Raw genomic sequence first — 57,671 nt, forward strand, 5'->3', positions numbered from 1 at the left:
TATAGATACTGATATTGATGAAGGCCATATATCGCTTTTTGTACTTTTGTGGCATCATAAGCGTATTACATTTTGCAGATATGATTTTAATTATGATACCCCGTTTCCTAAAAAAACGCTTTTTAAAAGCGTCGAGCGCTACCCCTACTGATAGCTCAGTGGCTACTAAAGCGACTACTTATCATGCTAAAGACGCGGACCAAGCCGTCGATATCTACGCTGATGACGATAAGCTGGCGAGCACCTCTTACAGTAAAGCGCCTATTAGCCAAATCTACCGCAAACTATCTGGAAAAGCACTTGGCGTCACGGTCAAACCTAAGCTATTAGGCGAGCTGCCTAAGCTTGCTAATGATGAGCAGACTCTGACTTTTTATGTACTGCAAGACTACTCACGCTCCAACAGTATCCTTATTGATTTGCAGACTAGTGAGTATCAGCTGCCGCCAGCTCTCGTTGGGGTAAAAGACTTAGCTCATGACATCGATGAAAACGCAGCTATTATCTTTTTGAACCATCCAAAAGCCACAGACGATCAGCTCTCACCGCGCCTAGCGCGTTTGGTTGCTGCCACGTTGCAGCATCCTGATCTCAATATCAGACTAGTGCCGGTATCGATTCTGTGGGGACGCGCGCCTGAAAAAGAAGACTCCTTATTTAAGCTACTCATGACAGACAACTGGGAAGACCCTAGTATCACTAAGCAGCTGTTCAATATCGGCGTCATGGGCCGCGACACTTTTGTACAGTTTCATGCGCCGCAGGACTTACGTACTATCGTGTATAACCAGTTAAATGATGATTCAGAGGAAGCGGACAACCCTAAGACTAACAAACCCCAGCAGGCAGCTAGTACTAACACGGCTTTGGTTGCGACCTTTGATGCCAATCGAGAACTACTGCGTAACCTACAATATCAGCTCGATCTGTATTTAGATAAGCAGCGCGCGAGTATGCTAGGGCCTGATTTGTCCGATAGACGTAACTTGGTCGACAAGCTGATTTATTCGCCCGCTATCAAACATGCTATCGAAAAAGAAGCCAGTGACACCGGCGTCTCTGAACATGAAGCGCGTAATGTCGCTCGCGGCTACGCCAATGAGATGGTCAATAACTACTCTTACTCGATTATCAGAGTCTTTGAGCGCTTTTTGACTTGGCTGTGGACACAGCTCTATGATGGCGTGGAAGTGCATCATTTTGAGCGAGTACGAGAGCTTGCCACCGATCACGAGATTATCTATGTGCCTTGTCATCGTAGTCATGTGGATTATTTATTATTGTCTTATGTGATCTATAAGCGCGGCTTGAGCATTCCTTATGTGGCAGCCGGTGATAACTTAGATGTGCCAGTATTAGGGCCGTTATTACGCGGCGCGGTCGCTTTTTATATTCGTCGTAGCTTTCGCGGTAACGTCTTGTATACAGCGGTGCTGCGCGAGTATATGCACACCTTAATCAGTCGTAGCACCCCTATTGAGTACTTCATTGAAGGCGGGCGTTCGCGCTCAGGTCGTCTGCTGCCGCCGAAGATGGGGATGCTAGCGATGACGGTACACAGTCAACTGCGCAAAACCAATAAGCCAGTTGTGTTTATTCCGACTTATATCGGTTACGAACGCATTATGGAGGGCGGCACTTATATCGGTGAGCTCAAAGGCAAGCCAAAAGAGTCAGAGTCGGTGGTTGGCTTATTAAAAGCCACCAAAAAGATCGAGCGTATCTTTGGTAATGTGCATCTAAGCTTCGGTACGCCGCTGCATTTGAGCGACTTTTTGCAAAAGTTCGAGGTAAAAGCAGACAGTCTACCTGCTGATCGTACAGATACGCCGCTCGATAACAAGGCTAGTGCGATGGTCGATAATATCGGCGTCAAAATTATGCAGCATATCAATAAGGCGGCAGTCGTCAATCCCGTTTCCTTATTGTCATTAGTGCTCTTATCAGCGCCAAAAGCGGCGCTCGATGAAGATATATGCCGCGAACAAATCGCTCTGTATCAAGGCATTGCCAGCTCCCTGCCTTATGCCGATGATACGGTTGTGACCGATATGAGTCCCCAAGACATCATCGATTATGGTATCAAGCTCAAGCTCATCGAGCGCATACCGCATATCTTAGGAGATATCATTCAAGTCGCAGGCAAGCAAGCAGCGCTGCTCAGTTACTTCCGTAACAACATTTTGCATGTCTTTATCCTACTCTCTTTCTTAGCTGCGCTCGTCGCTCGTAATGGCCGTATTGAGCGTAGCCGCTTAGATAATATCGTCTCGCAGCTGTATCCGTTTTTGCAAGGTGAGCTGTTTTTATATTATTCAGCGCAGAGCCTGCAAGCGGTCCTCAATCAAAAGATAAATAACTTGATTGAACATGGGCTAATTGTTGAATTAGAAGATGGCGTTCTCAGCGCCCCTGAAACGAACAGTAGCCGCTATCAGCAGCTACAAGTACTCGCGACGCCTATCGAGCAAAGCCTTGAACGTTACTTTATGACGCTAGCGCTGCTTGCACAGCAAGGCTCAGGCAATCTAACTGAAAGCGAAGTGGTCGATCTGTGCCATCTATTGGGTCAACGTCTATCTGTGCTCTATGCCGATGATATTCCTGACTTCTTTGATCGCTCACTATTTACGAGCTTCGTCAATGCCCTTATTCGTCTCAACTATGTACAAAAAGATGCAGAGACTGGCGTACTAAGCTTCGATCAGCGTATCAATAATATCGCTCATCATGCCAAGTACATTTTGACCCCTGATATGATGCAAATCTTGCAACAAGTGGCTAGTCTCGATGACACAGAGATTACCCACGCTATTACCGAGATTAGTAATAAAAAACAGCGTAAGTTTGGCCGTAAACGCTGATTACCTTACTATCTATCACGCTTCACTATCTATAACGCTTCAAAAAAAAGACCGCTAATTGATTAGCGGTCTTTTTGTGTACTAACATAAAGCGACTTTTTCGCTTAATTGGTGATTTTCTTATACTTCATGCGCTTAGGACCAGCTTCATCGCCCATAGTCTTTTTGCGGTACGCTTCAAACTCAGTGTAGTTACCGTCAAACCAAATCGGACCTTCTTCTTCAAAGGCTAAGATATGAGTGGCGATACGGTCCAAGAACCAGCGGTCATGCGAGACCACCATGACTGTACCTGGGAACACTTGAATAGCGTCTTCTAGCGCACGCAAGGTCTCGATATCCAAATCGTTAGAGGGCTCATCGAGTAATAGGACGTTCGCGCCTTGCTTCAAGGTCTTCGCCAGCTGCAAGCGGTTACGCTCACCACCTGAGAGCTGACCGACGTGCTTTTGTTGGTCTGAACCTTTAAAGTTAAAACGGCCAATATAAGCACGACTTGGCGTGGTGTAGTCGCCAACGGTGATAATATCTAAACCATCAGAGATCTCTTCCCAGACGGTTTTTTTGTCATCGAGGTTATCACGTACCTGGCCGACATAAGCGACCTTAACGCTTTCGCCTAGATCGACAGAACCGGTATCAGGAGTATCACGCTCAGTAATCATGTTAAACAGCGTGGTTTTACCCGCACCATTCGGACCGATAATACCGACGATAGCGCCCGCTGGTACATTGAAGCTAAGGTCTTTATACAGCAGACGATCGCCAAAAGATTTAGAGATGTTATTGACCTCGATAACTTTATTACCTAGACGCGGACCGGGCGGAATATAAATCTCTGAGGTCTCATTTCGCTGCTGGAATTCTTTTGAGTTCAGCTCTTCAAAACGCTGTACACGCGACTTAGACTTGGCTTGCTGACCCTTTTGATTTTTACGAATCCACTCAAGCTCTTTTTTCAGCGCTTTGGCAAACGACTCTTCTTGCTTCTGTTGTTCCTCTAAGCGCTTGTTTTTTTGCTCTAACCACTCAGTATAGTTACCTTCATACGGGTAGCCATAGCCTCGGTCAAGCTCCAAAATCCACTGCGCCACATTATCCAAGAAATAACGATCATGGGTAATGGCAACGATAGTGCCGCTATAGTTTTGCAAGAATTGCTCAAGCCAAGCGACTGATTCGGCGTCCAGATGGTTAGTAGGCTCATCGAGTAGCAGCATATCGGGACGTGATAGTAGCAGGCGACATAAAGCAACACGGCGTTTTTCACCACCTGATAGCTTACTGACATCAGCATCCCAAGGCGGTAGACGTAGCGCGTCAGCGGCTTTTTCTAGCTGCGGCTCTAGGTTATGCGCATCCCAAGTTTGGATGATATCTTCCATCTTGCCCTGCTCTTCTGCGAGCTTATCAAAATCGGCATCCGGTTCAGCATACTCAGCATAGATTTGGTCTAAGCGCGCTAACGCATCTAACGCCTCACGCATGCCGTCCTCGACGTTGCCGCGCACATCTTTGCTGTCATCGAGTTGTGGCTCCTGCGGCAAGTAACCAACTTTGGTTCCTGTCTGCGCGCGTGCTTCACCGCTGAACTCAGTATCCACACCCGCCATAATACGTAGCAAGGTCGACTTACCTGCCCCATTGATACCTAAGACACCAATTTTGGCACCCGGGAAAAAAGACAGATTGATATTTTTTAGAATTTCGCGCTTAGGCGGAACAAGTTTTGACACGTTGTTCATCGTGTAAATATATTGAGCCATTAACACTCCGATAGACTGCATAGAAGAGAACAGCAAATGCCACTCAGCGATGCTGCCAAGCGTGCCGTACCTCAAAATCAGGGTTACAAATTATAGGTCATTATCGCATTGTGACGCATACCCTGCAAGCTAACAGGTTGTTTTACCCCTTGTTTTGCAGCTTTTGTCATAGAGTATCGCTGTTTCTGGATAAAAGCGGGTAAAAATATTTTTCTGAGGTTACGAGATTAACATTCTGACTTATTGCTGTTTGATAAAAACTACAAAAAATAGCATCAAAACTTTCGCAAAGTTAATCAATAGCCGTTAACATATTAGAGTGGCTTAACAACGCAAAAAATAATGGTTTAGTATGCCATCAATGAAACTGGCTATAAGCTGAGTCATTATTTCTCATATATTTTTAATAATATTTATACAGGTACTGATGATATGGCCAACGGCTATCGCCCTGAAATAGTTCAACGTGCGTTTGTCGATTTTATCGGGTCGCGCTTACATCCGTTTTGGTCATTGACGACACCCAAGCTACGCCTTATTGCTCGATATGAGATGAGTGAGGATTTGATCGCACTGCAATTTGAGACCAATCGAGCGTTTAGGCAGCAGATATCCAAAGGGACAGATGATTGGCAAGGCGGTCAGTATCTTGATTTACGTGTTTTTATCGATGGGGTTTATCATCAGCGCAGCTATTCAATCGTAGGATTGGCGAATCAACCATTGTGGTGGCAAGATGATGCCGTCATTACTAAGTCAGCAAAAAGCCAACGTCATACGGTTACTATTGCTGTTAAACCGCAAGGGTTAGTATCTGACTATTTGACCAAGCAACTGTCGCTATCTAGCATCGTTGATACCAGTATGCCACTGGGTCATTTTACTTTGGCACAGGCAAAGACAAGTTTAGATAATAGAGAACCAAATAACCAAAAACTGCACCCTTTGTTATTTGTCGCTGGCGGTAGCGGTATCACGCCTATGCTAGGACTTATTACGCAAGCACTAGCAGACGGACATCAGGTGGCGCTGCTACATTATAGTCGGTCGAAACTTCCTCAGCTTCAACGCCAATGGCAACAACTGAGCGATACCTATCCAACCTTCAGCTATCATTTTATCCATACTGACAACCCTGCTACTTATCTGGCTGGCGAACGATACTTAAGTGCAGAGGGTTTATTATCACTTAATCTACCTTTGGCAGATACGCAGATATTTGCCTGCGGTTCACAAGCGTTATTAGCTGGCTTATATAAAGCAGTGTCAGAAATCATTTTACCGCAGGGCAATCAGCTACGTGACAATATTATTATAGAAAATTTTGGCAATGCATTGCCTGATTTTGATAGCGGCGGCAATCAAGTACTAGATAATGCACTACAGACAGAGTCGCATACGGTGTACTTACGCTCACGGCAACGGCAGTTCGATAGCGACACCACATTATTGGTCGCTGCCGAAAATGCAGGTATACGCCTAGCGCATGGTTGTAGGCAAGGAATTTGCCAGTTGTGCCGTTGCAATAAAGTGAGCGGCGTGGTCAAAAACATCCAAACTGGCAAGATAAGTAGTGATGGCTACGAGTCTATCCAAACCTGCCTCAATATCGCTATGACAGACGTGGTGTTAGACATCTAGCACTGCTGAAATAAAAAATACGACCACTAGCCCCTGACTATCGACCTCTTAAAACTAAAAAATAGACTGATGTTAACTCATATTGTATGCTAAAACTCAGATAACTCATAAAATCGAATCCAGTGCTGTTTATTCGTGCCGTTTCGGTTAAGGATTTATATATGCGCTTATTACCACCTATTGATACAGCACATTCTGCCGTACCTATCTTGACGCCATTGTCCGATGCACCGTTGGCAAAAAATGATAGCGGGCAGCCAACTATATCAACACAGCAAATTCGCTATCCAACAGTGACCCATGCACCATTAACAAAAGCACAAAGTGATGCCTTGGCAGTAGAATTAAATGCGCTATATAAAGGTGTGATGGACTCATTAGGTAGCGATGACGCCAAATACATTCAGCGGATTTATGCGACTGTGGTTTATAGTGAGCTTGTCGCCCGTGGTTTACTGGCTGTCGCAGGACGCATGTCATCACGCCGCTCGCAGATAGGTACTTGGCTATTGGGTACGTCAATGCTTAGTTTTAGCAAGATACTCAACAATATGGAGCTTGGACATAATGTCATGCATGGTCAATACGACTGGATGCAGCACCCGCATCTGAACAGTCAAAAGTTTGACTGGGACATTGTTTGCCCTGCGCCATTGTGGCAACACTCGCATAACTACTTACATCATACGTTTACCAATATTGTTGGTCGAGATCATGACGTTGGCTATCATTTGATTCGGGTCACTGATGAGCAGCCTTGGACGCCAGAAGATCGCTACAATATGTTTAGTACAGCGGTGCTGGCGTTTGGCTTTGAATGGGCAGTTGCCTTTCATGATATTCAGATCAGTGTCGATGAATACGCCGACTCCCCTGACTTGCATAAAATCATGCAACAAAAATCTCGTGCACTATTTGCCAAAATTGGCCGACAAGTAGGCAAAGACTATATTGCCTTGCCAGCCATAGCCGCCTTGACCCTAGGTTGTCGTAGCGCTATGAGTACACTGAGTGGCAACATAGCAGCCAATACGGTTCGTAACCTGTGGACGTGGGCGGTGATTTTCTGTGGTCATTTCACTGAGCAAGCGCATATCTATACCCATCTCGATACTGATGAGAGCAAAGGCGACTGGTATGTGCGTCAGATTTTGGGTTCTAGCAATATCAAAGGGAATAAATGGTTTCACATTTTGACAGGCAATTTATCCCATCAGATTGAGCATCATATCTTCCCTGATATGCCCGCCAGCCACTATGCCAGTATTGCCCCGCAAGTAAAAGCCATCTGCCACAAATACAATCTGGCCTACAACACTGGACGTTTTAGTACACAGCTACGACAAGTATTGGGACGTATTCATCACTTTAGTAAGCCCAGCGAGCAAGAGTGGCAAGCCTACCAGTCGGTATCGGCTGCGGATACTACCACTCATTCACATAAGTCGACACCAGAGAGCGAGATAGCAAAGGGTCTTAGTCGATTCTTGCCACCTGTCATTCGTAAGGCGATAGCTTATGCATGGTGATATATTCACATTTTTAACGCAGATTAAAAGACTTTAATACTATTAACAATCGTCATATCGACTATTACGGTAAGCGACTAGATTGTTTGGTATCGATCCTACATACTCAACCCAGTACAAAGTATTTACTGACGACATAAGATTTCTTGCAAAAGTACCAGTTATTGACTTTCACTGACGGAGTTGCAAGGGCTAGCGATGACTTATGCAAGAAGTCTATAGTATTTAATAAATCTGCCTTTTTCGTTAATCCTTAGAAAATAGGGCCGTTATTAAAAATTTTATAATAATAAAAGGAGTTGTATAATGAATAACCAAACGACCAAACCAAACTTAGATATTGTTCATAACCTAGCAGCAAATCGTTTTGAGACCACTATTGACGGACAGACGGGTTATATCAGTTATCAAGATCAAGGCAACACCTTAGTCTATGATCATACTATCGTACCGCAGGCTCTAGGCGGACGCGGCGTGGGCTCAGCGTTAGTCAAACATGCCTTGGATTACGCTCGTGAGCATGATAAAAAAGTCGTTCCACAGTGCTCTTTTGTAGAGGCTTATGTCAATAAGCACCCTGAGTATCAAGATTTAGTATAGTCAGTCTTGCATAGACCGTTTTGAAGAGTATTTGTTAGTGATTACTACAACCGCGGGCGCTATACTAGAGTGACCGCTATAATAATAAAGGATATTGCTATGAGTAGTTTATCTGAAAAACAAGTCGACCTGCAGTTGCAAGACTTACCAGGATGGCAGCGCGATGGAAACAGTATTGTAAAATCGTTCGAATTTAATGACTTTGTAGAAGCCATCAGCTTTATGACCCAAGCGGCTTTTTATGCTGAAGCATTAGAGCATTATCCTGAATGGCAGAATAATTATAATACTGTCAAAGTCCGGCTGACTACTGATGATACAGGTGGTATTAGTAGTTTAGATATTCGCTTGGCGAAGCGTATGCAGCATATCGTACAGCCCACAAGACTCTAAAAGAGGCTTATTTAACCTAGATAACCATCATAAAAAGATAACTAGCATAAAAAACGTCCTTTAGTAGGACGTTTTTCTTTTTAACAATGGTTTGTCTAATGCTTGTATTACTGACTACATTTTGCGACCGACAAAAGCCACAATGAATAAAATGACGGCAACCACTAAGAAAATGTATGCCAAGTTCGACGATAATCCTGCAACACCTCCAAAACCTAACAAGCTAGCGATAAGTGCGATAACAGCGAAAATAATAGCCCAGCGAAACATATTGCTTCTCCTCGAATTAACTTTAAAACTTTAACGCACTCAATTACTATAAGGCGCTTACGCGGTCAGTATCTAGTTTCTTTAATACTTGCTTTTAATAGCGCTTAAAAGGTAATACTAAAAGCCATGAGTGATTAAAGTGTTTAATTGATAAAGTATTTATTACATTATAAAAATTATTGTTAAAAGCCTAAAGCCTCGGTATGAGGTTTGGCTTACGAGAATAGATTAGCAACTTTATATAGTTACTTTAAACCCAAGCTACGTTGATTTTAGTAAGCATCAGGCTATGTTATGTAACCTGTGTAGCTAGTGCTTTAGTTTTGTAGCACTTTGACAGGGTTCATCGATATTGTTGGCGCTTATATACAACTGTATGACATATACCTACGAGCAAAATAGATAACAGCGTACAATACTATTGAATGACTGCATAGGTGACTCGTTTCACCTTTGGCAAGCGTTGTATACCTTTAAAATATAATCTGCTGCTACCACCTATATTATTGAGTATGACAACGGAAGCTGCTCTATTTTGCTAAGGTAGCTTCATCATTATTTAGTACTACCCAGCCTAAAATAATGTGTAACAAAGTGGCGTAACGTGACTTGTTGTTAGTCTGTGACTTAGAATTTATGAGTCCGTGACTTAACATAGCTACTAGTCTCGTTATCGCAAATCTAGATTTACCACCTAATGTATAAGGAAATTGAATATGGCTAACTCTGTAGAAAAACAAGACAATCGTCCCTACGCTGTGGTTCTGTATGGTGCTACAAGCTTTGTAGGTCAGATTACTGCTAAATACTTATCCCAGTTTTTAGCAGACTCTAATGATATCGAATGGGCCATCGCTGGACGCGACGAAGAAAAATTAAAAAAACTCCAATCTGAGATCAGTGACTCAGGCTCAGCTAAAAAGGTCGATATCATCATTGCTAATAGTAATGATGAGGCGAGCCTCGATGAGATGACCAAGCAAGCTAAGGTGGTGATTTCAACCGTCGGCCCTTATCTAAAATACGGCGAACCGTTGATCAAATCATGTGCCAATAACGGTACTGACTATGTCGATTTAACCGGCGAAGCGATTTTCATCAAAGACATGATGGACAAGTATCAAGATACAGCGAGCCAGAGTGGCGCTCGTATCGTGAACTCTTGTGGTTTTGACTCTATTCCCTCAGACTTGGGTGTGTATTTCACTCAGCAGCAGGCCGAAAAGCAGTTTGATGAGGTTTGTGAAAAGATTCATATGCGCGTCAAAGCAGCCAAGGGCGGTTTATCTGGCGGTACGGTTGCGTCTATGGCGACTATTTTTGAAGAGGTTGGCAAAGACAAATCACGCCGTAAGCAAGTTGCTAATCCATATCTGCTCAACGACGATGCTGATGCGCCAAATGTGCGTCAAAAAAATGTCAGCAAACCTGAATATGACAGCGAGCATGGCCGCTGGTTGGCGCCTTTTGTAATGGCCAGTATCAACACCCGTATCGTCCATCGTACCAATCAGCTTACAGATTATGAGTATGGTCGTGAGTTCAAATATGACGAAGCGATGTGGATGAAAGATGGCGTCAAAGGTCAGCTGACGAGCTATGCTTTGAGTGCAGGATTATTCGGGTTTGCCACTACTATGATGTTCAAGCCTAGCCGCGAATTACTCTCTAAGCACGTACTACCAAAATCAGGCTCTGGCCCTTCTAAATCAGAGCAAGAAAATGGCTATTTCGATATTCGCTTCTTCGGTTATACCCCAAGTAACGACTCTATCAGTACAAAAGTGACCGGCGATAGAGATCCAGGTTATGGCAGTACATCAAGAATGCTTGCGCAGTCTGCTCTTTGTTTGGCGCAAGACATCTCGCACCAGGATGTTAAAGGCGGATTCTGGACGCCTGCATCTGCGATGGGCGATAAGCTTATCGCTCGCCTTGAGGAGCATTCTGGCCTGAGCTTTGAAGTGGTAGAAGATAAATAATCTGCCTATAGCTATCATTCGTAAATACTGTTTAGCAGCTAGCTAGTTTAGCTTGATCCAGCCTATATAATACTGACGACCGCATTCTATCCATAAATAGAATGCGGTTTTTTTATTTAGGCCCTCTCTTATAAGTGTGGGCAGTGGTGCAATCTGTTACCGCTTATCTGGCTTGTTTGACATATACAATGTTATCAAATACTAACAACGTATCACTTGCGTAAATGACACTGCTGATTTTTAGATATTCAACACATAATACTACACATTGTTAGCCGAATGACACAGCGATGCTTTATGTGCTCAAGTAGTATTGTTTGTGTCTAGGCGTTAGTCATTGCTAATAAGCACTTACCGATTAGTAAAAGCTAAGTACTGTAAGTGTCTATCTCCCAGAAGATGGTTCTGTCTAAATAATAAAGTCGCTTCAATAAGATAAAAACCGACTAGCGTTTAAGAGTAACTATGAGTTTTGCTAAACACTAATGATAATAATTGAGAGGGAATAATTATGAAATTCAATGTATTAACAGCAGCTGTACTCACTTCAGGCCTTGCTATGGCAGGCGTTAACGCCAACGCCGCTATGACTACAGATGGTAATGGTAACGTCGGTTATGACACTTATGATGAATGTGTCATGGCAGTTAAAGATGGCTCAGCGAAATACTATACACCTTATACTTACCAAGAGCCTATGCCGCGTGCAGGTGAAGCTAGCGTTGCAAAGATGCGTTTATCAGAGGTCATGATTCCTCAGCGCGTCGTTAGTGATAATAACTTACGTACCGCTGACTATGAGGCAGGCGCTTGTGATCTAGGCGTAGGTCAATCAAATGGTCGTTATGGTGTTTCTGGCGCATTAGTCGGTAAATATGTTCCTTTCGCAGCGGACATGCCAGTGAACGTCTATATGGATAGCAGTGGTAACCCAGTACGCGTGACTATGCAGCAATGTGATAATCACTTTGGTAGCAACTTCCCTACTCCCGTTATCGGTGAAATGAAAGCACCAGAAGCGCAAGTTGCTATCGCTGAAGCGCGTAGTGTCGAGCCAGTAGTCGTACAGACCAGACGTGTTATTCGTCCTTCTACTTATAGCGTGAAAGAAGTAATCATCGCTCCTGCAGACCAGATACAGCGCGTTGATACCAATGCAGGTACTGCCATCGCTATTCAAGATGGTCGCCAGGCAGCTATCGTCGGTCAAGAAGTAGATCCTGCTATCTTAAATCAAACCGAAGTGGATCAAACTTTCCCAGTGATTCGCGTTCCTGATGCTGATGTAGAGGTAGAAGTAGAATAATAAATACTCTATATATGACATGTAAGCTATGATTCATATATAAGCGATAACTCATTTAGAAATAAGGAGCATTTTATGCAAAAAAAATTCTTATACCTAACAATAGGAGCTGTTTTGATAGCTCCAAGCTTAGCGGTAGCTGCCCATAACGAGATTACTCCCGCTGATATGCGAACCACACCAGCGCCTACTACTTTGCAATCTAAAGTTGAAGGCCCTAGTGGTGAGCTACTGGCTACTCAGCCGGGTGAAGTGGAACTAGATAGCGATACGGCAAATAGAGTACAACCGTTAAATATGCAGCATAGTGCTGCTAATTATCAGCCACTGATAAAAGGTGAAGTGAATAGCGGTAATGTCACTCCAGCAGATATGCGTACTACTCCTGCACCGGTCACTCTTAGAGAGAAAAAACAAGATCCGCGTGGTGAGCTTTTAGCGACTCAGCCAGGTGAGATTGAGTTTAATGAAAGTCGCCGCATTGTAGTACGATAGATAATATAATATTTATGGTAAATAAGCATTAATGATTGCTTATCATTCATAAAAAAGGCAGCCAATTGGCTGCCTTTTTTGTGCTAGTTACTGTTGTAAGCTTACAGACATATCGTTATTTCTTTTTGGTGACGCCAGCTTCTTGTAATAGCGCTCCTAGCGTACCGATTCTGCTAGGCGTCTCCGCTTTTGGCTTTAACGTACGATTAGGCTGATTACTCGCACCTCTGCGCTCCTTGTCAGCGCGCTTACCACGTGGCGCTGAACGCTTATCTTTGGATCGATTGCCCTTATCGGGATTAGTATTTGCCTCTTTAGTTTTGACAGACGCTGCAGGCTTCACTCGGCCTTCAGACTTTTGCGCTTCAGGTTTCATGCTAAAGCCAATGCGTCCACGCGGCTCATCGACGGAGATGACACGTACGGAGACGATGTCGCCTGGTTTGACCCGATTCATCGGATCAGCGACAAAATCATTAGCCATCTGCGAGATGTGCACTAGTCCATCTTGATGCACACCCACATCTACAAAACAGCCAAAAGCCGTCACATTCGTCACAACGCCCTCAAGCGTCATCCCTTCTTCTAGATCTTTGATACTATTAACATCATCGCGGAAGCTTGCTGTCTTAAACTCAGGACGTGGATCGCGCGCAGGTTTTGCCAGCTCTTCAATGATGGCTTTTACACTGACATTGTCGTTATTGGCCGCCAGCGCTGTGGTATCAATGCTATTTAATACACCATCATTACCCAGCACCTCTGGCAATGCTTTACCGGTTTGCGCCAGCAAGCTATCAACCAGCGCGTAGCTCTCTGGATGAACGCCTGTCGCATCAAGCGGGTTATCGCCATCACGAATTCGTAAAAACCCAGCGGCTTGCTCAAAAGTCTTGACTCCCAAGCGCGGAACGTCTTTTAGCGCTTCTCGATTAGCAAAAGCGCCATGCTCTTTACGGTAATTGACGATTTGCTGGGCGACGTTGCGATTGAGACCCGCGATGTGCGTCAGTATTGCTGGACTTGCCGTATTGACATCGACGCCTACCGCATTGACGCTATCTTGGGTGACTTTATCTAGACTATCGGCCAACTGGTTTTGATTAACGTCGTGCTGATATTGCCCAACGCCAATCGCCTTTGGATCGACTTTGACGAGCTCAGATAGCGGATCTTGCAAGCGACGGGCGATAGAAACCGCACCGCGTACCGAGACATCTAAGTCAGCCAATTCATCACTGGCAAGCTCACTGGCAGAATAGACCGAAGCGCCTGATTCATTGACGATCACGGCTTTGGCTTGTAGTGACGGGTTAGCCGACAAAATCTCTTTTATCATAGCGTCAGTTTCGCGGCTGGCGGTACCGTTACCTATCGCGACCAAATCGACATTATAAGTACTTAATAGCTCATCGATAAGCGCCTTAGCCTCATCCATTTTGTTATCTGGAGCAAAAGGATACACAGTAGCGATAACGGGCTTATCGCTACTATCCAGCATGACATGACCTTGCGCATCGATGATTGCCATCTTGACGCCATGACGAATACCAGGGTCAACACCTAAGATCACTTTTGGACCTGCGGGTGCTGACATCAGCAGATGCTGCAAATTGTTAGCAAAAACATCGATCGCGTCAGCTTCTGCGGCTAGGCGCTTTTCGGTCAACAAGCGATGCTCAATATGCGGACGCCATTTGTCTTTCCATAAGCTGTTTGCAGCCTCAATGAGGAACTCACGGCGCTCCCTTGGCGCTGTCGCATCAATATTAAAGTGGTTGATAATTTTTTCGATAAAGGGCGCATCTTCGCCATCGACTTTTATACCTAAGACGTTCTCTTGACGACCGCGTAGCATGGCTAGTAGGCGATGATTGGGCAGACGCGCTAAGCTCTCGCTATGATCAAAGTAGTCTTTGAACTTCTCGCCGACTTCGCGCTTTTCTTCACTAGCAACCGCTGTCACGACACTAGCGGTTTTGGCAAAGCCGCTACGCAGATTATCGAGTAGATCAAGCGCCTGCGTCCACTCATCAACGATGATGGCCTGAACACCAGCCAGCTGCTTATCAAGGTCGCTAAAGTCAACATCGATCTCATTACCGCTATCGTCGGTGACGCTGCTAGGCAGCTGATAGTCCGCTAGCGCCTGCGTCGGCGTAATCTCTTGTGTTAATAGGGCTTTTGCTGCGCTGTCTAAACCGGCTGCGCGGGCCTTGGCTGCAGGGGAGCGACGACGCGGACGATAAGGTAAGTAGATATCTTCTAGCTCAAGTTTTGACGCGGCATTATCAATACGGGCTTGCAGCTCATCCGTGAGTGTGCCTTGTGCACGTAGCAGCTCAGTGATCTTTAGGCGACGACTGGCCATATCGCGCTCATAGCTGAGCGACTTCTCTAATGCTCTGAGCTGAGCATCGTCAAGGTTTTGCGTTTTTTCTTTACGATAACGCGCAATAAAAGGAACCGTTGCGCCTTCATCGAAAAGTTTGACAAATGCGTTGACTTGAGCCGTCTTAATACCAAGCTTGCGGGCAAGCTTGTCGTGGATATTGGCTTGTGTGGTTGCATCTAATCCCTGCGCATTTGCTGAGACTGCCGATGACGTTAAGCTATCAGTGCTACTCATATACGTATCAATCGTTGAGAAATGGTGATTGGCATTATAGCAAAAGCTGCATAAATAAAAATCCTTTTTATAAAATCCTTATTTATCAGGGCTGATACCGCGTTGATTGAAGCAAAAACTTGCTATTTGACGCTGTTAAACAAACCCATACAGCATTTGTGCGGATGAATGATGCATTTCGCGGTGCAATCTTATACACTGAAGACAGACATATAAATATTGAGTCATCACACAAAATTCGTGGCTGGCAAGCATTAGATTAAAACAGCAGTGTGCTTACAAATCACGACACTATCAGATAAAGTCGCTTTGACAATAATAAGCCTCATAAAAGGATATGATACATGACGGACAATAATCATTCAGATACGCTCACTCAGCGCATATTGGTCGTTGATGACGACGCGCGCTTACGCTCGTTGTTACAACGATTTTTAGAAGATGATGGTTTTGTAGTACGTACCGCACACGACGGCAGTCAGATGGACAAGCTGATGCAGCGCGAGCTATTTTCGCTTATCGTCCTTGATCTTATGCTGCCAGGTGAAGACGGTATCAGTATCTGTAAGCGCTTGCGCGAAGATAACGCCGACATCCCGATCATTATGCTGACCGCAAAAGGCGGCGATGCCGATCGTATCGCTGGACTAGATGCCGGCGCTGATGATTATCTACCAAAACCTTTTAATCCAAAAGAGCTACTCGCCCGCATCAAAGCAGTACTTCGTCGGCAGAACCGCGAATTACCTGGCGCACCAAGCTATCAGGTAGAGGTCGTAGAGTTTGGCCCTTGGACACTTGATCTATCCACGCGTACGCTCAAACGCGACGGCAATGTGGTAACCTTGACTACAGGTGAGTTCTCCGTCCTAAAAGCGCTGGTTCAGCATCCGCGTGAACCCTTAACACGCGATAAGCTTATGAACCTAGCCCGTGGTCGCGAATGGGGTGCTATGGAGCGCTCTATTGATGTCCAAGTGTCACGCCTGCGCCGCTTGATTGAGGACAATCCGTCACAAGCACGCTATATTCAGACCGTTTGGGGCGTAGGCTACGTCTTTGTTCCTGACGAGGCCGAAGTAGAAGAAGCCAAAAGCGAATAGCTTTTGACTGATCTAATTCCTTTTAATATAGGCCGTGTTTGGTTACTCACAAACACGTGCCAATATGATGAGCATACCTGTGAAAAACCCAATTATTTTTCAAAACATACCTTGCACCTTAGTGACAGGGTTTTTGGGTGCTGGCAAGACGACCCTCATCAATCACTTACTGACTACCAAACCGACCGAGCAGCGCTGGGCGCTCTTAATTAATGAATTTGGTCGTATCGGTATTGATGGTACGCTGCTAAAAGGTGCTGATTGGTGGCAGGCGGCGCAAGAGACGATCGCGGTACGGGAGGTCAGCGGCGGCTGTATTTGTTGCACCAGTCAGCTGCCCCTACAGATTGCGATTACCCGCCTGCTTAGCGATCATCGTCCGCAGCGCCTTATTATAGAACCCACCGGATTGGCACACCCACGCGAGTTGATACAACAACTGAGCGCGCCACATTGGCAAACAGCACTCAATATGCAGGCTGTAATAACGGTGCTAAGTGGCGGGCAATGGCAACAACAAAAGTATCGCTCGCACGATGGTTTTCAAGCGCATGTCCGTGACGCTGATGTCTTGGTGATCAATCGCTATATGCAGCTGAGTGAAAATGAGAGGCAGGCGTTACAAGAATGGATAACACGGCTCAATCCTGACGTGACCACTATCTGGACAGAATCTGAGCCTCACACCGTGGATGATCGCTCAAATAAGATAACTGCTTTGAATACCGCCTTATCAATGCTGATAGCACAGCTGACCAAACCAAGCCATACCATCTCTCGGCAACGCGCTACCAATAAAAGCCAGCCTAATCAGATTCGCATTTCCTTACAGCCACTTACTAGACAGCCACTTACTGGCTTGATGTCTAATCAAGCTATACAAAACAATGAAAGTCATGACGGCATAGCGGCAGATACTGAGCTCCCCTACCGCTATCACGAACAACAACAAGACATGCTGTTAGGGGGCTGGCGCTTGCCTGCACATTACGTATTTAACGCTGATGGTTTACAAGAATGGTTGTTAAAATTGCCTAACTGGCAACGTATTAAAGGCATGGTTCATACCTCTGACGGCTGGTTAAAGATTAACTTTACACCTGACAGCTTGACTATCACCACGACGAGCGCCCACATCGATAGCCGATTAGAAGTCATTTTGCAGACCGATAATGATTTGCCGATAGACAACGTTAGGTCAACCATCAGTCTTAGTAAAGATGATTGGCAGGCTTATGACCAGCAGCTGATGGCGCTGGTGCTTGAAGACAGACTCTAGTTACCTATAAAAAGACTACCTTTCAAAAAATGCCACACTCACAAAAAAGACCACCGTTGCTAAGTAAAATAGCAACGGTGGTCTTTTTTTATTGATTCGCTTTTACAAATTAGCGCAATTGGCTGTCTTTACTGCCGCGCCGATTGAATAGCTCTGCCGCTTTTGCCTCTTTTTCGAGCATTGTCTGGCAACTGACGCAGTGCTGTACGCCAGGCAAAGCATGACGCCGCGCCTCGGGAATAGGATTACCGCACTCATCGCAGTACTCACTACTCTCACCCTTAGGTATCGCACTTCTAGCGCGATCTACAGCATCGTTAACAGTTGCATCCATTTGCTCATGCTCTGCGCCATCTCTTGACCAGCCACCTGCCATAATTCACCTTTATCAGTAGTACTGAGCTTTTAATTTTAGAATAAAAGTCTTTAATAACAGATAGATGGGGTTAGAATGCGCTTATTTCAATACAAACGTTTATTATGATTTACTTTTGATTAAGAGTTATATTTAAATTCTATCTCTTTATAAAGTATGTTTGTATTGCTTTTTATCTATCGCTGCCATCCTTCCGTTTTCATAATCTTTTGCGCCTTTCTTGTCAGCAAAAAATTGAGAAAATCTTGTGTTTGAGAGTCAGCTTTTGGCGATATCACAATGTTCAAATCACGCCAAATGATACGATCTTTATCTATGTAAACCATATCCATATCTTCAGAATTATGAATCGGCCAGTTGGGCCAAGTAATCCAAGCATCTGCCTTCTGCTCTTTAAAGGCTTTAAAACTAGCTCCAGATCCTAATGAATAGGCTACAATGTTATTTCGAAAACGAGCAACATCATCTAAGCTTCCCTTACGCCCTGCAACATCTTCCCACACTCCAGTGCCTGACGTGTTATACGTTCCTTTACCTTCGGTCACAACTATTTTAATCCCCTTAGCTAATAAATCATCAAAGCTACGTATATTTTTAGGATTTCCTTTTTGTACAGCTATGATTGCTGGTCGGATATAAATGGGTTCAACTTTTTCATGATCAAAAGTTTCGTATGTCTCAAGAAATGCAGTCATTGATTGCTCAGAAGTTCCCCACAGAGCATCGGCATCAGCTTGAGCGTCAGCCGACCATTTGTCTTCAGGTCCTGCTATTAATTCTACCTTGGTACCACCTTGCTTTTCCCAGACATCTGCCACTTTTCTTAAAGCGGTATGTGGGCCACCTGCTCCATACAGCTTTATGACACCATCCTGAGGATTGTGCTCGATGGAAGGATCAAAAAGCGTGGTTTGCGCAAAAGCTGAAGTACAACTTAGCAGCACACATGCAGCAGCAATGGACTTATTCATAAGTATTATCCTAAGTAAAAATCATTGGTAGTTTTGACAAAAAACAGAGTCGTATTTACTATAAAACAGATATCTTGCTGTTGGTATATATTTTTTGTAGCTTCTATTAGCACATCAAGCAACTAAAGAAAATTTATACCAGTTTCGCATCCTAGTACGACGCATCTATTTCATTTAGTATCAACTATAGCTACCCAAATTACTTTTACGCTTTGTATTCATGCAAGTTTAAGTAACACCTCTTAATCTTTTGGCTGTAGCTCAACCACTTGCCCGCGTACACCAATACTTTCGTTACTCATCAAGCAGACGTAGGCTGACATGATGTCTTCCGGCGTTTTTAAACTCATGGGATTTTCTCCTGGATAAGCATGAGCACGCATGTTGGTGCGGATACCACCCGGATTGATACAATTAAAACGTAAATTGGTGGTGTTTTGCGTCTCTTGAGTAAAGATATCACTCATTCCTTCTAGCGCTTGCTTAGATAGAGCATACGCGCCCCAAAAAGCGCGAGGATACGTACCGACTGTGCTTGAGGTAAAGACAATAGAGCCATTGTTGGCATCTTTTAGCAGTGGCAGTAGCGCTTGAGTCAGCTTAAAGGTAGCGGTGAAATTTATCTGCATCACCTTGGCAAACATATCGACGTCGTACATCTCAAGCGGGGTCAACGCGCCTAAGATACCTGCATTATGCAGAAGACCGTCTAATTGACCAAACTCCTTATCGATTAGCCGTTCCAGCTTTTGCATCTCATCATAACTGGCCGTTTCGAGATCCATAGGTAAAATAGCGGGCTGCTTACCGCCCATACTTTCGATTTCATCATAGACTGCTTCAAGCTTACTAGTCGTGCGTCCTAAGAGTAGTACCGTTGCACCAAAACGTGCATAAGTTAAAGCGGCAACTCGGCCAATACCGTCCCCTGCTCCAGTCACTAGAATCACTTTGCCCTCTAAGCTGTCATCTTCTGCGACAAAATTACGGATTTGCTCATGACTCAAAGGCTGATAGCTATTTTCATTTGTTGTATTCTGCTCAGAGTTTTTCTCAGTACTGCTTGTAGTGTTGTTCATGGTATTACTCACTGCTATCGATAGGGTTTATACGAGATTGACTAATTTAAAAAGCGCGACTGTTTACAAGTAATCAAAATTACCAGACCTTAATAATAATTGCTTAAGCTGCTTTGGCGTTTTGACAATATGAGATGCGCCCCACTTCTTTAGGTTAGGCTGATCTTCTGCAGGGATATAGCCATAAGCCGCTAGAATGGTAGGCATGCCAGCGGCATTGCCTGCTTCGATATCGCGTATATGATCGCCAACATACAGCACACAAGCAGAGCCGCCACGCGCTATGCCTAGTTTTTCTAGGGCCAAATACATAGGCTCAGGATCAGGCTTAGTACGTGATACATCTTCAGGGCAGACCAGTACCGAACAGCGCTCATCGAGCTGTAGTTTACTTAGTAGTAGCTCTGCTAAGTGGCGGGGTTTGTTCGTGACGATGCCCCAAGGGGTGCCGTTTTTCTCAAGGGTCTGTAGTAACTCGTCAAGCTCAGTAAAAACACAACTATCGACACAGATATCGGCCTCATAATCATCCAAGAACTGCTGCCGATAAGTGAGTAGCTCCTCTTCAGTGACGCCGACTTGACCATTATGCTCTAGCATGAGCTTGACCATTGCTGAGGCACCAGCAGAGACTTGCTGGCGAATATCGGCATCACTTGGCGCTTGCCACTCATTCTCTTGGCTCATCTTGCCAATGATACGCACAAAGTCAGCAGCAGTATCGATCAAAGTACCATCTAGATCGAAGAGTACCGCCTTCACAAAATTAGTCATAGTCGCTGCCTTAATTGATGAGTATTATGCTGTTATAAAAGACCCATTTACGCTTATCTCTTCAGCATTATTGATTTAGTCTTATTGATCCATAGGCTTATTGATCCATAGGCTTATGCACTGCCATCATATAATTGACATCGACATTCTGTGCAAGCCAGTAGCGCTTGGTAATGGGGTTATAGTGTAGTCCAATAATATCTTGGCGATTAAATCCGGCGTTGAGTGCCATTTTATCCAGCTCAGCTGGGGTGATGAATTTGGCGTAATCATGCGTACCGCGATCCAATAATCTCAGTACATATTCAGCGCCAACAATAGCAAACAAATAGGACTTAGGATTACGGTTGATCGTCGATAATACACAGACGCCGCCTGGCGCTAATAGATCATAGCAAGCTTGTACGATAGCGCTAGGGTCTGGGACATGCTCTAACATCTCCATGCAAGTGACCACATCGAACTGAGCTGGCATCTGCGCCGCTACAGTCTCAACCGCGATATGCTGATAACGTAGCGTCTCCTCTAAACCGCTTTGCTGTGCATGCAGGGTCGCTGCCTTTAGGTTCTCAGTACCCAAATCGATACCGGTGACGTCAGCGCCGCGCCGCGCCATAGACTCAGATAAAATCCCACCGCCGCAGCCAATATCGAGTATCTTTTTACCTTGTAAGCCATCAGCTGCGGTTTTGTTAGTATCCGCGCTTTGATACCCGCGCTCAACGTTTTCAGTGATCCAATTGAGACGTAGCGGATTGATCTCATGCAAAGTCGCAAACGCCCCTGTCTTATCCCACCACTCGCCTGCAAGCTGGTTGAACTTATCAACCTCACCAGGGTCTACATTCGTGACCGTTTGCTCTGCTATATCCTCTTGTCCATCTTGATTTTTGTTGGTTGTATTTTGATGGGGCTGCGTTGCGCTCATAGAAATATCCTTGAATACGGTTATCGTCGTTGTCGTTGTTATTAGATTCGATAGGCTCAAAAAACTAAGAATTCATCAGTGATAGCGATGAGGTCTTAGCAAGCTAATACTAAAAACACTCTACTGCTAGTATCAATAGCGTTAGAAACCATAGGTAATGTTAGCATGAGCGTCGTTATATTACCTTAGCCACCTAGTGACCGATTGTGAACGTCTGATAAAATAGATAGTTGTTTATACATTCTCAAGCTATAAATAATAGCTACAGCGCGGCAACTATTGGTTAAGAATACGGTTCACAATGACGGTCATTTTACGTTATTATAGCCGAAGTGTATTTAACCTTTTTTTAGCACTTTTGATAAGTGCCTCTTAACACCCTCAAGCCGTAAGAATTAAAGGAAGAAGTATGAAACGTGTCCTCGCATTGACTGGTTTAGCCTGCGCCATTGGCTTTGCTAATATGAGCGTACAAGCGGCCGATTATGTCGCCGGTAAAGATTATAAAGTTCTTGATAATCCAGAAAAAATCAGCGGTGATGCTATCATTGTTCGTGAGTTTTTTTGGTACGGCTGCCCTCATTGTTACTCTTTGAACCCGCATATGGAAAAATGGGCAAAAACTAAAGACAAAGATGTCGCATTTTTCAAGACTCCCGCCGCCCTAAACCCAGTTTGGGAATCTAGCGCTCGTGGGTTCTATGCCGCGCAGCTATTAGGTTATGAAGACAAAACTCATGATGCGCTATTCGATGCAATCCACAAGGATGGTAAAAAACTATTTGACCAAGCTTCACTCGCTAATTGGTATGCCTCACAAGGCGTCGACAAAAAGAAATTCAATAGCCTCTATAACTCTTTTGCAGTAGGCACCAAAATCGGACGCTCACAAGCAGGCGCCAAGCGTTATCAGCTCACGGGTGTCCCTGCCGTCGTAGTACAAGGCAAATACGTGGTATCCGGTGAGAGCGCGAAAGTCCCTAAAGTGGTAGACTTCTTAGTGGATAAAGTGCGCGCTGAAAAATAGTAGCGCCGCTAGATAGCTATAGTTGATTCACTTCAAATCCGACACAGTGCTACTGGGATAAATTTTGTGCAGCCTCTGGAGTGCGAAGCGCACAGCAAGCAAATAAAATTTATACCAGTAGCACGAGAAAATAAATATATTGGTTTTATTTCGAATTAACTATATTAAGGTCATAAGCTCCATGGCACTCATATAAAAAACATCTAAGATATAAAGAGTACATAAGAGCGAAAATAGCTTATATATACCCTATAAAATCTAATAGCATAAAAAGCCAGCTTAATAAAGCTGGCTTTTTATGTTTGTACCTGTGTTAAACCTTCAACCCTATCCTAGTGGCGAAAGCTTGGTAATAGTGCCGGAATACCAGGCAGCATACCCACAATGGCCATCACCCCAGTCAAGATCACAAAGGTGACTACCGGAATGATCCAGCGACTCATCTTAGATAAGTTGGCACTGCGCTCTTTTGAGCCAATCAGACCTAAGTTATCTAATACTAAAGTAATAGACCACCCAAATGCTGGGTTTACTAACGCTGAGGCAAAAACAACAATCGCCGCCGACTGTGTGGTTTTACCTTCACGGGTCATCTCCATACCCGCCTCGAGTAGCGGAATGAACACTCCAACGATTAAGGCCACACACATGACTGGCTCCCAAATCGCAAGATCCATGGGATAACCCCAAACCCCAGCGATGACACAAAATAGTCCGGTTAGTACCGCGCCAGCTGGGATTGGGCGCTTAGCGATGGCGGCAGGCACAATATAAGTGCCCCAAGAAGAAGCAAAATTAGAGCCACCAAGTACCGAGCCTGCTACCTGACGCACCGAAGCGCTAATCATCGTATCATCGATATCCATACGCACGCGCTCAGTACGCTCAGGATAGCTAATCTTTTGAAACACCTGATGTCCCAAAAAGTCCGGCGACCACATCGCCACTGCCAATACCGCAAAGGGTAGTACCACAATGAAACTCTCAATCGTTGGCAGCCCTAGCATCCAGCCGGTGTTTTCGCCCCACCAGTACATCGGACTCATATTAGGCAAACCAGGCGTGGTCTTAAATTCAAACGGTGCGCCCATAGCAAAGGCCACGCCGCCGCCTAATAAGCAGCTGAGCGGCACGGCAAGCCATCGCTTTTGATAGTTTTCTAACACCGCATACAGGATAATAGTGAGCAAAATCACCACAAAGGCAATATGCGCCATACCAATGCCTTCTGCCCAAGCAAAAAGGTTTTTGACTTGTGAGATAGTCCCAATAAAGCCAAGATAGAGCAGCAGACCGCCGCACACCCCCTTACTGGTTAAATTGGCCAATAAGCTTCCGCCTTTGCTGATCGCAAGCAGCAGACCAAAAGCGCCAATGAGTAAGCCAAAAGCCATAGGGTGGCCACCGGCGGCAACGACAATCGGAATAAGAGGAATCAGCGGCCCATGAGTACCAGCAAGGTTGGCAGTAGGCAGCAAAAAACCTGAGAATAAAATGACAAAAAACGCGACTATGAGCAGCTCATAACGCACGTTTTCTAAAACAAAGGCTTCTCCTAAACCAAGAGGCCCTGCAAAAGTTGCGGCAATAGCGCCAACCATCACGACTTTACCGATAGTAGCTGCCATCGCCGGAATGGTATCTTCAAACTCGAAACGATAATCTCTAAAAGGTAAATTTGGTCGCCAGCGCTTAGGTTGCATGATTTGTAATTCATGATTGAGATAAGCGTCGCGACTCTCAAAACTTGCGTAGGGTTGATGTAATTCGGCATAGCTACCTTGCAAAGGATCATTTTCATGAGCAAGGTTGGGATTAGCGTCTGCGTTTTTTGATGCGGGGATTTGAGGATTACTCATCACATCTCCTTATGTTGACTGAGAACTTAAATAATCCTTTGTTCGTTTTAATTACCGATAGTTAGGACTGCTGTCTAGACCTATTCTTAAAGGTTAAACTACCGTAAACAAAGGGGTGGTCATTGTAGGTCATCAGTATCTATAATGCGAGTATTGTTTTCCCATCGCTATTTATAAGCTTAATTTCTTACTCTTATCTTCAGCCCCGTTGGCCGTTTTTTTACCCAATTGACAAACTTTTCGACTTCGCTATGTTCTTGTAAGCGCGCTATCGTATGATAATAATTTGCCAACTCATGATTAGTAAAAATTTTATGGATTTGGCTATGACAAGGACGACATAGCATGGCAATATCGCCACTCATCTCAGTGCGGCTAAAGCGGCGCTGCGTACGGGCCTTGTTGTGCCGTGAGCGCGGAATAAGATGATGGCGAGTCAAGGGTAGATTTGTGCGGCTACAGAGCTGACAGCTCTCTTCTACTGTCTCCTCCTTTTGCTCACTGTTAGTCTTTGACATAGCTAGTCTCCTTTTCTTCTTCTCTCACTCTACTTTCTATTATAAAATAAAATTTGGGCATTTAAGTGTACACTTGTACGTTAGGCGCATGGTTCAGTAGTCAATAGCGACAGTTGCTAATACTGCGCATTTGCGCTGACTGGATAAAGATTACTCAGACTGATTGCTGATTATAGCCGACTGATATTATTATAAAAATTAGGGATTGAAGGATAAAAGATGAAGCTATTTCCAAAAAATTTCGAGATATTAAATCGCAAAGCCAAACAGTACATTATGCCGATACTGACGCCGCATCTATTGAAGCTACGTATCAATACCTACGCGCCTTATGTAGGTGCGGGTATCAAGCTTGAGCACTTAGATACCGATCAAGGATTATGCGTTGTCAGCATGGGGCTGACGGCTTTGAATAAAAACATCGTTGGCACACAGTTTGGTGGTAGTTTGTACGCTATGACCGACCCTTTTTATATGCTGCTATTGATGCAGCAATTAGGGAGTAATTATGTAGTGTGGGATAAAAGCTCACACATTGAGTTTGTCGCGCCAGCTACTAGTAAAGTAACGGCACGGATAAAAGTCTCTAGCAGTGAGGCGACGGCTATTCGCAAACTCGCTGAGAGTGGCGAGCCAGTATTTCGCGACTATCGTACTGAAATCGTCGATAACAACCAAAAAGTCGTCGCCATCGTCACTAAAACCGTCTATATTCGCTTGCGTAAGCACAGCAGATCTAAGAGTCAAGCCAGTCGTCTAGATTTACCAGATAAGCCAAACGACAATGTAAGTAACAATGTAAGTGACAATGTAAGTGGTGAAGCAAGCAGCGAAGTAAGCTCTGGAGAAAATAATTAAAGTTGTGCTTTATCAATACAAAAACCCCAATCTATGCGCAAGCTAGATTGGGGTTTTGTCTTTTTTGGTACGCCTACTTATTTATATAATAAACCTATGAATAAGGGCTTGTCACTATCGCTAGTAATGATTACTGATAAGTAATTCATAACTATCAATAGTTAGGCTCAACATTGAGCGCGACTGCTGGCTTAGATACCAGGTGCAGTCTCAACCGCATCAGGGACGCCAGCATCAGTCTTCTTTTGAGCGCCAGCTTTTGTTGGACGTGCGCCAAGCTTCTCGCGGATACGTGCTGATTTACCAGAACGCTCACGTAAGTAGTATAGTTTCGCACGGCGAACGGCACCGCGGCGCTTCACTTCAATGCTATCGATGATTGGAGAATGCAGTTGGAAAGCACGCTCAACACCAACACCGCTTGAGATTTTACGGACGGTAAACGCAGAGTTTAGACCACGGTTACGCTTAGCGATAACGACGCCTTCAAAGGCCTGTAGACGCTCACGCTCGCCTTCACGTACTTTTACTTGTACGACGACAGTATCGCCAGCGCTAAAGTCAGGGCGTTCTACTAGTTGAGCATTTTCAACGCTTTGAACTAATGGATGTTTGTTGCTCATGAGAGTTGTCTCCTCACATTAGATAATAGAGGCTAAGCGCATATTACCTGTTTGTAATAATTAATTGTCTCTGTCTACTCTTTAAATTGATAGTAGGTAGATACAAGGTAAGTGGGGTTGGGTAAACGGCCATTACACTATAGCCGGTTCATTATTGCGCAAAATTCTTTTTAACAGTTTAGCTATACTGACGACATAAGTAAGCATCTGACTATTATGGACGCTACTTTGATTGCTCTTTTAGCCAGCGGGCTTGCTCAGCTGTTGGACTAAAAGCTTGCCATAAATCTGGCCGTCTTGCCTTGGTACGCTCGACTTGCTGACAAAAGCGCCACTTAGCAATATTGGCATGATGGCCTGAAAGCAATACTTCCGGAACCGCCATACCAGCAAACTCATGCGGCTTAGTGTAATGAGGACAATCGAGCAAGCCATCGACAAACGAGTCTTGCACCGCAGATTTGTCATCACCCATAACGTTAGGTAAACGACGTATCACACTGTCCATCAGCACCATAGCTGGGAGTTCACCGCCAGTTAAGACGTAATCACCAAGCGATATTTCTAGATCGACGTATTGTGTCAACAAGCGCTCATCGATGCCTTCATAACGACCACATAATAAAATCATGCCATCATAATCAGCCATCTCAAGTACGCTATCTTCACTAAGCGTCCGCCCTTGCGGTGACAGGTAAACCACCGGACAGTGTTTGCTGTCAGTACGGCAACCGTGCAGGCGAGCTTGCTCTTTAGCATCGTCAATCGCTTGCGATAGTGGCTGAGCCATCATCACCATACCAGGACCACCACCATAGGGACGTTCATCAATACGGCGGTAATTGTCAGTGGTATAATCGCGTGGATTAATGCACTCAATCATAACTTGCTGCTGAGTCACCGCGCGTCCAGTGATACCAAAATCACGAATCGCAGCAAATATCTCAGGAAAGATAGTTATGACAGCAAAATACATCAGCAATCACTAATCACAGATCAATAGTCACTTGGCCAAGCAGCGACAACGGTTTTAGCCGTTATATCTACTTCAAGCACAGTCTGTTTGTGCCAAGGTATCAGACGCTCTTCATCATCTAAGCTGTCTGAGGTAGCCGCGACACGCATAATGTCATGGGCACCGGTTTCAAACATCTCAGTAATATCGCCTAAATACTCATCTTGCTCATTGAAGACTCGCACCCCGATCAAATCGGACCAATAGTACTCATCTTCGCCAGTCTCAGGCAAGACATCTTGCTCCACCCAAAGGGTTACCCCATTCATGGTTTCTGCAACATTACGATCAGGAACTTGCTCAAACTGAGCGACAATACCCGATCCTTGCTCTCGCCAAGCTTTGACAGTCAAAGGCTTCATACCCATAGCGGTCTTCATATACCAAGGCTGCATATCAAATATAGCCGTTCGATCATCGGTATCGCTAAACACCCAAAGCCAGCCTTTTATACCGTAAGGCTTTTTGAGCTGACCTATTTTCATAAGGTTATTAGCAGGTGCTGATGACATAACGACTCTAAATGTGATAAATCAGTGTAAGGTAAAGAAGATAACGATATGCTATGGAGCACTAAGTTTGTAAGTCAGTATCTCTAAAATCAGACCCTAAAATAGCTAATAAGCTATTTAAAGATCATCACTTAAAACTTAAGCAGTCGCTTCGCTTTCAGCAGCCTTGTTGTAAGACTTTGCTAATGAAGCAACGCGATCTGAAGGCTGTGCGCCTTTTGCGACCCACGCATTGTACGCTTCCATGTTTAAGCGTACTGCTTCTTCTGACTCTTTAGCCAAAGGGTTAAAAAAGCCAATGTTTTCGATGTAGCGACCATCACGCGCGCGGCGTTGATCAGCAACTACGACTTGATAAAATGGGCGTTTTTTGGCACCGCCCCGTGCTAAACGAATAACAACCATCTGATTTCTCTCTTTCGCAGGTATACCAAAAAGGGCACAATTATATCATAGTCTATTATTTTTGAAAACATAAACTGTGTTTATTTAGTTGTTTGATAACAATCACTTAGATGAGCGGTTTTTGCTGTACATTTAACCCAGCCCATAGCGCATTTTATGCGATTGCACTATACTCATCTCAGCACTCTTTTATCTTATATTGGTAATTATTCTCTACCTCTTTTGGAGCACCCTTCTGCTATGAGTACCGCGAACACTCCGACACGACGCTCTAGTAGTTGGTCGAACAGCTGGCTGACCACTTTTATGATTACTTTTATGGTCGTTATCAGCGTCAGCTTATCTATTTGGTTTTTTTGGCGCAGTCTTTATTTGCCTGAGCTAAAGACCCACGCTCGCTATTTGACCAGTGAGTTACGACTGATGAATAGTGCCAAACAGGATTGGCAAAATAACCCTGAAGTGCAGCGCTGGGTCTATGAGCACTCACATGTGGTCACAGTAGAAAACCCTAGCGACTTTCCACAAGTTGAGAAAAAGCGATTTGTCGGATTTTTTACCGATGTATTACAACGTGAAATCAGTGCGCAGCTGGGTCGTCCAGTACAGGTTTATTTTAAATTTAAGCCAACGCCGCAATTATGGGTGCAAGATAGCCGCGACACGAGTTTTTGGATACGTGAGCCGGTTATCTACTACTCCCAGTACAGTCCGACACTGTTAGGGTTTTTCTTACTCGGCATTCCTATTTTGACGCTACTGACCATTATCTTGATAGCGCGGCAATTGAATCGGCCCTTGCGCCATTTGCAGCGAGCCGCGACTAACTATATTCGTCTGGGTCATGCCACTACCCTGCCGACACAAGTAGGGCCTACTGAGATTCGGCAAGTCAATCTGGCTTTTAACCGCTTGTTCACTACGCTTAATCAAGCGCAAAAAGAGCGCACGATTATGCTCGCAGGTATCTCGCATGACTTACGGACGCCGCTGACCCGTATGCGCCTTACTGCTGAGATGCTGCCGGATGATTTTTTTCGAGAAGGCTTGATTTATGATATAGAAGATATGGACGCGATTTTGGAGCAGTTTATCTCGTTTATGAAAGATGGCTCTGATGAACCGGTGCGTTTGACTGACTTGGATACGATATTTAACGAGATTATTGTGCAGTTTGCGCCTATGGAGTTCGTTTATGAGTCTCAACTAGATAAGCAAGTACCTGTACGTCCTTTGTCTATCAAACGGATGATTATTAATCTAGTCAATAACGCCAATCGTTATGGAAAGACGCCTATTTTTCTATCAGCGACGGTGGTGCCTACCTTTAAAGAGACGCTAGCGACAACTGAGAGCGATGTCATTAGCGAGAGCGAAGTTATGGGTGAGGCGCAAGAGCAGCTGGTCATTTGTGTGCGTGACTGCGGTGATGGCGTAGCAGAAGATCAGTTAGAGCGTATCATGCAGCCGTTTGAGCGCGGCGAAACCGCTCGTACCACACAAGGTAGTGGTCTAGGTCTGGCTATCGTGAACCGTATTGCTAGATTACATCACGGTACGGTAGAGGCGATTAATCACCCCGAAGGCGGCTTACAAGTCTGTGTCAAAATACCGCTGATTGCTGAAGTTGACCAAGCAGCAGCGACTGATAAAGAGACTGTTAATAAGGAAACTAACAATACAGAAACTATTAATCCGGAGACTGCTGATAAAGAGGGGAGCTATGAAAAGGCCGATACTAAGGCTACAGATCGCTAAGTGCTACCGGCGACACTATCGGCAACACTATCAGTGATACTATCGAGACATGGCGAATAGAAGATAAAAGCATTTGCTGATTAAAAGGTAAGCCAAAAGCTAATCTGTAGTACCGATAGGGGGCGGGATATGCTCAGAGCTGTTGATAAAGTCTATAGGCTGCACCAGCTCATCTTGCGCTTGTTGTAAGCTCTGGGTAGTACTAGGCTGTTGAAAAAACAAATAGCTCACCAGTACCGCTGCATTGAGTATTATCAAGCCACCAAACAAGTAAGGCATCCAAGCTCTCCTCTATCTTCGTCCTATTTATAAAGCGCAATAATACTATTTAATTCTAATAAGTCTACAATAAGCTAAATGTTTAAGCTTAACTCTCAAAGCTGCGCTCGCTCTTTTCTTGGGTGATTTGGTCAGCGGCAATCGTCTGAGTTAGGGGTTTGACAGGCCAAGTCATGATAAAACGAGCGCCGCCAAGCTCTGGGCTTTCATCAACGCTCATGCTGCCATTGAACCAAAAAGCAATGCGCGAGACAATCGACAGCCCTAAACCATAACCGCCTGAAGCTCGGGTACGGCTGTCGTCTAAGCGAGCAAAAGGAATAAAGACCTTTTCGCGATCTTCTTCTGGAATACCCTGCCCATCATCTTCTACGCTGACAAATGCATTGCCCTTTTTCACCCAAGCGCTAATAATGATAGTACCTTCGGCATAACGCAGCGCGTTACCGGCAAGGTTTTGAATCACCCGGTGTAAGTAGCGTCGATCGGCCACGGCAGTCACTTTACTATTAGGAGGATTGCCAACGATTTTGATATCTTTGCCTAGGGCTTCTGTCTCACGGACAATTTGTTCTACCAATTCTTTCAGATTGACTGACTCTAAGTCGAGCTTAGGTGAACCTTCCTCTAGTTTGGCATAAGTCAAAATCTCATCGATTAAACCATTCAAAGCTTCGATATCTTCGTCGATATAGTCGCGCTGCATAAAGCGCGAGTCTTCATCGTCGGTATCGGCTAGCATATCAACCGCAAAGCGAATACGGGCAACAGGTGTGCGCAGTTCGTGCGATACCGCGCGTGTCAGCTCGCGCTGCGATTCAATCAAGCGCTTAATATGAGAGGTCATCGCATTGAAAGTAGCAGAGAGGCGCGCAATCTCATCTTGACCAATCACTTGTACCTGAATGTCGAGATTACCATCGCTGACCTCATTCACCCCCACTTGTATCAGCTGCAATTTGCGCTCAAGTGGGAAGATAAGCGCATAGACGCCTAAGCTGATTAGAAACATACTAATCAGTACCATACTGATAATCAAATTCAGTGGAAACCAGTTAAATAATGGTATTGGCCCCATTAAAACGGCCATATCATTGATCTCAGAGGGAATGACAATCTTGATAGAAGAGTTACCTTGGCTACTATTGCTATCTTGCAGCAAAATAACCACTTCATCACGGCGCAAGCGTGCCAACTGGTCATCATCTAAATCAAAAGTATCTATAGTGTCTAACGTCAAGGGATAAGAAAATTTGTTTTCAAGTTCCGTTAGGTGTGCGCGCTTCTCCGGCAGGGTCGCGTAATAAGACAAATCATCTAATAAGAACACCGCCATAGCGCGTACTTGTTGCTCAGTGACCTGCGAGACACGCACGGTCAATACTTTATCATCAGGTAAACGGTGGTAGACATCAGCATAGGCCGGTTGGCTGACATAACGAACTACCGTTTCGCCACTTTCGAAACGGCGTCGTTCACTAGCACTAAAATCTATATTTTCGATTGGCACGATACGAAACGTTGAGCCGAATAAACTACTAGCATCAGATAGCCAGTACTCGCGCTGGGTTTCCGACTCCTGATGCGCAAGACCCTCACTTACCAAGTAAAAAGCGCCAGTCGCCATATTCTCGCGATAGGTTTGCATACGCTCTTGATTGATAGTATCCATCAATAACTGCGCAAAAAGAGCAACACACAAGCAGACTATCAAGAGCCCAGCGTATATACGAACAAAGATACTGTGTTTTAAAGATGAGACTAATGACATAATTGCCGTAACCAAAGCATGAAATGATTTATTAGTAAATTGCTGCTGCTATTCTATAGCAACGCTCGTAAATATGTTAGAGTTTGCTGCATTAAAAACTTGATTAAGATCTTTATTCAAAAAATAAAAAAACCAGCACAGCGCTGGTTTCTTTACAAATAATCCCTATAGCCCTAGTTGCCTTCTTTGACGAACAAATAGCCTTTACTACGGACAGTCTTAATACGTTTTGGGTTTTCTGGATCGTCACCAATTTTAGGACGGATACGCGAGATACGTACGTCAATAGAGCGATCTTGACCATCATACTCAATACCGCGCAGGCGCTCAAAGATATCTTCACGAGATAAGATGCGGCCAGCATTAGATGCTAACAACCAAAGCAGGTCATATTCAGCGCTAGTGAAGTCAACCAATTCTTCGCCTAGATTCACTGAACGGCCACCATTATCGATGACTAGCTCACCAAACTCTAAACGCTGCGGTACATCTTCTGATGGGGCGTTTTCTGAGCGGCGCAATAACGCACGAATACGAGCTAATAGTACGCGCGGCTGGGCAGGCTTGGCAACATAATCATCCGCGCCCATCTCAAGACCTAGTACTTGATCCATATCTTCAGTACGAGCGGTCAACATCAAAATTGGATTTTGATAATGCGGGCGCACTTCACGGCAGACCGTCAAACCATCACTACCTGGCAGCATGACATCGAGCACTACCATGTCAGGCTGTTCATTGACAATACGGCGAATAGCACGATTGCCATCTGTCTCGATAGCGACTTCTAAGCCGTTTTTAACCAAATAATCTTGGGTTAACATAGCCAGACGCTCATCATCTTCAACAATCAAAATTCGCGGGGTGTTGTCATCTTCAGGGGTTGTCATCGTTATATCCTCTAATACATCTAAATTAAAAACAGAAAATTTGCAGCGAGAATGAATATTAAGAGAGCAGTAGTCTTAACAATGCTTCTACTTATCCTAAATACTTTTATATATTTTGTTTATAGGTGCAGCTCAGTCATAGCAAGCTAGTATACTACTAAACTTATAGCTTACCCTACTATAGCCTATTATCGTTAACAAAACCTATAAACAAGCCCGTCTAAAATCTTAGTTTTCGTCCGAAAGTAGGTAAATATAAAGCTTTCAAACAACATGGATACCAGTAGGTGTCATCTATTTATGAAAATTATAAATGAGTAGTTACGCTCGATACCTAGGGATAACTAATATAAATGCCGGATAGTGACAAACAAGGCCCGCTACTCTTTTATTATGTTAACAATATAACGAAATTCCTGCCTGACTACTAGGGTCTATAACCAAAAAAAACAGCCCAAATTGGACTGTTTCTAGTGAAACCTTGAACCTAACTTAAACGCTGATTAAGCGCATAAAACAGATTATGAGCGGTTTTGATACTTACGAATCGTTTGTAGCTGAGCGACTGATTCTGCTAATGAAGCAAGCGCGGCATTAGTCTGTACGGTATCTGTTTGGTTGACTAGTAACTGTTCAGCCTCCCGGCGTGCTTCGATGATTTTACTTTCATCAAGATTATGCGCACGCATAGCCGTATCGGCTAATACCGTAACCATCTTCGGCTGTACTTCAAGTACGCCGCCAGACACGTAGATGACTTCCTCTTGACCATCTGGCGTTTGTACTCGCATTGAGCCAGGCTTTAGCAAGGTAATCAATGGCGTGTGTCCTGGTAGAACACCAATCTCGCCTTCGCTACCAGTGGCAATCAGCATACTGATCTCGCCTGAATATAGCTCTTCACGGGCGCTTACGACGCGGCATTGTAACGTTGCCATACCTAAATCCTTATTATGAAAAAGTCTTAAAAACAGCGGGCTTGCTATCGAGCCGACTAGCGAATGAACGTGATAAACACCCTTTATTCGCCAGACGACTCTTTAGCGATTTATGCTGCTGTAGATTTCATTTTTTCGGCCTTAGCGACAACTTCGTCGATACCGCCAGCCATATAGAACGCTTGTTCTGGTAGATCATCATATTCGCCTGCGATGATTGCTTTGAAGCTAGCAATAGTATCGCGTAGTGACACATATTTACCAGGCGCGCCGGTGAATACTTCGGCGACGTGGAATGGCTGTGATAAGAAACGCTGAATCTTACGCGCACGATAAACGACCAGTTTATCTTCTTCTGACAGCTCATCCATACCTAGGATGGCGATGATGTCTTTGAGCTCTTTATAGCGCTGCAATACTTCCTGTACACCGCGAGCAACGTTATAGTGCTCTTCACCGATAACTTGTGGATCTAGCTGACGTGAGGTTGAATCTAGTGGATCAACCGCAGGATAGATACCTTGTGAAGCAATATCACGGCTTAGTACAACAGTCGCATCCAAGTGAGCAAACGTCGTTGCTGGCGATGGATCCGTCAAGTCATCGGCTGGTACATAAACGGCTTGAACTGAAGTAATAGAACCTGACTGAGTTGAGGTAATACGCTCTTGTAGTAAGCCCATCTCTTCAGCGAGTGTTGGCTGATAACCAACTGCTGATGGCATACGGCCTAACAGTGCTGATACTTCAGTACCTGCTAGTGTATAACGATAGATGTTATCAACAAACAAGAGTACGTCACGACCTTTGCCAGTGGCAGGATCTTTAGTATCACGGAAGTACTCAGCCATAGTTAGACCAGATAGTGCAACACGCAAACGGTTACCCGGTGGCTCATTCATCTGACCGTATACCATCGCAACTTTAGATTTGCTAAAGTCTTCAGTGTTGACAACGCCCGCTTCTTGCATTTCGTGATAGAAGTCGTTACCTTCACGAGTACGCTCACCAACACCAGCAAACACGGATAGACCTTCGTGCTTTAGCGCGATGTTGTTGATCAGCTCCATCATGTTAACGGTTTTACCAACACCGGCACCACCGAACAGACCAACTTTACCACCTTTTGCAAACGGGCAAAGTAGATCGATAACTTTAATACCAGTCTCTAGCAGCTCAGTGCTGTTTGACTGCTCAGCATAGTTTGGTGCATTACGGTGGATAGACCACTTCTCTTCAGCTTGTACGGGACCTTCTTCATCGATAGGACGACCAAGAACATCCATGATACGACCAAGCGTACCTGTACCGACTGGTACAGAAATAGCTGCACCGGTATTAGTCACTGGTAGGTTACGCTTTAGACCTTCAGTTGAGCCCATAGCAATCGTACGTACGATGCCATCACCTAACTGTTGCTGTACTTCTAGAGTGGTTTCGGTGCCATCAACTTGCAAGGCATCAAAAATCTGAGGAACTTCGTTACGGTTGAACTCGACGTCAAGAACCGCGCCAATAATCTGTACAATACGACCGCTACTCATTGCGTTCTCCTTGAACTTCTATATATGGTTGTAGTCAATTATGAAACAGCAGCAGCACCGCCAACGATTTCCGAGATTTCTCGGGTAATCGCCGCTTGACGCAGCTTGTTATAAACCAACTGTAAATCGTTAATTAGGTCACCAGCGTTATCAGTTGCCGCTTTCATAGCAACCATACGTGACGACTGTTCAGAGGCAATATTTTCCATGACCGCTTGATAAACGATCGATTCAATATAGCGTCCAAGTAATTCATCAATCAAAGTTTTGACATCAGGCTCGTAGATATAATCCCAACTAAGCTCAGTCTGCATACCGCTAGAATCACTATCAAATGACCCTTCAGGCAAAGGCACTAACTGGTTAACCGTTGGCTTTTGCGTCATGGCATTAACGAATTTGTTATAGACCACATAAATGCGATCAAGCTTGCCGTTAGCATAATCATCAAGCATCGCTTGTACGGGTGAATTCACCTGCTCGAAAGTCGGCTTATCGCCATAATCCGTCACCGCAGAGGTCACTTTTCCGCCAAAATTCTTGAAGAAGCTGACACCTTTGGCACCGATAACCGCAAATTCGGCTTGTACAGACTGATTTTGATAGTCTTGAATACTTGTGGATAAAGCTTTGAACAAATTAATGTTCAAGCCACCCGCTAGGCCACGATCCGAAGTGATAACAATATAGCCCACTTTATCAACCGGACGCGCTACCATATAAGGGTGTTTATAATCTGATGAGGCATGTACCAAATGCGAGATAACCCGGCGCATACTATCAGCATACGGGCGACCCACTTCCATGCGCTCTTGGGCACGGCGCATCTTACTCGCTGCAACCATTTGCATAGCGCGAGTAATCTTCTGGGTACTTTTAATACTGGTGACTTTGGCACGTATCTCTTTTAAGCTTGCCATAATGATTCCAATATAAGAGGGTTAAAAAGCAGTGGCGCATGCCGCATATGATAGAGAATTAACACTTAAAAATAAGGGTTATATGCGAGCATAACGCAATCTAATACCGATAAGGGTTAAAGCAGTGGCGCAACTATCTACTCAGACAACGCGCCACTTGGTATACGATAAGCTAAAACCAAATCGGCTTAACCCATTAAATTAATAACTGTGATTTTGTTTAAAAGTCTCAACAGCTGACTTCAAACGAGAAGCAATATCATCATTGTAATTTGCAGTCTCATTAATCTCGTTCATAAGCTCGCTCTGTTCGTCATGCATATAACGTAAGTAGCTTTCTTCAAAAGAACCGATTTTCTCTACCGGTACATCAGATAAGAAGCCTTCGTTTGAGGCATAAATAACTGCGGCCTGTTCAGCGATAGACATCGGCTGATATTGCTTTTGCTTCATCAGCTCTGTAACACGCTCACCATGGTCAAGCTGTTCACGAGTCGCATCATCAAGGTCAGATGCAAACTGAGCAAAGGCAGCCAATTCACGGTACTGTGCTAGTGCAGTACGGATACCACCTGAGAGCTTTTTGATGATCTTAGTCTGAGCAGAACCACCAACACGCGATACCGAGATACCAGCGTTGACTGCAGGACGGATACCTGAGTTAAATAGGCTTGATTCTAAGAAGATCTGACCATCAGTGATTGAAATCACGTTAGTCGGTACGAATGCAGAAACGTCACCGGCTTGTGTTTCGATAATAGGTAGTGCGGTCAATGAACCGGTTTTACCTTTGACTTCACCATTTGTGAAGTTCTCTACATAATCCGCGTTTACGCGTGATGCACGCTCAAGTAGACGTGAATGTAGATAGAATACGTCACCAGGATACGCTTCACGGCCTGGCGGACGACGTAGTAGTAGTGAGATTTGACGATAAGCGACGGCTTGCTTTGATAAGTCATCAAATACAATCAGCGCATCTTCGCCGCGGTCACGGAAGTATTCGCCCATTGTACAGCCTGAGTACGGTGCGATGTACTGTAGCGCTGCCGGCTCAGAAGCAGAAGCAACAACAACCGTGGTGTATTCTAGAGCGCCGGTTTGCTCAAGCTTACGTACGACGTTAGCGATAGTAGAGCGTTTTTGACCGATAGCCACGTAGACACACTTAATGCCAGAAGATTTCTGTGCGATGATCGCATCGATAGCCATAGCGGTTTTACCCGTCTGACGGTCACCGATGATAAGCTCACGCTGGCCACGACCGATCGGAATCATGGTATCAACGGCTTTATAACCGGTCATAACGGGCTGATCGACTGATTGACGGTCGATAACGCCTGGAGCGATTTTTTCGACTTTATCTGTCATTTTGGCATCGATAGGACCTTTGCCGTCAATAGGGTTGCCTAAAGCATCAACAACACGGCCTAATAATTCAGGACCTACTGGTACTTCAAGAATGCGACCCGTGCAATAAGCTTTTTGGCCTTCTTGCAATTGCAGATAGTCACCGAGTACGACTGCGCCAACAGAATCACGCTCTAAGTTAAGCGCCATTCCGTAGATTTCGCCTTCAAACTCAATCATTTCGCCGTACATGGCATCTTCAAGACCATGAATTTGCACAATACCGTCAGATACTTTGACAATCGTGCCTTCATTCTTTGCAGTTGCACCTGCATCAAGGTCTTGAATACGCTGCTTAATCAGATTACTGATTTCCGCTGGATTCAGTTGTTGCATTGCCTTGTTTCCTTTAATTTATGATAACCCGCCCACTGACTTGAATGCTCTTACTATCACGTAGCCGCTACTCCTTACTAACATAGTAGCGCTACGCTTATACTGGCATTAGGCAGTTAGCTGTGTTTTTAACTGTTGTAACTTGCCGCGCATCGAATCATCAATGATTTTGTCACCGACTTTTATGGTAGCGCCTGCCAATAGACTAGGATCAACCGTTTCGTGAATCACCACAGTCGCATTGAGCGATGCAGCTAGGCGCGTTTGAATCGTTTCGCGCTGCGCGGCAGTCAATGGATAAGCGGTCGTGACATAAGCATCAAGCTGTTTCAAGCTACTCGCTTTATGGCTACGATAGTGCTGATAAACTTCAGGAAGTAGGGCTAGACGCTCTTGCTGCGCCAATTGCTCTACGAAGTTGTTTAGCGCTGGTGACACTTTAGGATAGCTAATACTATTACCATAGCGAGAGCCTTTGCTCTCGCCTAGTAGTTGCTTAAAAGCAGAATCGTCATCACCAGCCACTTGTGAGTCATAAAGATCAACCAAAGCAGCTGACTTATGCTCAGCCGTGATGGCTGGGTTTTCTAGCCAATTACGAAACGCTTTGTCATTGACAACGTTGCTTGCGACAAACAAGAAATCTTCCCACTCGTTTACGGCCCCGTTCTCATTGGCATAGTCAAACGCGGCTCTTGCGTAGGGTCGTGCTAAGGTTGATAAATCAGCCATTATATCCTCACAGTTACAGCTTCGCCGCCAGTTGGTCTAACATGCTAGCATGTTTTTGCTCATCGACTCTATCTTGCAAAATCTTTTCTGCACCAAGGACAGAAAGCTCTGCAACTTGCGTGCGCAGTGACTCGCGCGCTTGATTGATCTCTTGATCAATTGACGCTTGAGCTTGCTGACGAATACGCTCACCTTCGGCTTGCGCTTGTGATTTTGCATCTTCGACCAGTTGATTAGCGCTCTTATTCGCCTGCTCAATTAAGGCTGCAGCTTTAGTCTTAGCCAGTTCAAGCTCTTGCTGGACATCTTGCTCTGCCGTAGCCAAGTCAGCTTTTGCTTTTTCAGCGGCATTTAGACCATCAGCGATTTTACGCTGACGCTCATTGATTGCGCCGATAAGTGGTGGCCACACGAATTTCATGCAAAAAACCACAAATATTGCAAAAGCAATGGCTTGACCGACGATGGTAAAATTGATGTTCACGTGATCACCTCTTTGTTAATGAAAAATCAGTTTCATTGATCCTGTCTGACCGTCCGACTCTGTATAACTTATAGGTTGTAACCTCAAAAAAGATAGACAACTTAAGACAGTCAAACATTTACAACTGAGCTTTCTGATTAACCTGCTAGAGGGTTAGCGAACAACAATAGCATAGCGATACCGACACCGATCATTGGGATCGCATCAAGTAGACCTGCTACGATGAACATACGGGTTTGCAATTGTGAACCAAGCTCTGGCTGACGGGCAACGCCTTCCAAGAATTTGCCACCTAAGATCGCAAAACCAATACCTGTGCCAAGTGCGCCTAAACCGATAAGTAGCGCTACTGCGATAACTGTGTAACCACCTAATACTGGATCCATTGATGTATCCTCATTTACCTATTGAATGTCTAATTAATGTTCAGTTGATGATGCTAGTGACAAATAAACTATCGTCAGCATCATGAATACGAACGCTTGAAGGGTAATAACTAAGATGTGGAAGATAGCCCACGGTACTGACAACGCCCATTGAATCCAAAAAGGCATTAGCGCGATCAGAATGAAAATCAACTCGCCGGCATACATATTACCAAATAGTCGTAAGCCTAAAGAGATAGGTTTCGCTATCAGCGTTACAAACTCTAAGATAAAGTTTACCGGGATGAAAATAATTTGTAAGATAGGGTTTTTTACGCTAAACGGATGCAGCGTCAGCTCTCCGATAAAGCCACCAACCCCTTTTTCTTTAATACTATAAAAAATAATCAACGCAAAGACAGCAAACGACATGCCAAGGGTGATATTAGGATCGGTTGTTGGAACGATTTTGAAGAAGACATGATGCGGATCATGACCCATAGCAGCGCCAACTTGGCCAGCTAAACCTGGAATAAAATCAACAGGAATCAAATCCATCAAGTTCATCAAAAAGATCCAGACGAAGATAGTTAGTGCTAAAGGTGCAATCAGCTTTGAGGTGCCACTATATGAATCGCGAACGTTATTATCAACGAATTCAACGATCATCTCGACAGCGGCTTGCGTTTTGCTAGGTACTCCTGAGGTTACCTTTCTGGCAACCATCCAAAAGATAGCACAAAATACTATGCCCAAACCTATTGACCACAACATAGAATCAAGGTGGATAGCATTAAAGCCCATAGCAGTTGCTTCTTCAGCAGTGTAGGCAACTTTCCAACCTTCGCCCGGCAAATAGCCGTACGTCCAGTTTGTTAAGTGGTGAGAGATATATTCTGTTGTTGTTTGTTCGCCTGCCATAGTGTCAGCTTCTCATTAATCAACGATTTACTCAGCTACCAAAATATGGCTGTCATCTGATACGTGAGTGATTAGGATTACTCTTTACCGCGCTCATCTACCGTAAATTGCATTAATACGATAGCGCGCAAATACACGCTTAATAATAAGCGCTCCCATACTCAAATACAGCCATCCCAATCTAACCTGTGCGATTAGCACGAATGCTTTTTGTTAGCTTTGCATAAATTTTAGCTACCAAAAAAGGGCCTAAAAGTAATCACTACTAGCCCTTTATATACGCATATAAACTTTTTATATGCTAATTTGCCTATCCATTTGGCAAGCGTATTGCTCAAAAAATTATGCTTAAGCAAAACAATTAGCTGTGTATATTAATGCAACGTTGTATTCGTGTAAAGTCAATTATTGGTTTTTTATCAACTGTAACGCTAAGGTAGAAGGTGACATCCTCACCCATATGGCTTTAAGTCGATAATTAAATTGTAAGATATTATGTTAATGGGTTGCCTTTAGCCCAAATTAGGCGTAAAGCGATTATAAAAACTCAAGAGCTATTCGTTTGTCACTATCAGAAAATAGCTTACTTTCAAGAGGTTATTTTATTCGGCCAAGCATTAAGACATGGCTGATTTTCATCATGATAAAACCTGCAAATAATGACAATACAGATAAAGGCTTCATCATGATAAAAATAAATGCAAAGCCAAAGACAGCAAGCAACCATTTGAGCGCTTGACCGCGAAAAAATTGCTTAACGATATGGTCGCGCGCACGATAGCCACTATGACTAAACGTAAAAGTAGCAAACACCATTTGCGTGACAAAACTAAGTGCCCCGCCGATAGCCGCACTTTTTGCGACGACTAGCTCGCCACCGAACCAAACGCGATCTATAAGCCAAGCGGCGATGATCACTAGGAGTAGCGCCCAAGTTTGCCGTTTCAGATAGACCTTTATTTGATCTTTTTGACTGCGTTTGGCAGGTTGGGTCATCAGCTATCCTAAAGTGTGAGATAAAGGTCAGTGTCTCACTAATTCAACTCATCAAGCGCGAGTATTATAAGGACTCAAGTTAGCTTTCGCAAGGAAAATACCGCTACTATCAAGTGTTTAGCCGGAGCCCAGCTTGCAGTCTAATCGCAAAAGACTAGTCTATACACTTCGCTATCTGCTGCGCCATCTGACTCCAGCCGGTCACAAAGTCGTCGCTGGCGCTCATATCTTCTAACTGAATAGTAGTTTTAACTGGTTGCAGCTTGGTAATAAGCCCTTTAGCAGGCTTACTTTGCGTCACTAAGCACATGCGTTTATTTGGACGCCGCTCACTCAGCTGACGTATCTGGCTGGCTTTTGGCGCTAGATGATGATCGGCTGTTAAGCTACCAGCCAGCTGCAAATTCAGACTTGGTTCAAGATACTGATAAGCATCGTGATACGCCCAATAAGCGCTAACGGGTTGGCCACTACGCTTCTGACTAGCCACTGCCCTATCCATTCGCTGCGCAAATTTCTGTGCATTGGCTTGGTAGAGTGTTTTATTTTTTGGATCGGCATGACTGTGAATGACGGCCAACGCCCGGGTAATGGCTTTGGCGTTTTCTGGGTCGAGCCAAATATGAGTATCTAAGGTATCGGCTAGTGGCTCACCTGCGACATCGCGCATTGGGTAACGCTTAAAAGCATCGAAGGCGAATAAGGATATGGCATTAGGCGCACTATCTAAAGTTGAAGCCAAGTTGTTCTCTAGTGGCGCGCCAAACCAAACCACAAAGGTGCTGTCTTGAACCGTTTTGATATCTTTTGGGCTGATGCTGCCGTGATGCCCTACTTCACCCGGGTTGAGTAGCTTTTTAGCGGAGGGTGCACCTTTTGTCACCGCTTCACTGAGCAAAAACAAAGGATAATTACTGACGCTTACGGTATCAGCCGCTTGCGCACTCGTGGTAAACAAACCTGCTGATAGTAAACCTGCTAGTAGATTTGTGAGCCAAGACTTCGGGGATAGTATTTTTTTATTCATGGTTTTTATCATGCCACTTTAGCCCATTGTTATTGACAGCTGTCATTAAAGTATCGATTTTTAATTGCATTATGTTATACTATAACAATAAAAAGTGCACGATTATTTTAGGAGCGGTTATGAGCGATTGTTCATTAGCTAGTCACCATCTTCATGATGTTCAGCAGTTCACTGCTAATGAGGTGCATGCGCGTCTAACTGCTGCTATAGAGCAATGCCGCCTTCGCGGTGTGCGATTCACCCCACTGCGTCAACAGATCTATGAGCTGATATTGCAGGCCGAGCGGCCCGTTGGTGCTTATGATTTGATTACCCAGTTGCAGCAAGCTCGCCTGCAAGATAACGACCATGAGCATCGGAATAAGAACGTCGCACCGCCTACGGTTTATCGCAGCTTAGAATTTTTATTAAGTGAGGGCCTGATTCATCAGCTCACTTCAATCAACGCTTATGTGCCTTGCTGTCATCCTCGCGCTGAGCACGCCGCGGCATTCTTGATCTGTGAGCAGTGTCAGCGAGTGCAAGAATGTAGCAGCTTACCGGTGCAAGAGATGATGAGCTTTGCCGAACAAGATGTAGGGTTTTTGGTCAATCATAGCGTCATCGAACTAAGCGGCCGCTGCCAAGCTTGTCAGTAGCTTTTATCATCGCTTTAACTTTTAACTCTTATGATGTTGTGTACATTAAGGGTTTACATCAAGCACAAAGCCACAAAGCCACAAAGCCATTTTTAACCCATAGGTCCGCTATGAGCGTAACCCCCTTACCGACTAAGCAAAATAGTAGTGCTGAGCTGCTAAGCCTAAACAATGTCAGCTACGATATTGATAGACAGCGCTTGCTGTCGCATATCAGCATCGATATCGCGGTTAATGAAACGGTGAGTCTGATCGGACCTAATGGCGCAGGCAAATCGACGTTAGTTAAGCTTATCTTAGGTCTGATAACCGCCAGCGAAGGTACTATAACAGCGCATCAGCCCCTACAGCTTGGCTATGTGCCGCAGCGTTTTGCGGTGCCGCCTATCTTACCGCTACGAGTCAAAGACTTGCTAGCGCAGGCGGATAAACGCCGACTACAACCAGAGCAGCGGCAGTTTATTTTTGATAAGTTGTCGCTAAATCACCTGCTTTCACGGCAGATGGGTCATTTATCTGGTGGTGAGACGCAGCGTGTGCTACTAGCGCGCGCCTTACTAGATAAGCCGAACTTACTAATCTTAGATGAGCCGATGCAGGGGCTTGATCCTGATACTGAGGTTTGGCTCTATCAGTTCATTGATGAGCTGCCGGATTTTTTGCGCTGCGCCATGCTTGTCGTATCGCATGACCTGCACTGGGTCATGAAAGGTAGCCGGCGCGTTATTTGTCTCAATAAGCATATTTGCTGTGAAGGACAACCGAGCGAGCTTGCTATCACCAGCGAGTTTCAAAAGCTCTTTGGCCATCATTACGAGCAGCCTTATGTGCATCAGCATCACGCTTGTGAGCATCATGCCCCTAGCGATGTAGCACCTTAAGCGCTCGTCATATGAGTACCCCTTTATCTTGAAGCCCTTTTAACCCCCTTTTAGCGCCTATTTAACGGATATCAGTTATGACTGCTTGGTTGGCCATTATCGCTCCGGCTTGGATTGCCGGCAGTATTCTTGCGCTGCTCTCAGCCCCATTAGGCTGCCTTGTGTTATGGCGGCGTATGGCTTTTTTTGCCGATGCCTTAGCGCACGGTACGCTCTTGGGCGTGGGGCTTGCGGTGCTTTGGCAGCTACCCATGGGGGCGGGCGTTGGTATCGTCAGCGTGCTGGTGGTGCTCGGCTTAGTGGTCATTGACGATGAGCGTTTGCCAATGGATGCGGTGTTAGCCGTAGTTGCCGTCACTTTATTATGCTTAGGTTTACTGACGCTCACTCAATTAACCAACCAACAAGCCAACGTCTTAGGCTTTTTATTCGGTAATCTATTAGAGCTAGATTGGGCGGACTTGCCAATATTAGCGGCGAGCGTACTAATAGGCCTAGCCTTACTGATATACATTTGGCCAGCGCAAATCAAACTTGCCACTCATGAAGCCTTAGCTCGCATTCAAGGCGTTAATCCGGCTCGCCAGCGCTTGTTTTTTATGGGAATACTGGCAGGGTTTTGTGCGATTGCCTTACAAGCAGTCGGCAGCCTACTGATAAGCGGGCTTTTAGTACTACCTGCATTGAGCGCTAGATTATGGACGACATCGCCGAAGCAGATGGTCATATCTGCCCTCATCATCGCCCAATTCGGAGTGACTTTAGGAGTGTGGGGCAGTGTTTGGATGGATATACAAACCGGTCTGTCGATTGTCTTAGTGCTCGCTATTTTGTTTTTTATTGCGCTCTTATTCTCAAAACTATTCGCTAAATTGAACGTCACCAATCGCCAATAAAGATTAGGCTACGAGCGGCTACTATTAATAAGCGCACTTAGCTCTTATCGACTTTCTTTTACTAAGTAGTTGGTTGCTACCAAAAACTGTGCTATAAACAGGCAGATAGCTAATCGTTAAATGACTGATAGACGACTAGGAAGTATTAAGGTTATCAGAGCGTTTAGGATTGTCGTCTACTATGGCCTAAGAGACCTTACTCATGCTGAGCTACCCCACTTACCACGTTCATGCTCCAGATGGGCAGTTAAATGTTCTGCAAATTACCGATATGCATTTATTATCACCCGCTAGTACAGATAACGCTGAAGACCATAGCGATGAAAAACCCAACTGTCGACATTACTTTGAAGCCAATCTTGCTCAAGCGCTTGCTGAAGATATTCGCTGTGATTTGATACTCGTCACCGGCGACTTAGTCAGTAAGGTTGACAGCGTGACTTACGATCATATTTTTGAGGTACTTCATAGCACGCAGATACCTTTTGCTTGTATTGCAGGTAATCATGATGTCACCGACGAGTCGAGTCACGACCTGCCCTTTGAGCAACGTAAGCTGATGGCTCGTACTATGGATTCGCGGCTACTGAGCCGGCATGTGATTGAAACAGACGCTTGGCAGCTGTTACTGCTAGACTCATCAATCCCTGGCCAAATTGGAGGTGCGGTGACTGAGGCGGATATGGACTGGCTATGTGCGCAGCTTGCGACTTGTGATAAGCCGGCCTTATTAGCTGTACATCATCATGTGATGCCGATGTACTCTGAGTGGATAGATGCACACATGATAGAAAACGCCGATTATTTTTGGCAGCGTCTAGCCCCTTATGCGCACTTAAAGGTCATTGTCAGTGGTCATACGCATCAAGAGCAAGTCCGTCATCGTAACGGGGTCACAGTCTACTCGACACCATCGACTTGCTATCAGTTTATGCCTTATGAGGATGACTTTAGCTATGATAAACAAGCACATGCCGGCTATCGCTGGTTGCAATTAGCCAACAATGGCAATCTTGCAAGCTGGGTCAAAAGACTAGATACTTGGTAGCCAGTTTTTAGTGGCATAATGAATAATAGTGACAGTGGACGTTGGTTAGTATAATAATGATAAAGAAAGTTATCATTATTAGGTTAATATTAGCGATTGATAACGTATGGCATCACATTGATGTTAGGTTTATCTATCCTATGATTGGCGTACCCCGTGGTGAAACGTTCTAAAAAGGACAAGTCGCAGGGCGATAGAGAGCTTTTGAAGCCTTGTCTTATGCAACATCGTTTTGTTGAATTAATTTGGAAAAATAGGATACCCTTATGAGCACTTCAACGACGTCTCCAGCTGAGGTAAAATTTACCCCTTATGTTCCTGCCAAAGACGAAGAATATATGTCTGATGCGCAGCTTGAACATTTTAAAGCAATCTTACTGGACTGGAAAAACCAGCTAATCGGTGAGGCTGACCGCACTAAGACTTATATCCAAGACGAGTCGAGCGCCATGCCAGATATCAACGACAGAGCAACTCAAGAAGAAGAGTTCGCCTTAGCACTGCGTACTCGTGACCGTGAGCGTAAACTGATTCGCAAGATCGATAAGTCGATAGCTGAGATTGAAAATGACGACTATGGCTTTTGTGAGACTTGCGGAGTGGAGATTGGCTTGCGTCGTCTAGAAGCGCGTCCAACCGCGACGCAATGTATCGATTGCAAAACCTTATCAGAGATGAAAGAGCGTCAAAACCAGGGTCAATAATACTCCCTTACTGATATCTATACCTTCTCAAAGCGAGCACTCTTGATAGAGTCGCTCGCTTTATTTTGCCCGTCATTTGTCTCTACCTGTCATTTGCCTCTAATAGTACGCTACTGAAAATCAATATATTTTATCCGTCAGTTTAGTTATGCTATAGCCCTTCTCTCACTTTGGTAGTGCTTTATTTTGACAACGGTTACTCATCCTTCTTTATCATCAAGGCCTTATACAACAGATTTGCCCGTAGGTCGTTTTGCCCCCTCTCCTACTGGTGAGTTACATCTAGGATCTTTAACGACAGCGCTAGCCAGCTACTGTCATATCAAATCCTTGGGCGGAAAATGGCTACTGCGCATAGAAGATACGGATACTGAGCGCTGTGATCGGCAGTTCACCGAACAGATATTAATAGACCTAGAAACGCTTGGTCTATACTGGGATGGTGATATTATTCATCAATCTGAGCGCATCGACATCTATAACGACTACTTACAGACGGTGCTAGCCCCTTTAACTTATGGCTGCCAATGCTCACGTAAAAGCTTAGCCAGATATTGGGATAATAGAAAAAAGGTTAGTGGTTCATCCCCCAACCAGCAACGTTATCCGCGCTGCTGTATTAATGATGACTTAGATAAAAAGGAGCATAAGCTACGCTTGCAGCTTCCAGATTATGCCATTGGTTTTATGGATGGTATTCAAGGGATGCAGTGGGATAATCCGCAACAGACTTTGGGCGATATGGTGGTCCGTCGGCAAGATGGCATGATTAATTATATTTTGGCCGCGAGTATCGATGATGGCTTACAGGGTATCACTCACATCATGCGCGGTCTAGATATTTTGCCAATGACTACCGCGCAAATCAGCTTATTACAAATGGCAGGCTTGCCGACTGTTAGCTACTGGTATCATTTGCCCCTGATCTGCCATACCAATGGACAAAAACTCTCTAAACAAAACCTAGCTCAGCCTATCGATACACGTGATCCAAGCGCACTTATCGCGCAAGCTCTCAAATTATTGCAACAACAGCCCGTTGATTTGGACACGCCAGAGCGTATGCTAAAACAAGCTATTGACCAATGGGACAATACCCCACTACAAAACAAACAGCAATTGGCTACTCTTTAAGCGCTAGCTGCTAATAATGACGACATTGGCTCTTTTCGATCTCAGGGCTCTCTTTATATATTTTAAGCAGCAGCGCGACCATCACTAAGCTAATCAGCATCGAGGAGCCGCCGTAGCTAAAGAAAGGCATAGTTAGTCCTTTGGTCGGCATTGCCCCCATATTCATCGCGGCATTAATAATCGTCTGAGCAATAAAGATAATACCGATACCAAAAGCGGTATAACTCATGCGCATCTGCCGACGTTTGAGCGCGTTATAACTAATGCGCATAGCGCTACCGATGATCAAGGCTTCGAGCAGCAGTATCAACGTCACGCCGACAAACCCCAACTCCTCGCCAGTAATCGCCAATAAGAAGTCGGTATGCGCTTCTGGTAAGTGCGAAAGCTTCTGTACGCTCTCACCGTAACCGACTCCGGTAAACTGACCACGGCCAAAGGCGATCAAACTGCGCGCCAGCTGATAATCAGTATCTTGGATATCATCGAAAGGATCTAAGAACGACAAAGCTCGCGTCAATCGATATTGAACCAAAGTTACTGCCAATACCCCAAGTACACTCACCACCGCCCCTAACGCTATAAACTGCTTATAGGGCGCGCCGGCTATATAAAATATCGCAAATACCGTCCCGACGATGACTACTAGTGAGCCAAAGTCTGGCTGCAATAACAGTAAAAAAGTCAGCAGGCCAATCACTAGTGATATACGCAGAAAACCATCCCAACCATTACGCACCTCAAACGAGCGGCGCACCACAAAGTCAGCGACAAAGACAATAACAACTAGCTTGGCAAGCTCAGCAACCTGAAAATTAAAACCTCCTAAACTCAGCCAACGCTTGGAGCCATTAATTGGCGTACCAAATAACGTGATGACTAATAATAGCGCTGTCACCATCAATAAAAAGAACTGCGTACCCGTCTGGTACAACATCTTAAGTGGTACAAACTTATAAGGTAAAAACGCCAAAAATAAGCCAATGCACATATAGAGCAGTTGGTTGTTGAAAAAATAGAGCTCTGTCATCCCACGACTGAGCGCAAAGGGTATAGAAGCAGAAGCAACCATCAGCAAACTTAGCACCATCATGCAGCCCACGCTAGCTATCAAAATAGCGCGAGCTGAAGGTAAGGACAACACACCATCACTACCGGTTTTGGCATAAGAGCTGGAGTTTGAGCGAGAAAAAAAGGAGAGCGCCATAATATTCAAATATACTAACAAACAAAAAGTACGGCGTTCAGCGAACACCACCATCAAAATCTAAAAAATAACTTATGCCAGTTTTATTATAAACTATAGAATAAATAACCAATAATATCCATCACTTATAAGAGTAAGAGACCATTTAGCTATCGGCAGTATCTGACGTCATGAGCTGCTGTACGAGCTGACTAAAACGCTCACCGCGCTCAGCATAACCACTGAACTGATCGAAGCTGGCACAAGCTGGCGATAACAGTACCGCTTGTACCTGCGATAAGCTACTATCCGTCACTTGCTGAACGCAAGTAAAAGCCTGATCTAACGTCTGGCATTGATGCAATCTGACATCATCGCTAAGCTCAGTATCGCGCAGGTGCTGCTCGATAAGTTTGGCATCTTCACCGATGATGAGGACTTGGCTGACATATTGATTGATAAGCGGCGTCAACTCACCAAACTGCTGGCCTTTTGCTTGACCGCCTAATATTAGTAGCAGCTTACCATCTTTTGGGGCATAAACGGCTCCTAGGCCTTCAACCGCTGCCATAGTCGAGCCAATATTAGTACCCTTTGAGTCATTGAAGTAGTCGATATCAGTCACTGAAGCCACAAACTGGCACCGATGATCAAGCCCCGTAAACTGCTGCAATGTGGCGAGCATACTCTCTAAAGGCAGTCCTGCCAGCTCCCCTAAAGCGAGCGCGGCTTGGGCATTGAGTAAGTTATGACGGCCTTTGACCGGTAGTTTATCAGCAGATAATAGACGCTCGGTACCGCGAGCCAAATAAATTTGTCCATCAGGATCGGTGATCAAACCATACTGGCCTTTATCAGGAGCATGAATGCCGACGCTAATACGAGGCAAGTTGTCTGCGACTAAAGGCCGAGTCAGCGCGTCTTCACGGTTGACGACTACTGACTTTGCACCTTGAAAGATACGGTGCTTGGCCTGATGGTAGCCCAGCATATCGCCATGACGGTCTAGATGATCCGGCGACATATTGAGTACAGTCGCTACTTGCGCGCCTAGGTTAGTAACGGTCTCTAACTGAAAGCTTGATAGCTCAAGAACCGCTAGCTCCATCTCTTTATTGGCTAATAGGTTTAACGCCGGCACGCCGATATTGCCGCCGACGCCTACTTGTACACCAGCATCACCTGCCATCTGTCCCACTAAGGTAGTAACGGTGCTTTTGGCATTGGAGCCGGTGATAGCGACTATCGGTGCACTACACGCTTCACAAAACAGCTGAATGTCACTGACGACAGGGATATTCGCTTGCCGCGCTTGCGCTACGGCCTCAGTTGCCAAAGAAATACCAGGACTGATGATAATACGCGCCGCTTGCAGCAATAACTCGCTATCAATCCCGCCAAATTGACGGATCTCAACCGCAGCTGGTAGCTGCTCAGCCAAGACTGGCGTAGAGTTATTATCAGTGACGGCAACTCGGTAGCCTTGCTCGGTAAGATAATGCGCTACTGATAATCCGGACTGCCCTAAGCCGACGACGACTTGTAGGCCACTGCCTTTATGAATCAATGTCGCTGGTGCCGCAGAGATCGACATATACTTTCCTTCTCTTAAACTATGGAGGCGCTCTGAAAACGTTGCTCAGTGATGAGAGCGGTCACGTCGTTTCGAGCGATAAGTATAAGCATGATAACGGTAACGTCGATATTTCGGTACTGCTTTTTTGCCACTTTGTGCTATTATGCCCATGTTTTTATCGCTACTGGCGAATGGCCATGTGCTATGTGTTAATAACTAAGGGCTAAATACTTAGCTTTTTATTAGTTTAGCATGTTGTCACTAGCGGCATACCTTTGCCTCTATTATCATTTTTGTCAAATGAGCGTTACCGTTTTGGTATCGTGCCAGTGAGCTGACAGTCTCATATATTAAGATTGAGCACCATCATTAAACCTTATTATACTTCTACTCGTTATTGGCTTTTGCTGCTGTGCAAGTGCCATACTGTTTGACAGGCGCAGTCTGTTAAGCCACGCCTTAGCTCTCTTGTCAGTGACTATTATTAATAGATAATAGGCCCACGATCAGCGACTTCCTTTTTGTCTTTTATTGTATGCAGCTTACTTATGATATCTTTTGTTGATAACTTACGTGATGAGTGGTTTTCTAATGTTCGCGGCGATATCTTGTCAGGACTTGTCGTCGCCCTCGCTTTGATTCCAGAAGCCATCGCTTTCTCTATTATCGCCGGCGTGGATCCAAAAGTAGGTTTGTACGCCTCCTTTTGTATCGCTGTGGTCATAAGCTTCGTTGGCGGACGCCCTGGGATGATTTCGGCGGCCACCGGTGCGATGGCGTTAGTCATGGTCGATCTCGTCGCCGATCACGGGCTGCAATATCTGCTAGCAGCGACTTTGCTATGCGGCGGTATTCAGGTGGTGATGGGTATCTTAAAGCTTGGCAATCTCATGCGCTTTGTCTCGCGCTCAGTGGTGATAGGCTTTGTCAATGCGCTCGCAATTTTGATCTTCGCCGCCCAGCTCCCTGAGCTTAATCCGATGACAGAGCGGGTCGGTATGACCGTCTATATCATGACGGCAGTAGGCCTTGCGATCATTTATCTGTTTCCGCTCATTCCGAAGATTGGCCGCGTTATTCCTTCTCCGCTGATCTGTATCGTCGGTTTAACGGCGGTTGCGATGTATATGAACCTAGACATTCGTAATGTCGGTAGTATGGGCGATCTGCCTGACTCATTGCCGGTATTCTTATTGCCAGATATTCCACTTAACCTTGAGACGTTACTTATCATCGCCCCCTACTCCATCGCTTTGGCTATCGTCGGTCTGCTTGAGTCGATGATGACTGCCACCATTGTTGATGAGCTTACCGATACGCCAAGTGATAAGAATAAAGAGTGCCGCGGTCAAGGTATCGCTAACGTCGTTTCTGGATTTTTTGGTGGTATGGCGGGCTGTGCGATGATCGGTCAATCGATGATCAACGTAAAATCTGGTGGCCGTACTCGTTTATCGACTTTGATAGCCGGTGTGGTGCTGCTCATCTTAGTGGTGTTTTTGAGCGAATGGGTCAGTCAGATTCCGATGGCAGCGCTCGTGGCAGTGATGATTATGGTCTCTATTGGTACCTTTAACTGGCAGTCTATTCGCGAGTTTAAAACGCACCCTATGTCATTTAACATTGTGATGCTAGCGACAGTATTGACGACCGTCATCACTCACAACCTTGCTTATGGCGTTGGGGTTGGCGTACTACTATCCGCCTTAGCCTTTGCCAATAAGATTGGCCAGTTCTTGACCATATATAGCGATTATGACGATAGTAGCAATACGCGCTATTATTATGTGCAAGGGCAAGTGTTTTTTGCCTCGACCACGCAATTTCTGAACAGCTTCGATACCAAAGAGGCTTTAGATACCATTCACATCGATGTCAGCCAAGCGCACTTTTGGGATGTCAGCGCTGTCGATACGCTTGATAAGTTGGTCATGCGCTTGCAACGCGAGGGTATTGATGTCAAAGTAGTTGGACTAAACAATGCAAGTCGTACTTTGATCGATCGCTTCTCTATCCATGATCGCCGCGATATTGGATTGCTTGACTAGATAGCTTGTGTCATTTACTGATGTCATTTAGAAGCTACTTAATGTAGATAACGGGTTGCATTATGAGTAATTTAAAGGCAGATAGTGTCATTGCTTGTCTAGATTGTCCCGATCACGTGCAATCAGTATTGGACGCGAGTATGTGGGCCGCCAATCGCTTGCAAGCACCGATTGGCTTGCTCCACTCTGTGCCAAGCATGCAGCAAAAAGCGGCGGTAAACTATTCTGGCTGCCTAAATATCAATGACGAGAGTCACCTGCTAGACCAATTCACTAGCCATGAGCATTTAAGCAACTTTGAGCTCAAGGCGCAAGGCAGACTGCTGCTACATCAAGCTAAGGCGTACTGCGATGAGCATCAATATAAGCGCCCTGTCTACACCTTACATCGCCACGAAAACCTCAGCGACAGTATCGACTACGTGGATGAAAAGTCGCAACTGATTGTCATCGGTCATAACGTGACTTGTAAAACTACCCTAAGTCAGCTCGTACGACTGAGTCATTGCCCCATTTTGGTGACTCATGCACCATTTTTGACCCCTACTACCGCCCTCTTTGCTTTTGATAATTGCGTTACTACTCACCGGATGCTCGATTGGCTGTGCAAAACGCCTTTAGTGCGCGCTTTAACCATTCATATCGTCATGGTCGGTAAAAACAACAATGACAACTGTGATGCCCTGCGAGAAGCTTATGCGCGTCTCAAGCAAGCGGGAATTAATACCAAAAAAGCTCTGCTAGATTGCCGTGATGTCAGCGCTGCCCTTACTTATTATCAAAACGAGCATGATATTGGCATGCTAATGAGCGGCGCTTTCGGACAATCGCGTCTGCGCGAGATATTACAAGGCAGTGATACCAAAAAACTGCTCGTCAGTACCAAAACGCCGTATCTGCTATTCCCTAAAGCGTAAGTACGCTGCTGCATACACCCCCATATATCTAAGTACAGAGCATCCGTTACCTTGCTGGCACTCTGCTGCTTATATCTGTTTTATATTTATCTTCTGTTTATAGCTTCCTCGCAAAAACCCCATTTGATTGCCAAACTCAAGTTAGCAAATCGTCACATGAAATACGGGGATAGCTTCCCCAAGCACTCAAAAAGTTGGTTATAATAAAGTTATCATTAACCAAACGCTAAAGGTTGATTTACTTTTATTACGTCTATAATGAAGGCTCTCATTGTTGTACCGTCGGTTATATCCTCTATCGGAATGACGGTTATTTTTGAACGGACACGTCCAATTTACTTCCCCTTGAGTAAATTGGCACAGTTCTTGAATAACTTACCGTAAGCAAGGCAGAGATACGACGATGCACCATAATGCCTCTATCAATCTGCAGCATCACACAAATAAGGAATTTTTTTATGAAGCTAATCACTGCGATCTTAAAACCGTTTAAGCTCGATGATGTGCGTGAAGCGCTTTCTGACATCGGTGTCAAAGGTGTTACTGTCACTGAAGTCAAAGGTTTCGGTCGTCAAAAAGGTCACACAGAGCTCTATCGCGGCGCAGAATATGTGGTGGATTTTTTGCCAAAAGTAAAAGTTGAAGTTGCTGTGATCGACGAGATGGTCGACCCTGCTATCGAAGCCATCACTCGCATCGCTAGTACTGGCAAGATTGGTGACGGCAAAATCTTTGTTACTGCACTTGAGCAAGTCATTCGTATCCGTACAGGTGAAACCGGACCGGATGCTATCTAGATTTGAGGCCATATCTATAAAAGGAGATTTGTAGATATAGGTTCTTACAGCATTTTTATCTATCGGTCATACCGATATCTATATTGTAAATTCAAGGGGAATGTAAATGGAAAGTCAAATCTTTGAGCTCCAGTATGCGCTCGATACGTTTTACTTTTTGATCTGTGGGGCGTTGGTCATGTGGATGGCCGCTGGCTTCACTATGTTAGAGGCCGGACTGGTCCGATCAAAAAATACGGTCGAAATCTTAACTAAGAATGTCGCGTTATTTGCAACGGCCAGCATTATGTACATGGTATGTGGTTACGCTATTATGTATGGTGGCGATCTGTTCTTGAGCGGAATTGCAGGCGGTGACACCTTAGTAGAAGACGCACTAGCAGCCTCTGCCGAAAATGGCTTTGGTGGCGACTCCGTTTACTCTGCAGCCTCAGACTTTTTCTTCCAAGTAGTGTTTGTAGCGACCTGTATGTCCATCGTGTCAGGTGCCGTTGCTGAACGTATGAAATTATGGGCTTTCTTATTGTTTGCAGTCGTCATGACTGGTGTTATCTATCCATTAGAAGGTAGCTGGACTTGGGGTGGTAACGATGTCTTTGGACTGTTCAATCTAGGCGATATGGGTTTCTCTGATTTTGCAGGCTCTGGTATCGTACACATGGCGGGCGCTGCTGCTGCTCTAGCAGGTGTATTACTACTAGGACCCCGTAAAGGTAAATACGGTCCTAAAGGTGAGATACGTGCGATTCCTGGCGCCAATCTTCCACTAGCGGCACTTGGTACATTGATCCTATGGATGGGCTGGTTTGGCTTTAACGGTGGCTCAGTACTCAAACTTGGTGACATCGCTAGTGCCAACTCTGTTGCCATGGTCTTTTTGAATACCAATGCTGCTGCTGCTGGCGGTGCTGTGGGCGCTTTAATCATCGCACGTATTATCTTTGGCAAAGCCGATCTTACAATGCTACTCAATGGTGCCCTAGCCGGTCTGGTCGCTATTACTGCAGAGCCATCAACACCCTCTGCCCTACAAGCGACACTCTTTGGCGTTGTGGCTGGTGTCATCGTGGTGCTATCTATCTTGGCATTAGACAAAATCAAAATTGACGATCCTGTTGGTGCTATCTCGGTTCATGGTGTGGTCGGTCTATTTGGCTTACTCATTGTGCCAATTACGAACCCAGCATCTACCTTTATCGGTCAGATTGCAGGCGCTGCGACCATCTTTGCTTGGGTATTTGTTGCAAGCTTCATCGTTTGGGTCATCATCAAAGCTGTCATCGGTATCCGTATCTCTGAAGAGGATGAATATGAAGGGGCAGATATTGCAGAATGTGGTATGGAAGCTTATCCTGAATTTGTCAGATAAGATCTAGCAGACAGGTTTAATCCTACTCGATGCGCTGATACTACTTTATGTAGTGTCAGCGTTTATTATTTTATTGAGTAACCTCCCCTTACTGACACAATAAAATGTAAAACATAAAAAATCCCGCAGTACCTTTCGGTAGTGCGGGATTTTATCTATTAAGTACAGATCTGATAAAAAACTACTTGATCGACTTATTTCTTTTTCCATGTTTGACTGCGTGAGAATGGCCCGATGTAACCTTTTAGTTTCAAAGAATTACCATTCAATCTTGCTGTCATGCGATAATCTTTACCTTTTTCTGGATCAGTAATCGTACCACCGCTATATTTACCACCGCCATCAGCTTTTAGACCAGAAATAATAGTCATACCGACGTGCTTTTTGCCTTTAGCTGAGTTGGTACCGATAAGCTTACCAGTCAATACGCCATTTGACTCAGTGATTTTGACTGTGCCTTTAGGCTTGCCGTCATCGTAAGTCTGCCAAGTAGTATTATGCAATGGGTCAGCGGCAAACGCCATGGTCGCCATACTAATACCAGCAGCTGCTAAAGCGGTTTTTGTAAATAATTTCATAGATCGACTCCCTTCAATGATTGTGCAATAAACTGCGTATATTGCGCTTGTCCTTAAAAAACCTCTACGACTAGAACTGTCTATATCCAAAGCTGCATATATCTATAGTAAGTAAAAAAGAAGTTCATTCTGTGAGCTATCTTTTCTATCTATCTAGATCGATAATGACGAAGAATCATCTTTATCGAAACAGTACAAGCGCTATCTGATTACATTATAAGCAAAAAAAACGTTTTGCCTAGTAATTTTTTATAAAGATTTCTTTCTGTAATTCGTAACTATATCAAATAGTTACAAAAACGGATTATCAATATTATCATCTGGCCAGTCATCATTTGATTTTGACACTTCATCCATTTTTGTGTACTGATCAGTTTTCTCAAACTGCGCCAATATCTTAGTAGTAAGCTCGTGTAGCTGCTTTGCTTGTGCAAATCCAGCTTTCGTTAAATACAAATCCAAATCACCGTAGATAATAATCTTATCTTGTTGGTTTTCGATAACCAATTCCCCAATCTGCATACTTTGATGATTATTTGCAAAAGGCTCGATCATAAGCTACTCCAAGTATTAGTAATAATTCGCAATAAAAACCGTTGATAGACTTGTTTATTCAGCGATATCTTAGATTATTATTTTAGACTCTATAGCGTCTTTATGCTTGTAGCTGCGTCAATAGCCATTCCACTAAAGCTAAGACGAATATCAGCCATAGTGGCTCCTCGC

General features: G+C 44.8%; 55 protein-coding genes (1 of these 55 running past the window's edge). 23 read left to right on the forward strand and 32 right to left on the reverse strand.

Annotated elements, in window-relative coordinates; genetic code table 11:
• Nucleotides 1–92 precede the first annotated feature (92 nt).
• Complete coding sequence (gene plsB / locus JMY03_RS12090) at nucleotides 93–2,864, forward strand: glycerol-3-phosphate 1-O-acyltransferase PlsB (RefSeq protein ID WP_201604014.1); 2,772 nt, start codon at nucleotides 93–95, stop codon at nucleotides 2,862–2,864.
• A 104-nt stretch (nucleotides 2,865–2,968) separates the two neighbouring features.
• Here plsB and ettA read toward each other — a convergent pair whose 3' ends face one another.
• Nucleotides 2,969–4,630: an energy-dependent translational throttle protein EttA gene (gene ettA / locus JMY03_RS12095; protein ID WP_201604016.1), complete on the reverse strand. Its 1,662-nt coding sequence runs from the start codon at nucleotides 4,628–4,630 to the stop codon at nucleotides 2,969–2,971.
• 432 nt (nucleotides 4,631–5,062) lie between these two features.
• Between ettA and JMY03_RS12100 the strand changes: the two genes are divergently transcribed.
• The 4 genes from JMY03_RS12100 (at nucleotide 5,063) to JMY03_RS12115 (ending at nucleotide 8,793) form a co-directional block, all read left to right on the forward strand.
• Entirely contained in the window at nucleotides 5,063–6,271 is a 1,209-nt protein-coding gene (locus JMY03_RS12100; RefSeq protein ID WP_201604018.1) for a flavin reductase family protein, read from the forward strand.
• A 161-nt stretch (nucleotides 6,272–6,432) separates the two neighbouring features.
• The gene (locus tag JMY03_RS12105) at nucleotides 6,433–7,800 is read left to right on the forward strand and encodes a fatty acid desaturase family protein (protein ID WP_201604020.1); all 1,368 of its coding nucleotides are present in this window, start codon (nucleotides 6,433–6,435) and stop codon (nucleotides 7,798–7,800) included.
• A 306-nt stretch (nucleotides 7,801–8,106) separates the two neighbouring features.
• A complete protein-coding gene (locus JMY03_RS12110) occupies nucleotides 8,107–8,400 on the forward strand; it encodes a GNAT family N-acetyltransferase (protein WP_201604022.1) in 294 nt (97 codons plus the stop codon).
• A gap of 99 nt (nucleotides 8,401–8,499) precedes the next feature.
• A complete protein-coding gene (locus JMY03_RS12115) occupies nucleotides 8,500–8,793 on the forward strand; it encodes a 4a-hydroxytetrahydrobiopterin dehydratase (protein WP_201604024.1) in 294 nt (97 codons plus the stop codon).
• 114 nt (nucleotides 8,794–8,907) lie between these two features.
• On the opposite strand, the gene JMY03_RS12120 is transcribed toward JMY03_RS12115, so the two are convergent.
• Entirely contained in the window at nucleotides 8,908–9,063 is a 156-nt protein-coding gene (locus JMY03_RS12120) for a DUF1328 domain-containing protein (protein WP_025646712.1), read from the reverse strand.
• A gap of 716 nt (nucleotides 9,064–9,779) precedes the next feature.
• Between JMY03_RS12120 and JMY03_RS12125 the strand changes: the two genes are divergently transcribed.
• From JMY03_RS12125 to JMY03_RS12135, 3 genes are all read left to right on the forward strand, one after another.
• Entirely contained in the window at nucleotides 9,780–11,045 is a 1,266-nt protein-coding gene (locus JMY03_RS12125; RefSeq protein ID WP_201604026.1) for a saccharopine dehydrogenase family protein, read from the forward strand.
• A 511-nt stretch (nucleotides 11,046–11,556) separates the two neighbouring features.
• Entirely contained in the window at nucleotides 11,557–12,351 is a 795-nt protein-coding gene (locus JMY03_RS12130) for a hypothetical protein (protein ID WP_201604028.1), read from the forward strand.
• Nucleotides 12,352–12,426: 75 nt separating this feature from the next.
• Nucleotides 12,427–12,846 carry a hypothetical protein gene (locus JMY03_RS12135; protein ID WP_201604030.1) on the forward strand — a complete coding sequence of 140 codons (420 nt, stop codon included), beginning with the start codon at nucleotides 12,427–12,429 and terminating at the stop codon, nucleotides 12,844–12,846.
• A gap of 115 nt (nucleotides 12,847–12,961) precedes the next feature.
• On the opposite strand, the gene JMY03_RS12140 is transcribed toward JMY03_RS12135, so the two are convergent.
• Nucleotides 12,962–15,475, reverse strand: coding sequence for a Tex family protein (locus tag JMY03_RS12140; protein ID WP_201604032.1), 2,514 nt, complete (start codon nucleotides 15,473–15,475; stop codon nucleotides 12,962–12,964).
• Between the two features lie 344 nt (nucleotides 15,476–15,819).
• Here JMY03_RS12140 and ompR point away from each other — a divergent pair, with 344 nt between their 5' ends.
• Together ompR and JMY03_RS12150 are read left to right on the forward strand one after the other, a co-directional pair.
• On the forward strand, nucleotides 15,820–16,578 hold the full coding sequence (gene ompR / locus JMY03_RS12145; RefSeq protein ID WP_201604039.1) for an osmolarity response regulator transcription factor OmpR: 759 nt from the start codon (nucleotides 15,820–15,822) through the stop codon (nucleotides 16,576–16,578).
• A 79-nt stretch (nucleotides 16,579–16,657) separates the two neighbouring features.
• A complete protein-coding gene (locus tag JMY03_RS12150) occupies nucleotides 16,658–17,857 on the forward strand; it encodes a CobW family GTP-binding protein (RefSeq protein WP_227675624.1) in 1,200 nt (399 codons plus the stop codon).
• A gap of 109 nt (nucleotides 17,858–17,966) precedes the next feature.
• Here the strand turns inward: JMY03_RS12150 and JMY03_RS12155 are convergent, their stop codons facing one another.
• The 5 genes from JMY03_RS12155 to ubiG all read right to left on the reverse strand — a co-directional run bounded on the left by JMY03_RS12155 (nucleotide 17,967) and on the right by ubiG (nucleotide 21,985).
• Nucleotides 17,967–18,233, reverse strand: coding sequence for a DksA/TraR family C4-type zinc finger protein (locus JMY03_RS12155; protein WP_201604041.1), 267 nt, complete (start codon nucleotides 18,231–18,233; stop codon nucleotides 17,967–17,969).
• A gap of 176 nt (nucleotides 18,234–18,409) precedes the next feature.
• Nucleotides 18,410–19,204: a substrate-binding domain-containing protein gene (locus JMY03_RS12160; protein ID WP_201604043.1), complete on the reverse strand. Its 795-nt coding sequence runs from the start codon at nucleotides 19,202–19,204 to the stop codon at nucleotides 18,410–18,412.
• A 242-nt stretch (nucleotides 19,205–19,446) separates the two neighbouring features.
• Nucleotides 19,447–20,283 (reverse strand): YciK family oxidoreductase, encoded by an 837-nt coding sequence (locus JMY03_RS12165; protein ID WP_201604045.1) that lies wholly within the window; start codon nucleotides 20,281–20,283, stop codon nucleotides 19,447–19,449.
• A gap of 63 nt (nucleotides 20,284–20,346) precedes the next feature.
• A complete protein-coding gene (locus JMY03_RS12170; RefSeq protein WP_201604047.1) occupies nucleotides 20,347–21,057 on the reverse strand; it encodes an HAD family hydrolase in 711 nt (236 codons plus the stop codon).
• A 97-nt stretch (nucleotides 21,058–21,154) separates the two neighbouring features.
• Nucleotides 21,155–21,985, reverse strand: coding sequence for a bifunctional 2-polyprenyl-6-hydroxyphenol methylase/3-demethylubiquinol 3-O-methyltransferase UbiG (gene ubiG, locus JMY03_RS12175; protein ID WP_201604049.1), 831 nt, complete (start codon nucleotides 21,983–21,985; stop codon nucleotides 21,155–21,157).
• A gap of 409 nt (nucleotides 21,986–22,394) precedes the next feature.
• On the opposite strand from ubiG, the gene JMY03_RS12180 reads away from it, so the two are divergent.
• The gene (locus JMY03_RS12180) at nucleotides 22,395–23,012 is read left to right on the forward strand and encodes a thiol:disulfide interchange protein DsbA/DsbL (RefSeq protein ID WP_201604051.1); all 618 of its coding nucleotides are present in this window, start codon (nucleotides 22,395–22,397) and stop codon (nucleotides 23,010–23,012) included.
• A 332-nt stretch (nucleotides 23,013–23,344) separates the two neighbouring features.
• On the opposite strand, the gene JMY03_RS12185 is transcribed toward JMY03_RS12180, so the two are convergent.
• Nucleotides 23,345–24,871 (reverse strand): DUF3360 family protein, encoded by a 1,527-nt coding sequence (locus JMY03_RS12185; RefSeq protein WP_025646724.1) that lies wholly within the window; start codon nucleotides 24,869–24,871, stop codon nucleotides 23,345–23,347.
• Nucleotides 24,872–25,050: 179 nt separating this feature from the next.
• Nucleotides 25,051–25,389, reverse strand: coding sequence for an HNH endonuclease (locus JMY03_RS12190; protein ID WP_025646725.1), 339 nt, complete (start codon nucleotides 25,387–25,389; stop codon nucleotides 25,051–25,053).
• A 219-nt stretch (nucleotides 25,390–25,608) separates the two neighbouring features.
• Here JMY03_RS12190 and JMY03_RS12195 point away from each other — a divergent pair, with 219 nt between their 5' ends.
• Nucleotides 25,609–26,247 (forward strand): DUF4442 domain-containing protein, encoded by a 639-nt coding sequence (locus JMY03_RS12195; RefSeq protein ID WP_201604053.1) that lies wholly within the window; start codon nucleotides 25,609–25,611, stop codon nucleotides 26,245–26,247.
• A gap of 191 nt (nucleotides 26,248–26,438) precedes the next feature.
• On the opposite strand, the gene rplS is transcribed toward JMY03_RS12195, so the two are convergent.
• From rplS to rpsP, 4 genes are all read right to left on the reverse strand, one after another.
• Entirely contained in the window at nucleotides 26,439–26,870 is a 432-nt protein-coding gene (gene rplS, locus JMY03_RS12200) for a 50S ribosomal protein L19 (RefSeq protein WP_201556773.1), read from the reverse strand.
• A gap of 223 nt (nucleotides 26,871–27,093) precedes the next feature.
• The gene (gene trmD / locus JMY03_RS12205) at nucleotides 27,094–27,846 is read right to left on the reverse strand and encodes a tRNA (guanosine(37)-N1)-methyltransferase TrmD (RefSeq protein WP_201604054.1); all 753 of its coding nucleotides are present in this window, start codon (nucleotides 27,844–27,846) and stop codon (nucleotides 27,094–27,096) included.
• A 20-nt stretch (nucleotides 27,847–27,866) separates the two neighbouring features.
• Nucleotides 27,867–28,397, reverse strand: coding sequence for a ribosome maturation factor RimM (rimM, locus tag JMY03_RS12210; RefSeq protein WP_025646729.1), 531 nt, complete (start codon nucleotides 28,395–28,397; stop codon nucleotides 27,867–27,869).
• Nucleotides 28,398–28,535: 138 nt separating this feature from the next.
• Entirely contained in the window at nucleotides 28,536–28,802 is a 267-nt protein-coding gene (rpsP, locus tag JMY03_RS12215) for a 30S ribosomal protein S16 (protein ID WP_025646730.1), read from the reverse strand.
• 240 nt (nucleotides 28,803–29,042) lie between these two features.
• Between rpsP and JMY03_RS12220 the strand changes: the two genes are divergently transcribed.
• On the forward strand, nucleotides 29,043–30,560 hold the full coding sequence (locus tag JMY03_RS12220) for an ATP-binding protein (RefSeq protein ID WP_201604056.1): 1,518 nt from the start codon (nucleotides 29,043–29,045) through the stop codon (nucleotides 30,558–30,560).
• 99 nt (nucleotides 30,561–30,659) lie between these two features.
• Here JMY03_RS12220 and JMY03_RS12225 read toward each other — a convergent pair whose 3' ends face one another.
• From JMY03_RS12225 to JMY03_RS12285, 13 genes are all read right to left on the reverse strand, one after another.
• A complete protein-coding gene (locus JMY03_RS12225) occupies nucleotides 30,660–30,839 on the reverse strand; it encodes a hypothetical protein (protein ID WP_025646732.1) in 180 nt (59 codons plus the stop codon).
• An 88-nt stretch (nucleotides 30,840–30,927) separates the two neighbouring features.
• Nucleotides 30,928–32,610: an ATP-binding protein gene (locus JMY03_RS12230; RefSeq protein ID WP_201604058.1), complete on the reverse strand. Its 1,683-nt coding sequence runs from the start codon at nucleotides 32,608–32,610 to the stop codon at nucleotides 30,928–30,930.
• Nucleotides 32,611–32,783: 173 nt separating this feature from the next.
• Nucleotides 32,784–33,500: a response regulator gene (locus JMY03_RS12235; protein ID WP_025646734.1), complete on the reverse strand. Its 717-nt coding sequence runs from the start codon at nucleotides 33,498–33,500 to the stop codon at nucleotides 32,784–32,786.
• 521 nt (nucleotides 33,501–34,021) lie between these two features.
• The gene (locus tag JMY03_RS12240; protein ID WP_025646735.1) at nucleotides 34,022–34,438 is read right to left on the reverse strand and encodes a F0F1 ATP synthase subunit epsilon; all 417 of its coding nucleotides are present in this window, start codon (nucleotides 34,436–34,438) and stop codon (nucleotides 34,022–34,024) included.
• 110 nt (nucleotides 34,439–34,548) lie between these two features.
• Nucleotides 34,549–35,982, reverse strand: a complete 1,434-nt coding sequence (gene atpD, locus JMY03_RS12245) for a F0F1 ATP synthase subunit beta (RefSeq protein WP_201604060.1) — start codon at nucleotides 35,980–35,982, stop codon at nucleotides 34,549–34,551.
• Nucleotides 35,983–36,020: 38 nt separating this feature from the next.
• On the reverse strand, nucleotides 36,021–36,902 hold the full coding sequence (gene atpG, locus JMY03_RS12250) for a F0F1 ATP synthase subunit gamma (protein ID WP_025646737.1): 882 nt from the start codon (nucleotides 36,900–36,902) through the stop codon (nucleotides 36,021–36,023).
• Nucleotides 36,903–37,103: 201 nt separating this feature from the next.
• On the reverse strand, nucleotides 37,104–38,648 hold the full coding sequence (atpA, locus tag JMY03_RS12255) for a F0F1 ATP synthase subunit alpha (RefSeq protein ID WP_201604062.1): 1,545 nt from the start codon (nucleotides 38,646–38,648) through the stop codon (nucleotides 37,104–37,106).
• Nucleotides 38,649–38,756: 108 nt separating this feature from the next.
• Nucleotides 38,757–39,380 (reverse strand): F0F1 ATP synthase subunit delta, encoded by a 624-nt coding sequence (locus JMY03_RS12260; protein WP_025646739.1) that lies wholly within the window; start codon nucleotides 39,378–39,380, stop codon nucleotides 38,757–38,759.
• Between the two features lie 13 nt (nucleotides 39,381–39,393).
• Nucleotides 39,394–39,864 (reverse strand): F0F1 ATP synthase subunit B, encoded by a 471-nt coding sequence (locus JMY03_RS12265; RefSeq protein WP_025646740.1) that lies wholly within the window; start codon nucleotides 39,862–39,864, stop codon nucleotides 39,394–39,396.
• A gap of 137 nt (nucleotides 39,865–40,001) precedes the next feature.
• Nucleotides 40,002–40,250: a F0F1 ATP synthase subunit C gene (gene atpE, locus JMY03_RS12270; protein ID WP_010197960.1), complete on the reverse strand. Its 249-nt coding sequence runs from the start codon at nucleotides 40,248–40,250 to the stop codon at nucleotides 40,002–40,004.
• 33 nt (nucleotides 40,251–40,283) lie between these two features.
• Nucleotides 40,284–41,150 (reverse strand): F0F1 ATP synthase subunit A, encoded by an 867-nt coding sequence (gene atpB / locus JMY03_RS12275; RefSeq protein WP_201556759.1) that lies wholly within the window; start codon nucleotides 41,148–41,150, stop codon nucleotides 40,284–40,286.
• A gap of 597 nt (nucleotides 41,151–41,747) precedes the next feature.
• Entirely contained in the window at nucleotides 41,748–42,146 is a 399-nt protein-coding gene (locus JMY03_RS12280; RefSeq protein WP_201604064.1) for an ATP synthase subunit I, read from the reverse strand.
• A 154-nt stretch (nucleotides 42,147–42,300) separates the two neighbouring features.
• Nucleotides 42,301–43,173, reverse strand: coding sequence for a metal ABC transporter substrate-binding protein (locus JMY03_RS12285; RefSeq protein ID WP_227675625.1), 873 nt, complete (start codon nucleotides 43,171–43,173; stop codon nucleotides 42,301–42,303).
• Nucleotides 43,174–43,292: 119 nt separating this feature from the next.
• On the opposite strand from JMY03_RS12285, the gene JMY03_RS12290 reads away from it, so the two are divergent.
• The 6 genes from JMY03_RS12290 (at nucleotide 43,293) to gluQRS (ending at nucleotide 48,474) form a co-directional block, all read left to right on the forward strand.
• Nucleotides 43,293–43,811, forward strand: coding sequence for a Fur family transcriptional regulator (locus JMY03_RS12290; protein ID WP_201604068.1), 519 nt, complete (start codon nucleotides 43,293–43,295; stop codon nucleotides 43,809–43,811).
• Nucleotides 43,812–43,921: 110 nt separating this feature from the next.
• A complete protein-coding gene (locus tag JMY03_RS12295) occupies nucleotides 43,922–44,692 on the forward strand; it encodes a metal ABC transporter ATP-binding protein (protein ID WP_201604070.1) in 771 nt (256 codons plus the stop codon).
• A gap of 77 nt (nucleotides 44,693–44,769) precedes the next feature.
• Nucleotides 44,770–45,588: a metal ABC transporter permease gene (locus tag JMY03_RS12300; protein ID WP_025646747.1), complete on the forward strand. Its 819-nt coding sequence runs from the start codon at nucleotides 44,770–44,772 to the stop codon at nucleotides 45,586–45,588.
• Nucleotides 45,589–45,790: 202 nt separating this feature from the next.
• The gene (locus JMY03_RS12305) at nucleotides 45,791–46,636 is read left to right on the forward strand and encodes a metallophosphoesterase (protein ID WP_201604072.1); all 846 of its coding nucleotides are present in this window, start codon (nucleotides 45,791–45,793) and stop codon (nucleotides 46,634–46,636) included.
• 266 nt (nucleotides 46,637–46,902) lie between these two features.
• Complete coding sequence (gene dksA, locus JMY03_RS12310) at nucleotides 46,903–47,340, forward strand: RNA polymerase-binding protein DksA (protein ID WP_201604074.1); 438 nt, start codon at nucleotides 46,903–46,905, stop codon at nucleotides 47,338–47,340.
• 183 nt (nucleotides 47,341–47,523) lie between these two features.
• Nucleotides 47,524–48,474 (forward strand): tRNA glutamyl-Q(34) synthetase GluQRS, encoded by a 951-nt coding sequence (gene gluQRS, locus JMY03_RS12315; protein WP_201604235.1) that lies wholly within the window; start codon nucleotides 47,524–47,526, stop codon nucleotides 48,472–48,474.
• Nucleotides 48,475–48,484: 10 nt separating this feature from the next.
• Here the strand turns inward: gluQRS and ftsW are convergent, their stop codons facing one another.
• Nucleotides 48,485–49,681, reverse strand: coding sequence for a putative lipid II flippase FtsW (gene ftsW, locus JMY03_RS12320; protein ID WP_025646751.1), 1,197 nt, complete (start codon nucleotides 49,679–49,681; stop codon nucleotides 48,485–48,487).
• 145 nt (nucleotides 49,682–49,826) lie between these two features.
• Nucleotides 49,827–51,254, reverse strand: a complete 1,428-nt coding sequence (gene murD / locus JMY03_RS12325) for a UDP-N-acetylmuramoyl-L-alanine--D-glutamate ligase (protein WP_025646752.1) — start codon at nucleotides 51,252–51,254, stop codon at nucleotides 49,827–49,829.
• A gap of 530 nt (nucleotides 51,255–51,784) precedes the next feature.
• On the opposite strand from murD, the gene JMY03_RS12330 reads away from it, so the two are divergent.
• The 4 genes from JMY03_RS12330 (at nucleotide 51,785) to JMY03_RS12345 (ending at nucleotide 56,367) form a co-directional block, all read left to right on the forward strand.
• Nucleotides 51,785–53,284, forward strand: coding sequence for a SulP family inorganic anion transporter (locus tag JMY03_RS12330; protein WP_201604076.1), 1,500 nt, complete (start codon nucleotides 51,785–51,787; stop codon nucleotides 53,282–53,284).
• Between the two features lie 62 nt (nucleotides 53,285–53,346).
• Entirely contained in the window at nucleotides 53,347–54,201 is an 855-nt protein-coding gene (locus tag JMY03_RS12335; RefSeq protein WP_201604078.1) for a universal stress protein, read from the forward strand.
• A gap of 458 nt (nucleotides 54,202–54,659) precedes the next feature.
• Nucleotides 54,660–54,998, forward strand: a complete 339-nt coding sequence (locus JMY03_RS12340; protein ID WP_201556743.1) for a P-II family nitrogen regulator — start codon at nucleotides 54,660–54,662, stop codon at nucleotides 54,996–54,998.
• Nucleotides 54,999–55,104: 106 nt separating this feature from the next.
• A complete protein-coding gene (locus JMY03_RS12345; protein ID WP_201556741.1) occupies nucleotides 55,105–56,367 on the forward strand; it encodes an ammonium transporter in 1,263 nt (420 codons plus the stop codon).
• A 194-nt stretch (nucleotides 56,368–56,561) separates the two neighbouring features.
• On the opposite strand, the gene JMY03_RS12350 is transcribed toward JMY03_RS12345, so the two are convergent.
• The 3 genes from JMY03_RS12350 to JMY03_RS12360 form a co-directional block, all read right to left on the reverse strand.
• The gene (locus tag JMY03_RS12350) at nucleotides 56,562–56,945 is read right to left on the reverse strand and encodes a DUF2147 domain-containing protein (RefSeq protein WP_201604080.1); all 384 of its coding nucleotides are present in this window, start codon (nucleotides 56,943–56,945) and stop codon (nucleotides 56,562–56,564) included.
• Between the two features lie 291 nt (nucleotides 56,946–57,236).
• Entirely contained in the window at nucleotides 57,237–57,500 is a 264-nt protein-coding gene (locus JMY03_RS12355; protein ID WP_201604082.1) for a hypothetical protein, read from the reverse strand.
• Between the two features lie 100 nt (nucleotides 57,501–57,600).
• Nucleotides 57,601–57,671, reverse strand: partial view of a DNA/RNA non-specific endonuclease gene (locus JMY03_RS12360; protein ID WP_227675626.1) — the final stretch only. Its footprint extends 844 nt past the window's final position; 71 of the gene's 915 nt are visible here — the last part of the coding sequence; its start codon lies beyond the right edge, outside the window; its stop codon occupies nucleotides 57,601–57,603.

The sequence above is a fragment of the Psychrobacter submarinus genome, assembly GCF_904846685.1.
Taxonomy (GTDB): Bacteria; Pseudomonadota; Gammaproteobacteria; order Pseudomonadales; family Moraxellaceae; genus Psychrobacter; species Psychrobacter submarinus.

Excerpts from the sequence above, each read along its gene's own strand:
- JMY03_RS12140 (WP_201604032.1), bottom strand. The coding sequence starts at position 15,475 with ATGAGTAGCACTGATAGCTTAACGTCATCGGCAGTCTCAGCAAATGCG.
- JMY03_RS12335 (WP_201604078.1), top strand. The coding sequence starts at position 53,347 with ATGAGTAATTTAAAGGCAGATAGTGTCATTGCTTGTCTAGATTGTCCC.
- JMY03_RS12280 (WP_201604064.1), bottom strand. The coding sequence starts at position 42,146 with ATGACCCAACCTGCCAAACGCAGTCAAAAAGATCAAATAAAGGTCTAT.
- JMY03_RS12235 (WP_025646734.1), bottom strand. The coding sequence starts at position 33,500 with ATGACAACCCCTGAAGATGACAACACCCCGCGAATTTTGATTGTTGAA.
- JMY03_RS12340 (WP_201556743.1), top strand. The coding sequence starts at position 54,660 with ATGAAGCTAATCACTGCGATCTTAAAACCGTTTAAGCTCGATGATGTG.
- atpA (WP_201604062.1), bottom strand. The coding sequence starts at position 38,648 with ATGCAACAACTGAATCCAGCGGAAATCAGTAATCTGATTAAGCAGCGT.
- JMY03_RS12355 (WP_201604082.1), bottom strand. The coding sequence starts at position 57,500 with ATGATCGAGCCTTTTGCAAATAATCATCAAAGTATGCAGATTGGGGAA.
- JMY03_RS12345 (WP_201556741.1), top strand. The coding sequence starts at position 55,105 with ATGGAAAGTCAAATCTTTGAGCTCCAGTATGCGCTCGATACGTTTTAC.
- JMY03_RS12220 (WP_201604056.1), top strand. The coding sequence starts at position 29,043 with ATGAGTACCGCGAACACTCCGACACGACGCTCTAGTAGTTGGTCGAAC.
- JMY03_RS12185 (WP_025646724.1), bottom strand. The coding sequence starts at position 24,871 with ATGAGTAATCCTCAAATCCCCGCATCAAAAAACGCAGACGCTAATCCC.
- JMY03_RS12295 (WP_201604070.1), top strand. The coding sequence starts at position 43,922 with ATGAGCGTAACCCCCTTACCGACTAAGCAAAATAGTAGTGCTGAGCTG.
- JMY03_RS12230 (WP_201604058.1), bottom strand. The coding sequence starts at position 32,610 with ATGTCATTAGTCTCATCTTTAAAACACAGTATCTTTGTTCGTATATAC.
- JMY03_RS12330 (WP_201604076.1), top strand. The coding sequence starts at position 51,785 with ATGATATCTTTTGTTGATAACTTACGTGATGAGTGGTTTTCTAATGTT.
- JMY03_RS12160 (WP_201604043.1), bottom strand. The coding sequence starts at position 19,204 with ATGAATAAGTCCATTGCTGCTGCATGTGTGCTGCTAAGTTGTACTTCA.
- JMY03_RS12155 (WP_201604041.1), bottom strand. The coding sequence starts at position 18,233 with ATGGCAGGTGGCTGGTCAAGAGATGGCGCAGAGCATGAGCAAATGGAT.
- JMY03_RS12285 (WP_227675625.1), bottom strand. The coding sequence starts at position 43,173 with ATGAATAAAAAAATACTATCCCCGAAGTCTTGGCTCACAAATCTACTA.
- JMY03_RS12240 (WP_025646735.1), bottom strand. The coding sequence starts at position 34,438 with ATGGCAACGTTACAATGCCGCGTCGTAAGCGCCCGTGAAGAGCTATAT.
- JMY03_RS12170 (WP_201604047.1), bottom strand. The coding sequence starts at position 21,057 with ATGACTAATTTTGTGAAGGCGGTACTCTTCGATCTAGATGGTACTTTG.
- JMY03_RS12305 (WP_201604072.1), top strand. The coding sequence starts at position 45,791 with ATGCTGAGCTACCCCACTTACCACGTTCATGCTCCAGATGGGCAGTTA.
- rpsP (WP_025646730.1), bottom strand. The coding sequence starts at position 28,802 with ATGGTTGTTATTCGTTTAGCACGGGGCGGTGCCAAAAAACGCCCATTT.
- rimM (WP_025646729.1), bottom strand. The coding sequence starts at position 28,397 with ATGTCATCAGCACCTGCTAATAACCTTATGAAAATAGGTCAGCTCAAA.
- JMY03_RS12195 (WP_201604053.1), top strand. The coding sequence starts at position 25,609 with ATGAAGCTATTTCCAAAAAATTTCGAGATATTAAATCGCAAAGCCAAA.
- JMY03_RS12125 (WP_201604026.1), top strand. The coding sequence starts at position 9,780 with ATGGCTAACTCTGTAGAAAAACAAGACAATCGTCCCTACGCTGTGGTT.
- JMY03_RS12180 (WP_201604051.1), top strand. The coding sequence starts at position 22,395 with ATGAAACGTGTCCTCGCATTGACTGGTTTAGCCTGCGCCATTGGCTTT.
- ettA (WP_201604016.1), bottom strand. The coding sequence starts at position 4,630 with ATGGCTCAATATATTTACACGATGAACAACGTGTCAAAACTTGTTCCG.
- JMY03_RS12300 (WP_025646747.1), top strand. The coding sequence starts at position 44,770 with ATGACTGCTTGGTTGGCCATTATCGCTCCGGCTTGGATTGCCGGCAGT.
- JMY03_RS12350 (WP_201604080.1), bottom strand. The coding sequence starts at position 56,945 with ATGAAATTATTTACAAAAACCGCTTTAGCAGCTGCTGGTATTAGTATG.
- plsB (WP_201604014.1), top strand. The coding sequence starts at position 93 with ATGATACCCCGTTTCCTAAAAAAACGCTTTTTAAAAGCGTCGAGCGCT.
- rplS (WP_201556773.1), bottom strand. The coding sequence starts at position 26,870 with ATGAGCAACAAACATCCATTAGTTCAAAGCGTTGAAAATGCTCAACTA.
- JMY03_RS12260 (WP_025646739.1), bottom strand. The coding sequence starts at position 39,380 with ATGGCTGATTTATCAACCTTAGCACGACCCTACGCAAGAGCCGCGTTT.
- ftsW (WP_025646751.1), bottom strand. The coding sequence starts at position 49,681 with ATGGCGCTCTCCTTTTTTTCTCGCTCAAACTCCAGCTCTTATGCCAAA.
- murD (WP_025646752.1), bottom strand. The coding sequence starts at position 51,254 with ATGTCGATCTCTGCGGCACCAGCGACATTGATTCATAAAGGCAGTGGC.
- JMY03_RS12120 (WP_025646712.1), bottom strand. The coding sequence starts at position 9,063 with ATGTTTCGCTGGGCTATTATTTTCGCTGTTATCGCACTTATCGCTAGC.
- atpD (WP_201604060.1), bottom strand. The coding sequence starts at position 35,982 with ATGAGTAGCGGTCGTATTGTACAGATTATTGGCGCGGTTCTTGACGTC.
- ompR (WP_201604039.1), top strand. The coding sequence starts at position 15,820 with ATGACGGACAATAATCATTCAGATACGCTCACTCAGCGCATATTGGTC.
- atpE (WP_010197960.1), bottom strand. The coding sequence starts at position 40,250 with ATGGATCCAGTATTAGGTGGTTACACAGTTATCGCAGTAGCGCTACTT.
- JMY03_RS12130 (WP_201604028.1), top strand. The coding sequence starts at position 11,557 with ATGAAATTCAATGTATTAACAGCAGCTGTACTCACTTCAGGCCTTGCT.
- dksA (WP_201604074.1), top strand. The coding sequence starts at position 46,903 with ATGAGCACTTCAACGACGTCTCCAGCTGAGGTAAAATTTACCCCTTAT.
- JMY03_RS12100 (WP_201604018.1), top strand. The coding sequence starts at position 5,063 with ATGGCCAACGGCTATCGCCCTGAAATAGTTCAACGTGCGTTTGTCGAT.
- atpG (WP_025646737.1), bottom strand. The coding sequence starts at position 36,902 with ATGGCAAGCTTAAAAGAGATACGTGCCAAAGTCACCAGTATTAAAAGT.
- JMY03_RS12290 (WP_201604068.1), top strand. The coding sequence starts at position 43,293 with ATGAGCGATTGTTCATTAGCTAGTCACCATCTTCATGATGTTCAGCAG.
- JMY03_RS12225 (WP_025646732.1), bottom strand. The coding sequence starts at position 30,839 with ATGCCTTACTTGTTTGGTGGCTTGATAATACTCAATGCAGCGGTACTG.
- trmD (WP_201604054.1), bottom strand. The coding sequence starts at position 27,846 with ATGTATTTTGCTGTCATAACTATCTTTCCTGAGATATTTGCTGCGATT.
- JMY03_RS12190 (WP_025646725.1), bottom strand. The coding sequence starts at position 25,389 with ATGTCAAAGACTAACAGTGAGCAAAAGGAGGAGACAGTAGAAGAGAGC.
- atpB (WP_201556759.1), bottom strand. The coding sequence starts at position 41,150 with ATGGCAGGCGAACAAACAACAACAGAATATATCTCTCACCACTTAACA.
- ubiG (WP_201604049.1), bottom strand. The coding sequence starts at position 21,985 with ATGAGCGCAACGCAGCCCCATCAAAATACAACCAACAAAAATCAAGAT.
- JMY03_RS12105 (WP_201604020.1), top strand. The coding sequence starts at position 6,433 with ATGCGCTTATTACCACCTATTGATACAGCACATTCTGCCGTACCTATC.
- JMY03_RS12165 (WP_201604045.1), bottom strand. The coding sequence starts at position 20,283 with ATGAACAACACTACAAGCAGTACTGAGAAAAACTCTGAGCAGAATACA.
- JMY03_RS12115 (WP_201604024.1), top strand. The coding sequence starts at position 8,500 with ATGAGTAGTTTATCTGAAAAACAAGTCGACCTGCAGTTGCAAGACTTA.
- JMY03_RS12110 (WP_201604022.1), top strand. The coding sequence starts at position 8,107 with ATGAATAACCAAACGACCAAACCAAACTTAGATATTGTTCATAACCTA.
- JMY03_RS12135 (WP_201604030.1), top strand. The coding sequence starts at position 12,427 with ATGCAAAAAAAATTCTTATACCTAACAATAGGAGCTGTTTTGATAGCT.